Annotated in this window: 56 protein-coding genes (2 of these 56 cut by a window edge); 33 read left to right on the top strand and 23 right to left on the bottom strand. The window is 58.1% G+C overall.

Features of this window, described 5'->3' with window-relative positions; genetic code table 11:
* The 8 genes from mntR to KOL70_RS02280 all read left to right on the top strand — a co-directional run.
* Positions 1-112 carry the final stretch of a manganese-binding transcriptional regulator MntR gene (gene mntR, locus KOL70_RS02245; RefSeq protein ID WP_021508415.1) on the top strand. The gene continues 347 nt to the left of window position 1, outside the view, so the window shows 112 of its 459 coding nt (coding positions 348-459); its start codon lies off the left edge, out of view; it ends in the stop codon at positions 110-112.
* A gap of 21 nt (positions 113-133) precedes the next feature.
* The gene (locus KOL70_RS02250) at positions 134-1,243 is read left to right on the top strand and encodes an SLC13 family permease (RefSeq protein ID WP_215480152.1); all 1,110 of its coding nucleotides are present in this window, start codon (positions 134-136) and stop codon (positions 1,241-1,243) included.
* A 182-nt stretch (positions 1,244-1,425) separates the two neighbouring features.
* A complete protein-coding gene (locus KOL70_RS02255) occupies positions 1,426-2,553 on the top strand; it encodes an HlyD family secretion protein (protein WP_021508413.1) in 1,128 nt (375 codons plus the stop codon).
* Positions 2,550-4,118 carry a DHA2 family efflux MFS transporter permease subunit gene (locus KOL70_RS02260; RefSeq protein ID WP_058775341.1) on the top strand — a complete coding sequence of 523 codons (1,569 nt, stop codon included), beginning with the start codon at positions 2,550-2,552 and terminating at the stop codon, positions 4,116-4,118. Before KOL70_RS02255 ends, KOL70_RS02260 begins: the two co-directional genes overlap by 4 nt.
* Position 4,119: 1 nt before the next feature.
* Positions 4,120-5,649, top strand: coding sequence for an efflux transporter outer membrane subunit (locus tag KOL70_RS02265; RefSeq protein WP_021508411.1), 1,530 nt, complete (start codon positions 4,120-4,122; stop codon positions 5,647-5,649).
* Positions 5,650-5,892: 243 nt separating this feature from the next.
* A complete protein-coding gene (locus KOL70_RS02270) occupies positions 5,893-7,371 on the top strand; it encodes a sugar porter family MFS transporter (RefSeq protein WP_058757802.1) in 1,479 nt (492 codons plus the stop codon).
* 429 nt (positions 7,372-7,800) lie between these two features.
* Entirely contained in the window at positions 7,801-8,202 is a 402-nt protein-coding gene (locus tag KOL70_RS02275; protein ID WP_021508409.1) for an H-NS family nucleoid-associated regulatory protein, read from the top strand.
* A 258-nt stretch (positions 8,203-8,460) separates the two neighbouring features.
* Complete coding sequence (locus KOL70_RS02280) at positions 8,461-10,053, top strand: ABC-F family ATPase (RefSeq protein WP_031279866.1); 1,593 nt, start codon at positions 8,461-8,463, stop codon at positions 10,051-10,053.
* A gap of 100 nt (positions 10,054-10,153) precedes the next feature.
* Here KOL70_RS02280 and moeB read toward each other — a convergent pair whose 3' ends face one another.
* The 4 genes from moeB to KOL70_RS02300 form a co-directional block, all read right to left on the bottom strand.
* Positions 10,154-10,915 carry a molybdopterin-synthase adenylyltransferase MoeB gene (gene moeB, locus KOL70_RS02285; RefSeq protein ID WP_021508407.1) on the bottom strand — a complete coding sequence of 254 codons (762 nt, stop codon included), beginning with the start codon at positions 10,913-10,915 and terminating at the stop codon, positions 10,154-10,156.
* Entirely contained in the window at positions 10,915-12,150 is a 1,236-nt protein-coding gene (gene moeA, locus KOL70_RS02290; protein WP_031279865.1) for a molybdopterin molybdotransferase MoeA, read from the bottom strand. Before moeA ends, moeB begins: the two co-directional genes overlap by 1 nt.
* A 169-nt stretch (positions 12,151-12,319) precedes the next feature.
* The gene (locus KOL70_RS02295) at positions 12,320-12,625 is read right to left on the bottom strand and encodes a contact-dependent growth inhibition system immunity protein (protein ID WP_021508405.1); all 306 of its coding nucleotides are present in this window, start codon (positions 12,623-12,625) and stop codon (positions 12,320-12,322) included.
* Entirely contained in the window at positions 12,625-13,458 is an 834-nt protein-coding gene (locus KOL70_RS02300; RefSeq protein WP_021508404.1) for an RNase A-like domain-containing protein, read from the bottom strand. The genes KOL70_RS02295 and KOL70_RS02300 overlap by 1 nt, the downstream gene beginning before the upstream one ends.
* A 321-nt stretch (positions 13,459-13,779) precedes the next feature.
* On the opposite strand from KOL70_RS02300, the gene KOL70_RS02305 reads away from it, so the two are divergent.
* From KOL70_RS02305 to gsiD, 5 genes are all read left to right on the top strand, one after another.
* The gene (locus tag KOL70_RS02305; RefSeq protein ID WP_021508403.1) at positions 13,780-14,739 is read left to right on the top strand and encodes an isoaspartyl peptidase/L-asparaginase family protein; all 960 of its coding nucleotides are present in this window, start codon (positions 13,780-13,782) and stop codon (positions 14,737-14,739) included.
* Between the two features lie 9 nt (positions 14,740-14,748).
* Positions 14,749-16,605 carry a glutathione ABC transporter ATP-binding protein GsiA gene (gene gsiA / locus KOL70_RS02310; RefSeq protein ID WP_215480153.1) on the top strand — a complete coding sequence of 619 codons (1,857 nt, stop codon included), beginning with the start codon at positions 14,749-14,751 and terminating at the stop codon, positions 16,603-16,605.
* Positions 16,606-16,669: 64 nt separating this feature from the next.
* Positions 16,670-18,205 (top strand): glutathione ABC transporter substrate-binding protein GsiB, encoded by a 1,536-nt coding sequence (gsiB, locus tag KOL70_RS02315; protein ID WP_021508401.1) that lies wholly within the window; start codon positions 16,670-16,672, stop codon positions 18,203-18,205.
* Positions 18,206-18,254: 49 nt separating this feature from the next.
* Complete coding sequence (gene gsiC / locus KOL70_RS02320; protein ID WP_021508400.1) at positions 18,255-19,175, top strand: glutathione ABC transporter permease GsiC; 921 nt, start codon at positions 18,255-18,257, stop codon at positions 19,173-19,175.
* A gap of 10 nt (positions 19,176-19,185) precedes the next feature.
* Complete coding sequence (gene gsiD, locus KOL70_RS02325) at positions 19,186-20,091, top strand: glutathione ABC transporter permease GsiD (RefSeq protein ID WP_058757796.1); 906 nt, start codon at positions 19,186-19,188, stop codon at positions 20,089-20,091.
* 128 nt (positions 20,092-20,219) lie between these two features.
* On the opposite strand, the gene KOL70_RS02330 is transcribed toward gsiD, so the two are convergent.
* Positions 20,220-21,887 (bottom strand): methyl-accepting chemotaxis protein, encoded by a 1,668-nt coding sequence (locus KOL70_RS02330; RefSeq protein ID WP_215480154.1) that lies wholly within the window; start codon positions 21,885-21,887, stop codon positions 20,220-20,222.
* 116 nt (positions 21,888-22,003) lie between these two features.
* Between KOL70_RS02330 and KOL70_RS02335 the strand changes: the two genes are divergently transcribed.
* A complete protein-coding gene (locus KOL70_RS02335; RefSeq protein WP_021508397.1) occupies positions 22,004-22,453 on the top strand; it encodes a DUF4385 domain-containing protein in 450 nt (149 codons plus the stop codon).
* Here the strand turns inward: KOL70_RS02335 and rimO are convergent.
* The 3 genes from rimO to KOL70_RS02350 all read right to left on the bottom strand — a co-directional run bounded on the left by rimO (position 22,450) and on the right by KOL70_RS02350 (position 24,601).
* Positions 22,450-23,775: a 30S ribosomal protein S12 methylthiotransferase RimO gene (gene rimO, locus KOL70_RS02340; protein ID WP_104187018.1), complete on the bottom strand. Its 1,326-nt coding sequence runs from the start codon at positions 23,773-23,775 to the stop codon at positions 22,450-22,452. The genes KOL70_RS02335 and rimO overlap by 4 nt on opposite strands.
* A gap of 126 nt (positions 23,776-23,901) precedes the next feature.
* Entirely contained in the window at positions 23,902-24,267 is a 366-nt protein-coding gene (locus KOL70_RS02345) for a helix-turn-helix domain-containing protein (RefSeq protein WP_021508395.1), read from the bottom strand.
* Positions 24,268-24,340: 73 nt separating this feature from the next.
* A complete protein-coding gene (locus KOL70_RS02350) occupies positions 24,341-24,601 on the bottom strand; it encodes a type II toxin-antitoxin system RelE/ParE family toxin (protein WP_031279864.1) in 261 nt (86 codons plus the stop codon).
* A 296-nt stretch (positions 24,602-24,897) separates the two neighbouring features.
* Between KOL70_RS02350 and KOL70_RS02355 the strand changes: the two genes are divergently transcribed.
* Entirely contained in the window at positions 24,898-25,533 is a 636-nt protein-coding gene (locus tag KOL70_RS02355) for a carbonic anhydrase (protein ID WP_021508393.1), read from the top strand.
* A 113-nt stretch (positions 25,534-25,646) separates the two neighbouring features.
* Positions 25,647-26,780 (top strand): PQQ-dependent sugar dehydrogenase, encoded by a 1,134-nt coding sequence (locus tag KOL70_RS02360; RefSeq protein WP_127833855.1) that lies wholly within the window; start codon positions 25,647-25,649, stop codon positions 26,778-26,780.
* Here the strand turns inward: KOL70_RS02360 and KOL70_RS02365 are convergent, their stop codons facing one another.
* Entirely contained in the window at positions 26,781-27,437 is a 657-nt protein-coding gene (locus tag KOL70_RS02365) for an HAD family phosphatase (protein WP_058780827.1), read from the bottom strand.
* Positions 27,438-27,711: 274 nt separating this feature from the next.
* Between KOL70_RS02365 and KOL70_RS02370 the strand changes: the two genes are divergently transcribed.
* Positions 27,712-28,917, top strand: a complete 1,206-nt coding sequence (locus tag KOL70_RS02370) for a serine hydrolase (protein ID WP_058780826.1) — start codon at positions 27,712-27,714, stop codon at positions 28,915-28,917.
* 48 nt (positions 28,918-28,965) lie between these two features.
* Here KOL70_RS02370 and ybjG read toward each other — a convergent pair whose 3' ends face one another.
* From ybjG to KOL70_RS02385, 3 genes are all read right to left on the bottom strand, one after another.
* Entirely contained in the window at positions 28,966-29,571 is a 606-nt protein-coding gene (ybjG, locus tag KOL70_RS02375) for an undecaprenyl-diphosphate phosphatase (protein WP_021508389.1), read from the bottom strand.
* Positions 29,558-30,313: a phosphatase PAP2 family protein gene (locus KOL70_RS02380; RefSeq protein ID WP_072209736.1), complete on the bottom strand. Its 756-nt coding sequence runs from the start codon at positions 30,311-30,313 to the stop codon at positions 29,558-29,560. Before KOL70_RS02380 ends, ybjG begins: the two co-directional genes overlap by 14 nt.
* Before the next feature lie 202 nt (positions 30,314-30,515).
* Entirely contained in the window at positions 30,516-32,204 is a 1,689-nt protein-coding gene (locus KOL70_RS02385; RefSeq protein ID WP_021508387.1) for an aspartate:alanine antiporter, read from the bottom strand.
* Positions 32,205-32,464: 260 nt separating this feature from the next.
* On the opposite strand from KOL70_RS02385, the gene ybjM reads away from it, so the two are divergent.
* Entirely contained in the window at positions 32,465-32,836 is a 372-nt protein-coding gene (gene ybjM, locus KOL70_RS02390) for an inner membrane protein YbjM (protein ID WP_215480155.1), read from the top strand.
* Positions 32,837-32,869: 33 nt separating this feature from the next.
* On the opposite strand, the gene KOL70_RS02395 is transcribed toward ybjM, so the two are convergent.
* Entirely contained in the window at positions 32,870-33,133 is a 264-nt protein-coding gene (locus KOL70_RS02395) for a GrxA family glutaredoxin (protein WP_010618314.1), read from the bottom strand.
* Between the two features lie 208 nt (positions 33,134-33,341).
* Here KOL70_RS02395 and KOL70_RS02400 point away from each other — a divergent pair, with 208 nt between their 5' ends.
* The 10 genes from KOL70_RS02400 to rlmC all read left to right on the top strand — a co-directional run bounded on the left by KOL70_RS02400 (position 33,342) and on the right by rlmC (position 42,074).
* Positions 33,342-33,593 (top strand): DUF1418 family protein, encoded by a 252-nt coding sequence (locus tag KOL70_RS02400; RefSeq protein WP_021508385.1) that lies wholly within the window; start codon positions 33,342-33,344, stop codon positions 33,591-33,593.
* Positions 33,594-33,605: 12 nt separating this feature from the next.
* Positions 33,606-34,328 (top strand): oxygen-insensitive NADPH nitroreductase, encoded by a 723-nt coding sequence (gene nfsA, locus KOL70_RS02405; protein ID WP_058757789.1) that lies wholly within the window; start codon positions 33,606-33,608, stop codon positions 34,326-34,328.
* Positions 34,329-34,345: 17 nt separating this feature from the next.
* The gene (gene rimK, locus KOL70_RS02410) at positions 34,346-35,248 is read left to right on the top strand and encodes a 30S ribosomal protein S6--L-glutamate ligase (protein WP_021508383.1); all 903 of its coding nucleotides are present in this window, start codon (positions 34,346-34,348) and stop codon (positions 35,246-35,248) included.
* Between the two features lie 87 nt (positions 35,249-35,335).
* Complete coding sequence (locus KOL70_RS02415) at positions 35,336-35,815, top strand: YbjN domain-containing protein (protein WP_021508382.1); 480 nt, start codon at positions 35,336-35,338, stop codon at positions 35,813-35,815.
* A gap of 372 nt (positions 35,816-36,187) precedes the next feature.
* Positions 36,188-37,297, top strand: a complete 1,110-nt coding sequence (potF, locus tag KOL70_RS02420) for a spermidine/putrescine ABC transporter substrate-binding protein PotF (protein ID WP_021508381.1) — start codon at positions 36,188-36,190, stop codon at positions 37,295-37,297.
* Positions 37,298-37,416: 119 nt separating this feature from the next.
* Positions 37,417-38,550, top strand: a complete 1,134-nt coding sequence (gene potG / locus KOL70_RS02425) for a putrescine ABC transporter ATP-binding subunit PotG (protein ID WP_021508380.1) — start codon at positions 37,417-37,419, stop codon at positions 38,548-38,550.
* Positions 38,551-38,559: 9 nt separating this feature from the next.
* On the top strand, positions 38,560-39,516 hold the full coding sequence (gene potH, locus KOL70_RS02430; protein WP_021508379.1) for a putrescine ABC transporter permease PotH: 957 nt from the start codon (positions 38,560-38,562) through the stop codon (positions 39,514-39,516).
* Entirely contained in the window at positions 39,513-40,358 is an 846-nt protein-coding gene (gene potI, locus KOL70_RS02435; protein ID WP_058757786.1) for a putrescine ABC transporter permease PotI, read from the top strand. Before potH ends, potI begins: the two co-directional genes overlap by 4 nt.
* 66 nt (positions 40,359-40,424) lie before the next feature.
* Positions 40,425-40,889: a YbjO family protein gene (locus KOL70_RS02440; protein WP_021508377.1), complete on the top strand. Its 465-nt coding sequence runs from the start codon at positions 40,425-40,427 to the stop codon at positions 40,887-40,889.
* A gap of 48 nt (positions 40,890-40,937) precedes the next feature.
* On the top strand, positions 40,938-42,074 hold the full coding sequence (gene rlmC, locus KOL70_RS02445; RefSeq protein WP_215480156.1) for a 23S rRNA (uracil(747)-C(5))-methyltransferase RlmC: 1,137 nt from the start codon (positions 40,938-40,940) through the stop codon (positions 42,072-42,074).
* 63 nt (positions 42,075-42,137) lie between these two features.
* Here rlmC and KOL70_RS02450 read toward each other — a convergent pair whose 3' ends face one another.
* From KOL70_RS02450 to KOL70_RS02475, 6 genes are all read right to left on the bottom strand, one after another.
* Positions 42,138-42,869, bottom strand: coding sequence for an arginine ABC transporter substrate-binding protein (locus tag KOL70_RS02450; protein ID WP_215480157.1), 732 nt, complete (start codon positions 42,867-42,869; stop codon positions 42,138-42,140).
* A gap of 154 nt (positions 42,870-43,023) precedes the next feature.
* Positions 43,024-43,692 carry an arginine ABC transporter permease ArtM gene (gene artM / locus KOL70_RS02455; protein ID WP_104092760.1) on the bottom strand — a complete coding sequence of 223 codons (669 nt, stop codon included), beginning with the start codon at positions 43,690-43,692 and terminating at the stop codon, positions 43,024-43,026.
* 3 nt (positions 43,693-43,695) lie between these two features.
* Positions 43,696-44,409, bottom strand: coding sequence for an arginine ABC transporter permease ArtQ (gene artQ / locus KOL70_RS02460; protein WP_021508373.1), 714 nt, complete (start codon positions 44,407-44,409; stop codon positions 43,696-43,698).
* Positions 44,410-44,415: 6 nt separating this feature from the next.
* Positions 44,416-45,147: an arginine ABC transporter substrate-binding protein gene (gene artJ / locus KOL70_RS02465; protein ID WP_215480158.1), complete on the bottom strand. Its 732-nt coding sequence runs from the start codon at positions 45,145-45,147 to the stop codon at positions 44,416-44,418.
* Between the two features lie 15 nt (positions 45,148-45,162).
* Positions 45,163-45,891 (bottom strand): arginine ABC transporter ATP-binding protein ArtP, encoded by a 729-nt coding sequence (gene artP / locus KOL70_RS02470; protein WP_058775358.1) that lies wholly within the window; start codon positions 45,889-45,891, stop codon positions 45,163-45,165.
* Positions 45,892-46,130: 239 nt separating this feature from the next.
* A complete protein-coding gene (locus KOL70_RS02475; protein ID WP_021508370.1) occupies positions 46,131-46,670 on the bottom strand; it encodes a lipoprotein in 540 nt (179 codons plus the stop codon).
* 108 nt (positions 46,671-46,778) lie between these two features.
* Between KOL70_RS02475 and KOL70_RS02480 the strand changes: the two genes are divergently transcribed.
* Positions 46,779-47,099 carry a heavy metal-binding domain-containing protein gene (locus KOL70_RS02480; protein ID WP_215480159.1) on the top strand — a complete coding sequence of 107 codons (321 nt, stop codon included), beginning with the start codon at positions 46,779-46,781 and terminating at the stop codon, positions 47,097-47,099.
* On the top strand, positions 47,099-47,923 hold the full coding sequence (locus tag KOL70_RS02485) for an N-acetylmuramoyl-L-alanine amidase (RefSeq protein ID WP_215480160.1): 825 nt from the start codon (positions 47,099-47,101) through the stop codon (positions 47,921-47,923). The genes KOL70_RS02480 and KOL70_RS02485 overlap by 1 nt, the downstream gene beginning before the upstream one ends.
* 15 nt (positions 47,924-47,938) lie before the next feature.
* Here the strand turns inward: KOL70_RS02485 and ltaE are convergent, their stop codons facing one another.
* The 3 genes from ltaE to KOL70_RS02500 all read right to left on the bottom strand — a co-directional run bounded on the left by ltaE (position 47,939) and on the right by KOL70_RS02500 (position 51,740).
* Positions 47,939-48,940: a low-specificity L-threonine aldolase gene (gene ltaE, locus KOL70_RS02490; protein ID WP_021508367.1), complete on the bottom strand. Its 1,002-nt coding sequence runs from the start codon at positions 48,938-48,940 to the stop codon at positions 47,939-47,941.
* A gap of 69 nt (positions 48,941-49,009) precedes the next feature.
* On the bottom strand, positions 49,010-50,731 hold the full coding sequence (gene poxB / locus KOL70_RS02495; protein WP_021508366.1) for a ubiquinone-dependent pyruvate dehydrogenase: 1,722 nt from the start codon (positions 50,729-50,731) through the stop codon (positions 49,010-49,012).
* A gap of 109 nt (positions 50,732-50,840) precedes the next feature.
* On the bottom strand, positions 50,841-51,740 hold the full coding sequence (locus tag KOL70_RS02500; RefSeq protein ID WP_058775361.1) for a lysine exporter LysO family protein: 900 nt from the start codon (positions 51,738-51,740) through the stop codon (positions 50,841-50,843).
* A gap of 134 nt (positions 51,741-51,874) precedes the next feature.
* On the opposite strand from KOL70_RS02500, the gene KOL70_RS02505 reads away from it, so the two are divergent.
* Positions 51,875-53,515 (top strand): ATP-dependent endonuclease, encoded by a 1,641-nt coding sequence (locus tag KOL70_RS02505; RefSeq protein WP_058775362.1) that lies wholly within the window; start codon positions 51,875-51,877, stop codon positions 53,513-53,515.
* A gap of 90 nt (positions 53,516-53,605) precedes the next feature.
* Here the strand turns inward: KOL70_RS02505 and cspD are convergent, their stop codons facing one another.
* On the bottom strand, positions 53,606-53,827 hold the full coding sequence (gene cspD, locus KOL70_RS02510; RefSeq protein ID WP_058757774.1) for a cold shock-like protein CspD: 222 nt from the start codon (positions 53,825-53,827) through the stop codon (positions 53,606-53,608).
* Between the two features lie 323 nt (positions 53,828-54,150).
* On the opposite strand from cspD, the gene clpS reads away from it, so the two are divergent.
* Positions 54,151-54,471 (top strand): ATP-dependent Clp protease adapter ClpS, encoded by a 321-nt coding sequence (gene clpS / locus KOL70_RS02515; RefSeq protein WP_021508363.1) that lies wholly within the window; start codon positions 54,151-54,153, stop codon positions 54,469-54,471.
* Between the two features lie 55 nt (positions 54,472-54,526).
* On the top strand, positions 54,527-56,504 hold the 5' portion of the coding sequence (gene clpA, locus KOL70_RS02520; protein WP_021508362.1) for an ATP-dependent Clp protease ATP-binding subunit ClpA. The gene runs 302 nt beyond the window's last position; the window shows 1,978 of its 2,280 coding nt (coding positions 1-1,978); the start codon lies at positions 54,527-54,529; its stop codon lies off the right edge, out of view.

Here is a 56,504-nt window from a genome sequence, read left to right on the forward strand (position 1 = left end):
GCTGGCGCTGGGCGTCAGTCCGGAAACCGCCCGCCGGGATTCCGAAGGGCTCGAGCATCACGTCAGTGATGAAACCCTCGCCGTGTTCCAGAAATTTTACGAGAATCGCTAACCTACAAGGCCTTCTGCCATCATGCCCATCGTGCTTCGTTCCTTAATGCGTGACCGCGTTTTGCATTTACTGTTGCTGTTGGGCGTGATTCTGTTGCCGCTGGCGGATTACCGCTGGCCGCAGCTGCCCGCCGCCGTTGACTGGCACACCATCATGACGCTCACCGGTTTGCTGATGCTGACAAAAGGGCTGGAAAACAGCGGCTATTTTGATGTGCTCGGCGCGCGGCTGGCGCAGGGCTTCCAGCACGAACGCACGCTGGCGCTGTTTATGGTGTGTGCGGCGGCGCTGCTCTCGACCTTCCTGACCAATGATGTAGCGCTGTTTATCCTGGTGCCGCTCACGCTGACGCTGCGCAAGTTCTCGCGCCTGCCTATCTCCAGACTGATCATCTTTGAAGCGCTGGCGGTCAATGCCGGCTCGTTGCTGACGCCGGTCGGCAACCCGCAAAATATCCTGCTGTGGAGCCACGGCACGCTCAGCGTGGCCGGTTTTATCGGTCAGATGGCGCCGCTGGCGGCGATGCTGATGCTGACGCTGGTGGTGCTGACGTGGTTTAGCTTCCCGGCGCGCAGCATTGAGAAGCATGATGCACCGGGCAATCAGCAGTGGCAGAAACCGCTGTTTATCGTCAGCGTGCTGCTGTACGTGGTGTTTATCGTCGCGCTGGAGCTGAAACTCACCGGCTGGGCACTGCTGCTGGTAGCGGGCTGTTTTCTGCTGATGGCGCGACAGGTGCTGGCGACCATCGACTGGAGCCTGCTGCTGGTGTTCGTGGCGATGTTCATTGATGTCTTTTTACTGATGCACCTGCCAGTTCTGCAGCCGCATTTTACCGCCATCGGTCAGCTGGGCGAGGGCGGTATCTATCTGCTGGCGATTGGCCTGTCACAGGTGATCAGTAACGTGCCGGCCACTATTCTGCTGTTACAAAAAGTCCCGCCTTCCGAAGTGCTGGCCTGGGCGGTGAATATCGGCGGCTTTGGCCTGCTGCCGGGATCGCTGGCCAACCTGATTGCGCTGCGCATGGCACAGGACGCCAAAGTGTGGTGGCGTTTCCATCTGTTTTCCCTGCCGATGCTTGCCTGGTCGATGCTGTGCGGCTGGCTGTTGTTACAGCTGCTGCGTTAACCCTGACCAACCTGTCCGCCTTAGCAAGACGCGCTGATTTATCAGCGCGTTAAGTGATGTGGCAGAAAATGCGTCGGATGTTAGCTTATGTAAAGTTACACTGGCATTTGTCAATTTCCCATCTAAGGTTAAGTTGACCGTTTCGCCCGGGGATCGGGATTACCAGCCAGTGATGACAAATTATGAGTGAAAACCACAATCCGCCATCCGCCGATGAGCAAAAAGACAACAACACGTCAGATTCCAGTCAGGATAACGAGCAATCACCCCGTAAACGCCCCGGCAAAAAGCCGCTGATCATTCTGGCGATTGTGGTGGTGATTATGCTGCTGGTGGGATTCTGGTTCTGGTTTAGCACGCGCAACATTGAAACCACCGACGATGCGTTCACCGAAGGCGATGCCGTGACCATCGCGCCCAAAGCGTCGGGCTACGTGGTGCAGCTGCTGGTAAAAGATAACCAGCGGGTGAAGAAGGGCGATCTGCTGGTGCTGATCGACCCGCGTGATAACGCCGCACAGCGCGATCAGGCCAAAGCACAGCTCGGTCTGGCGCAGGCGCAGTTGCATCAGGCGCAGGCGCAGCTGGCGCTGGCGCGGGTGCAATATCCGGCGCAGCGCGATCAGGCGCTGGCCGACCAGGCACGGGCGCAGGCCAATTTACTCAATGCGCAGGCGGATTACCGTCGTCAGCGCGGGGTTGACCCGCGCGCAACCTCGCAGCGCAATATCGATACCGCCGCTGCGCAGTTACGCTCGGCTGAAGCGCAACTGCAGAGCGCCAAAGCGCAGGTCGAAGTGGCCTCGCAGGTGCAGTTGCAGATTCGCCAGCAGGAAACCAATGTCGAAGCGCGGCAGCAGCAGGTCGAGCAAGCCCGGGCTCAGCTCAACACTGCCGAGCTTAACCTCTCTTACACCGAAGTACGCGCGCCGTATGACGGTTTCGTCACCAAACGCAACGTGCAGCCCGGTACGCTGGTGCAGGCCGGCAGCGCGCTGTTTTCGCTGGTATCGCCGGATATCTGGATCACCGCCAACTTCAAAGAGTCGCAGCTGGCGCGCATGAATCCGGGCGATAAAGTGGAGATTGGCGTTGATGCCTGGCCGGACATGAAGCTGGAAGGGCACGTCGACAGCGTGCAGATGGGCTCCGGCTCGCGCTTCTCTACCTTCCCGGCCGAGAACGCCACCGGTAACTACGTGAAGATTGTGCAACGCGTGCCGGTGAAAATTGTGATTGATAAAGGTCTCGACCCGAATCATCCGTTGCCGCTTGGCCTGTCGGTTGAACCGAAGGTGACGGTGGAATGAGTGCGAGCGAAAGCTGGCGTCCGGCCAGCAATCCCTGGCTGGTTGCCATCACGGTAACGCTGGCGGTGTTCATGGAGATTCTGGACACCACCATCGTTAACGTCGCGCTGCCGCACATCGCCGGGTCGCTGTCATCCAGCTACGATGAATCCACCTGGGTACTAACCTCCTATCTGGTCGCCAACGGCATTGTGCTGCCGATCTCGGCCTTTTTCAGCCGCCTGTTTGGGCGCAAGCAGTTCTTCCTGATCTGCATCGTGATGTTTACCATCTGCTCCTTCCTGTGCGGTATTGCCACCGAGCTGTGGCAAATCATTCTGTTCCGCGTGCTGCAGGGCTTCTTCGGCGGCGGGCTGCAACCGGTGCAGCAGTCGGTGCTGCTGGATTACTTCAAGCCGGAAGATCGCGGCAAGGCTTTTGGCCTGTCATCGATTGCCATTATCGTCGCGCCGGTCATTGGCCCGACGCTCGGTGGCTGGATCACTGATAACTACAGCTGGCGCTGGGTGTTCTTTATCAATATTCCGGTGGGGATCCTCACGGTGCTGGCGATCTATCAGCTGCTGGAAGATCCGCCGTGGGAGCGCAAGTGGGAGAAGGGCCGGCTGAAAATCGACTATATCGGCATCAGCCTGATTACCCTGGGTCTCGGCTGTTTGCAGGTGTTTCTCGATCGCGGTGAAGACGAAGACTGGTTCGCTTCACACTTCATTCGCCTGTTTGCCATGCTGGCGGCCGTCGGCATCGTCGGTGCGGTTTACTGGCTGCTGTATGCACGCAAGCCGGTGGTGGATATCACGGTGATGAAGGATCGTAACTTCTGGGTGGCCGGTCTGCTGATGGCGGGCATGGCGATGATTCTTTATGGCAGCTCGGTGGTGTTACCGCAGCTGGCGCAGCAGGATCTCGGTTATACCGCCACCTGGTCCGGGCTGGTGCTGTCGCCCGGCGCGGTCCTGATCGTGCTTACCATCCCGCTGGTGCTGAAGCTGATGCCGATTGTGCAGACGCGCTACATCATCGCCTTTGGCTTTACCTGTCTGGCGCTGGCCTTCTTCTATTCCAGCACCCTGACGCCCAACGTGGATTTCACCACGCTGGTGCTGATGCGCAGCGCGCAGTCGATTGGCCTCGGCTTCCTGTTTGTGCCGCTCACCACCATTGCCTTTATCACCGTCCCGCAGCGCCTGAATGCGGATGCTTCCGCGCTGTTCACCATGTTCCGTAACGTGGCCGGTTCGATCGGCATTTCGCTGGCCACTGCTGGCATCACCGAACGTGAACAGGTGCGATCGGCCCACATGGTGCACAACATGTCGCCGCTCAATGAGCAGTTCAACCTCACGCTGCAGCACTGGGCGCAGGCGATTCGTGACTTTACCAGTGCGGTGGGCGATCCGCTGACGCTGGCCAGCGGTCAGCTCTATCAGGAGATGATTGCCCAGGCGCGTATTCTGGCTTACATCGACGTGTTCATGGGCCTGAGCATTGTCGCCGTGCTATTGATTCCTTTTTGTTGGTTGCTTTCGCCGATCAAGAGCGAAGGCAGTGCAGGAGCACATTAACATGATCACCTCTTCGCGCGTTACGCCGTCGCTGACGCTGCTGGCGCTGTCCATGCTGCTGGCGGGTTGTGCCGTCGGGCCCGATTATCAGCCGCCGCAGGCGCACACGCCCGGTAGCTACCGTGATTTGCCCTCTCAGGAAGCCTCAAAACCGCTGGCGTCCGCGACCAATCCCTCGTGGTGGAAAAGCTTTAACGACCCGCAGCTCGATAGCCTGATTGAGCGCGCCATCGCCGGCAACCTGACGCTGCAACAGTCGGTGCTGCGCATCGCCGGTGCGCGCGAACAGCTGGCGCAGGCACGTGGCGGGCTGTTCCCGTCGCTTAACGGTTCCGCCAAAGTGACGCGTCAGCAGCTCGGCCTGAAAGGCATGCTGAAATCCAACGGGGTGTACGATCAGGTGGATGATGACGTGGCGGATCAGCTCAACGGTCTGACCCATTCGGTCACGCTGTATCAGGGCAGCTTTGACGCCAGCTGGGAACTGGATTTATGGGGCAAAGTACGACGCCAGATGGAGATGGCGGACGCGCAGCAGCAGGCGGCGATTGAGCAGCGTAACGATGCGCTGGTGTCGCTGGAAGCCGAGGTCGCGCGCGCGTATCTGCAGCTGCGCGGCGCGCAGGCGGTGCTGGCGACGCTGCAACAGCAGATTAACGTGGCGCAGCAAACCTGGGAGCTGACGCAAAGCCAGCAGCGTAACGGTCTGGCGCCGCTCACCGACGTTGAGAATGCCCGTGCGCAGCTGGCCTCCCTTAACGCGCAGCTGCCGCAGTATCAGGCCCAGGAACGTCAGGCGATGAACGGGCTGGCAGTGCTGCTGGGCAAAACGCCGGGCGCGCTGGATAACGAACTGATGAGCAGCAAAGCGCTGCCGGCGTTGCCGAAGCTGGTGGCGGTGGGCATTCCATCGACGCTGGCGCGCCGTCGTCCGGACATCCGCCAGGCTGAAGCGAATCTGCATGCACAGACCGCCAATATCGGCGTATCGGTCGCGAACCTGTTCCCCAGCCTGTCGCTCACCGGGCAGCTGGGGGTGCGCAACACCGATGCCAGCTACCTTGACGACTGGAGCAGCCACTTCTTCAGCGTCGGCCCGGCGCTGTCGATCCCGATTTTTCAGGGCGGACGTCTGGTTTCCAGTGTGAAACTGGCGCGCGCGCAGCAGGCGAGCGCGGCGCTCGATTATCGCCAGACGGTATTGACGGCGCTGCAGGATGTGGAAAATGCGCTGGTCAGCTACCGCGCCGATCAGCAACAGGTTACCGCGCTGGATGAGACTACCGGCGCACTGCAGCGCGCCTTTGACCTCGCCAGTGACAGTTACAAACAGGGCATCTCCACCTTCCTTGAGGTGCTGGATGCCCAGCGTCAGCTGGCACAGTCGCAGGCGCAATCGACGCAGGCGCGCATGCAAAGCGCGCTGGACCTGGTAGCGCTGTATAAAGCGCTGGGCGGCGGCTGGGAGCCGTATCAGCAGGTAACGCTGCCGGACTATGACGTTTTTGGTCCGGCCACCGCAGTCAATTAATCTGACATCGCTGACCGCATTCACTGCGTGCGGTCAGCGCCTTCCGTGAAATAAATATTCTCCCTTCTGTTTGTTGTGCAAAATTTGCACTGCCTTCTCTGCGCCCTGAATCAGGTTGTGTGATCGTTATCTCAATTAAAGGCAAAGAGAATGACCCGTGGCGCAAAATTTAAATTTCATATTTATTCATTGTGGTGGAAATAATCTATTTTAAGGCTTCTTATCTCAGGAAAGGAGTTGGTTATGTCCCGCGAAACCTGGATGACGCCTAATCCGGCATCAGGGCCAAACAGCAGCACGCGCACCGAGCCTTTTGTGAAAGTCATTGCGCTGATTGCCACCCTCGGTGGTTTGCTGTTTGGCTACGACACCGGCGTGATCTCCGGCGCACTGTTATTCATGGGCGACGATCTGCATCTCACCCCATTTACCACCGGGCTGGTGACCAGCAGTCTGCTGTTTGGCGCGGCGTTTGGCGCACTGGCTTCCGGTCACTTTGCCGCCGCGGTCGGGCGGAGAAAAATTATTCTGGTACTGGCGATTATTTTTGCACTCGGCGCGCTGGGTACAGCACTGGCACCCGATGTCAGCTGGATGATTTTCTTCCGCCTGGTCCTTGGCGTGGCCGTGGGCGGTGCGTCCGCCACCGTACCGGTGTATATCGCCGAAATGGCACCGGCCAACAAACGGGGTCAGCTGGTGACCATGCAGGAGCTGATGATCGTTTCCGGCCAGATGCTGGCCTATATGTCGAACGCCGGCTTCAACGCGGCCTGGGGGGGCGACACGACCTGGCGCTGGATGCTGGCGGTCGCCACGCTACCGGCGGTGCTGCTGTGGTTCGGGATGATGTTTATGCCGGACACGCCGCGCTGGTATGCCATGAAAGGCCGTCTCGCTGAGGCGCGCAAGGTTCTGGAACGCACCCGCGCGCGCGAAGACGTTGAGTGGGAGATGATGGAGATCGAAGAGACGCTATCGGACGAGCAACAGCAGCGTCCGCGTCTGCGGGAACTGCGCCAGCCATGGCTGATCAAACTGTTCCTGATCGGTATCGGTATTGCCGCCATCCAGCAACTGACCGGCGTGAATACTATCATGTACTACGCGCCGACCATGCTGAAAGCGGTGGGGATGAGCAATGACGCTGCGCTGTTTGCCACCATTGCCAATGGCGCGGTATCGGTATTAATGACCTTTGTGGGGATCTGGCTGCTGGGGCGCATCGGTCGCCGCACCATGACGATGATAGGTCAGTTTGGTTGTACCGCCTGTCTGGTGTTTATTGGCACCGTCAGTTACCTGATGCCGGAAACAGTTAACGGTCAGCCGGATATCTTGCGCAGTTATATGGTGCTGCTGGGTATGCTGATGTTTCTGAGTTTCCAGCAGGGCGCGTTATCGCCGGTCACCTGGCTGCTGCTGTCAGAAATTTTCCCCACACGGTTACGCGGTATTTTTATGGGCGGCGCGGTATTTGCGTTGTGGATCGCCAATTTTCTTATTTCTCTGCTGTTCCCGGTTCTGCTGGCGTCGGTTGGCTTATCCGGCGCGTTCTTTATTTTCGCGCTGATTGGCATAGGCGGCGCGATTTTTGTTATTCGCTGGGTACCGGAAACACGCCATCGTTCGCTGGAGCAGATTGAACATTATTTGCACGACCGGCTGTCTGATGCGCCGGCGCCCCAGCTATTGCGACCGGCAGTGAAGAAAAGCGGATAACCACAGACATACGATTTTTGCATGATGGCCGGTTAACAACCGGCCTTTTTTTATTTATTTAATGGCAAAATGAGATATTGCTCGCATCTGTGACGCCAATGCCATCCGCGTTAAAAAGGGATTTTACTTACACTATTAATGTTTTTTTACCTTTATGCTGACTACTGCCTCAGCGCACAATAAGCGCTAAACGCTTGTTTCCTACGCGTGAATAAGCAATGAAATCGATTCCAGTTCCAGCCGGTGGTACTGAACCGCTGATGTTAATTCACCGTTAATTCACGCCGCACATTGGGTTTAAACGCGCCTGCCAGGAATATGCTAATCCATTCGGATTAATCCGGTCTGCAAAATTAATTTATTTTTTTATTTGAATTGGGTAATCTTGCCACTACAGTTTATTTAACCCCCTTAAGCAAGGACATTGTGATGAGTGACGCATTTAAAGTTCTGAACAACATTCGCACATTACGTGCACAGGCTCGTGAACTGCCACTGAGCGATCTGGAAGAAATTCTGGAAAAATTAACCGTCGTGGTGACTGAGCGCCGCGACGAAGTTGAAGCGGAAGAAGCGCAGAACCGCGAAAAAGAAGAGAAGCTGTCTAAATACCGTGAAATGCTGCTGGCAGACGGTATCGACCCGAACGAATTACTGGGTGCACTGGAAACCGGTAAAAAACGCGCCAAGCGTGCGCCGCGTCCGGCGAAATATTCTTACACCGACGAAAACGGTGAAGAGAAATCATGGACCGGTCAGGGCCGTACCCCAGCTGCGATTAAAAAAGCGCTGGATGCAGGTAAAAGCCTCGACAGCTTCCTGATCAAATAATCTGCACAATCCTTGTAAGCGGGAGCCGGAGGCGTCAGCGTCTCCGGCTTTTTTATTGGCCTCGCTCCGGGCACGGGCGGCGGTTCATTTCTCGCGCCGTGGATAACCTGTCCGGCACGGTCGCAATTATTTTACCTCTGGCAACAAGGTGTTCTCCGCCTTGCCTCTGCGTATCCGGGTGCAGAGGTGGCTCATCCAGGCCGCTTCTGGCATAATGCCCGCTGTTTTTTCCTCCACTGCGTAACAAAGGTCAATGCCGTGTTAGTTTCCAGCAATATCACTATGCAGTTCGGCAGTAAGCCACTGTTTGAGAATATCTCCGTTAAATTTGGCGGCGGTAATCGTTACGGTTTAATCGGTGCGAACGGCAGCGGTAAATCGACCTTCATGAAAATACTGGGCGGCGACCTGGTTCCGACTAACGGAAATGTTTCCCTCGACCCTAATGAGCGCATCGGTAAGCTTCGCCAGGATCAGTTTGCTTTCGAGCAATATAGCGTGCTGGATACCGTGATTATGGGTCACCAGGAATTGTGGGCGGTGAAGCAGGAGCGCGATCGCATATATGCATTGCCGGAAATGAGCGAAGAGGAAGGCTATAAAGTCGCCGACCTTGAGGTCGCCTACGGTGAAATGGATGGTTACAGTGCCGAATCACGCGCCGGAGAATTATTACTCGGCGTGGGCATTCCGGTGGAGCAGCATTACGGTCCGATGAGTGAAATTGCCCCAGGCTGGAAATTGCGTGTGCTGCTGGCGCAGGCATTATTTGCTAACCCGGATATTTTGTTACTCGACGAACCGACCAACAACCTGGATATTGACACCATTCGCTGGCTGGAGCAGGTGCTTAACGAACGTGACAGTACCATGATCATCATTTCGCATGACCGTCACTTCCTGAATATGGTGTGTACGCACATGGCGGATCTGGATTACGGTGAGCTGCGCGTTTATCCCGGCAATTATGACGAATATATGACGGCGGCGACCCAGGCGCGCGAGCGTTTATTAGCGGATAACGCCAAGAAAAAAGCGCAAATTGCCGATTTGCAATCCTTCGTTAGCCGCTTTAGCGCCAACGCCTCAAAATCGCGTCAGGCCACTTCGCGCGCGAAGCAGATTGATAAAATCAAACTGGATGAGGTAAAAGCCTCCAGCCGTCAGAACCCGTATATTCGTTTCGAGCAGGATAAAAAGCTGTTCCGTAATGCGCTGGAAGTGGAAGCGCTGACCAAAGGATTTGATAACGGTCCGCTGTTTAAAAATCTTAACCTGCTGCTGGAAGTGGGTGAGAAACTGGCCATCCTCGGCGCCAACGGTATTGGTAAATCCACGCTGCTGAAAACACTGGTTGGCGAACTGCAGCCGGATAGCGGCACGGTGAAATGGTCGGAGAATGCGCGCATTGGTTACTACGCGCAGGATCACGCCGAAGATTTTGCTGACGACCTGAGCGTGTTCGACTGGATGAGCCAGTGGAAGCAGGAAGGCGACGACGAGCAGGCGGTGCGCAGTATTCTTGGTCGTCTGCTGTTTAGCCACGACGACATCAAGAAGCCAGCGAAAGTGCTGTCCGGTGGTGAGAAGGGCCGCATGCTGTTTGGCAAGCTGATGATGCAGAAGCCAAACATCCTGGTGATGGACGAACCGACTAACCACCTGGATATGGAGTCGATCGAGTCACTGAACATGGCGCTGGAGATGTATGAAGGCACGCTGATTTTCGTCTCGCACGACCGTGAGTTCGTCAGCTCGCTGGCGACGCGCGTGATCGAGATGAAAGGCGATCGCATCGTTGACTTCACCGGCAACTACGAAGATTACCTGCGCAGCCAGGGCATCGTCTAATGGCGTAGCCGTTTAGCAGCCGCCATCATCAGCGGCGCAATTTATCGCCTGATAATTTGCGCCGCTCAGCAATACCTGACGCTTATGTCACGCCCTGACGTTATTCCTCACGCTGGCCACACACTTCACATTGCGCATCCTGCGCCACTTTCAGGCTGCGAAACTCGGCGCTCATCGCATCGTACATCAGCAGTCGCGCGCTGGCCGGCTGGCCAAAGGCGCTCAGCACCTTCAGCGTTTCCATCGCCTGCATCGCACCTACCACGCCGACCAGCGGAGCCATCACGCCGGCTTCGACACAGCTCAGCGTCTGCTCGCCGAACAGACGGCTGATGCAGCGGTAGCAGGGCTCGCCGGGCTGCCAGGTGAATACGCTGAGCTGGCCTTCCATGCGGATGGCGGCGCCGGAGATCAGCGGCACCCGATGCTGAAAACATCCGCGGTTCACCTGTTCGCGCGTGGTGACATTGTCGCTGCAGTCCAGCACCGCATCGTGACGCGCAATCAGTTCGCCGAGCGCGGCTTCATCCAGCTGCGCATCGATCGCCTCCAGCGTGCAGTGTGGATTGAGCGCCGCCAGTTGCTGACGGGCCGAGGCGACTTTTGCCATGCCGATGCGCTCATCGCTGTGCAGAATCTGGCGCTGCAGATTACTCAGGCTGACACGATCGAAATCCAGCAGCGTCAGATGACCGACGCCGGCGGCGGCAAGATAGGGCGCGGCAGCACAGCCCAGTCCGCCCAGGCCAACGATAAGCACCCGTGAGGCTTTCAGCCGTTCCTGGCCGTCGAAATCGAAGCCGCGCAGCACAATCTGCCGGTTGTAGCGCAGCATCTCTTCATCGCTCAGCTCTGTGTGCATTAGCCCTCCAGCAGGCTGTTGAAGGCCTCGACATCAACCCATTCGCCCGGCTCAACGTCACCGCGATCGCGCTCCAGCACAATAAAGCAGTCGGCCAGCGCAAAGGAACTGAACACGTGCGAGCCCTGCGCACCGGTGCTGCGCACTTCCAGTACAGCATCATCGCCGCGACTGAGGATGCCGCGCTGAAAATCGAGCCGGCCCGGCGCTTTCTTCAGACGCTGCGTTGCGCGCGCGCGCTGGCGCAGCGGCATGATGCGCGTGGTCTGGCCGGTCAGCGTGGCCAGCAGCGGCTGCACCAGCTGATAGAAGGTTACGGCCGCCGACACCGGATTGCCCGGCAACCCGCAGAACCAGCTGTTGGCCAGACGGCCAAAGGCAAACGGCTTGCCGGGCTTGATTGCCAGCTTCCAGAAGGTAATCGCGCCCAGCTCTTCGAGCATCGCTTTGGTGAAATCCGCCTCGCCCACTGACACGCCGCCGGTGCTGATCACCACATCGGCCTGGCGATCGGCTTCGCTGAAGGCCTGGCGCAGCTTCGCGGGATCATCAGCGATCACGCCAAGGTCGATCACCTCGCAGCCAAGTTTGCGCAGCATCAGCGCCACGGTGAAGCGGTTGGTGTCATAAATCTGGCCCTCAGCCAGCGGCTGGCCCACCGCCTGCAGTTCGTCACCGGTGGAGAAAATGGCCACGCGCAGCTTACGCAGCACGCTGACCTCCGCAATACCCAGCGACGCCAGCAGCGGCAGCTCTGCCGCACCGAGCCGCACGCCGGCATCCAGTACCTGCTTACCGGCCTGAATATCCTCCCCGATGCGGCGAATATTTTGCCCGGCACGCACTGGCGCGGTGATAACAATGCCGCCGTCACGCGGTTCGGTTTGCTCCTGCATCACCACGGCGTCGCAGCCGGCGGGGACGGGTGCGCCGGTCATGATGCGAATCACGCTGCCGGCTGGCCACTCGCCATTAAACGGGGCGCCGGCAAACGCTTTGCCCGCTACCGGCAGCACGCGGTCAGCGGACAGGTCGCTCAGGCGCAGCGCGTAGCCGTCCATCGCGGAGTTATCGAACGGCGGCACGTCCAGCGGCGAAATCACCGGCTTCGCGGTAATGCGCCCGGCGGCATCGGCCAGCGCGACACTCAGGCAATCGCTAATCGGTTGCAACTGCTGCAGCATTTTCTGCTGCGCGTCTTCAAGGGAAATCAGTCCGGCGGTAAAAGGTTCCATGTCCATCTCTGTCGGGTTAAAGGCGAATGCTGCCTATTATGGTGGCTGTTGTCGGCTGAGTCACATGCGAGATCAAAGGGAATGGAAATTAGTGCGCGGTGACGAATCCGCCGGCGAACATGCTTTGTTCAGACTGAAAGTGAGTATCATGTTAACAACCGTGCTGACGTTATGATGTGAGTGCGGCAGATACTTTCTTATGCACCAGTGACAGAAACGCGCCCGCAGTGGTATCCCAGTTGGCCGGAACAAACTCTCTTTTATAGCGGTCACGGAAATCAGATTCGACATCATCGCACTCTGCCAGAAACAGCTCGATGTCTGCCAGCATGGCGTGCAGGTTTCCTTTATGCGCTTCTCTGATATACGCCTCGATTTTGGGCTCGATCTCATCACCCGGTTCAAACAGGTCATAATCCTGCCCAAACCAGATGCCAATAAAATTATCCAGTTCACTGATACTGATACGGTCCATCATAACTCCGGGAAAGCGGTAATGATAAAGTAAGGTTTGCCGTTGTAGGGCTTAAAATCCAGTATGACGCGAACGGCGTAGCAGGTCTCAACCTCTTCACGCCCTTTACTCACGACTATACCAACCGGATGTGAAAAACGCCGACTCAGGCGCATACGGGCTTGCAAGCCTGGAGGGATATTTTTCACCCACATCTGAATTTGATGCTTATTATCTGCCAGCACCTTACTGATCAGTGCTTCCGCCTCGCTCAGAGACTTAAAGCTACTGGCTTCATCGAGACGAGGCCGGTTACGAAGCCTCTCCCGCAGCTCATCCGGCGTTTTGCCGATATGTCGCTCAATCGTGTGCCCACCGGGTGCTCGCCCTGAGAGCGACTCATGCTCGGCGATTTTGACCCGCCCGGCACGCACCGCGATGACGCGCTCTGCTCCGGCTGCAAAGGCAAATGCCATCGGAATGGCGATATCTACCGTCAGGCCGACATTCATGGCGGTCTGACGGTCAGCGCCGAGCGATTCTGCGAGTGCCACGGCCGAATTAAACGTGTCGGTAGCGACCTGTCTGCCAGTCCATACCTGGCGCAGGCTGGCCTGAAGCGTGTCGAGACTGTGAGTGCCGACAAAGACGCAGCCAGCTTTGGTCAGCATGGTGGGCTCAGGCACGACGCACAGTGCGCCAGCACCAAAAAGCTCAATCACTCCGCCAGCGAGCCCGAGCCCTCCGAAAATGCGGTTGCTGGTCGTTTCACCCTCGCTGACGCTGCGATCTGAAAGGACGGCTGCCAGCTGCACCGGGGAGAGTGCAATCCTTAGCCCTTTTTCATCTTCCACTGAATATTCCTTTTCATGAATGGGCCTTTAACTTACCCGATTTTTAACCGGCACTGAAGCCACACAAAAAGTAAGGGCGAAGAGGTTGTTCACTGCCTTGCCGGTGCCAGACGTAAGCGCGCCAGCCATAATATTAAAGCTGGTGCGTTCTCTCCCTTAATTCACAAAAAAGCATAATCCACATTAAAAGGTTATGACCGCTGATACACTTTCTGCTTTACAAGCAGGGAGGGGCTTTCTATAGTCGAAAATTGCCAAAAAAAGATGAAAACCATTCTAAATCAGTGTTTTTGGCTCTGATTCCTTGACAGGGTAACGGTTATGGCTAAAGCAGTTATCGCAATTCACGGCGGCGCCGGCGCGATTACGCGTGCGGCAATGAGCGCCGAAAAAGAGCAGCACTATCGTCAGCAACTGGCCGCGATTGTCAGCGCCGGCCAGCAGATTCTGGCCAGCGGCGGTAGCGCGCTGGATGCCGTGACCGAAGCGGTGCGGCTGCTGGAAGAGTGCCCGCTGTTCAATGCCGGCAGAGGGGCCGTGTTCACCCATCAGGGCACCCATGAACTGGATGCCAGCCTGATGGATGGCCGTACGCTGGATATCGGCGCCGTCGCTGGCGTCAGCCGTATCCGCAATCCGATTCTTGCCGCGCGTAAAGTGCTGGAAGCCAGTCCGCACGTGCTCTTTATTGGCAGCGGGGCGGAAGCCTTTGCCGCGCAACAGGGGCTGACGCCGGTCGAGCCTGATTTCTTCTCGACGCCAGAACGCTGGGAGCAGCTGCAGCGCGCGCTGGGCAGCGAACAAATGCTGCTGGATCATGATGGCGCGGCGCAGGAGAGCGATCCGCTGGACCCGGATCGCAAATTTGGCACCGTGGGCGCGGTGGCGCTCGATTTGCAGGGTAATCTGGCGGCCGCCACCTCGACCGGCGGCATGACCAACAAGCAGGCGGGCCGCGTCGGCGATTCACCGCTGGCGGGCGCCGGCTGCTATGCCAACAACGCCACCGTGGCAGTCTCCTGTACCGGTACCGGCGAAGTGTTTATTCGTACGCTGGCGGCTTACGATGTCTCAGCGCAGATGGAATATGGCGGTCGTTCGCTGCAACAGGCCACCGCCAGCGTGATTCATGACAAAGTGCAGGAGCTGGAGGGTAGCGGCGGGCTGATAGCCGTTGATGCCCACGGCAACGTGGCGCTGCCGTTTAACAGCGAAGGCATGTACCGCGGATTCGCTTATGTGGGCGGCGAGGTTGAGGTAGCGATTTACCGCGACAGCTAAGGAGCAGGCATGACGGATCTACAGCAGCAGTTTGCGCCGCAGCAGGTGCTGGCGGTACGCGATCTCTGTGTGCGCTTTGAGCATGAAGGGCGCGTGACGGACGCCGTGCGGCAGCTTTCGCTCGATCTGCACCGCGGAGAAACGCTGGCGCTGGTGGGCGAATCGGGCTCGGGCAAATCGGTGACGTCGCTGGCGCTGATGCGTCTGATTGCACAGGCCGGCGGCGCGGTCAGCGGTGAAATCCTGCTGCGACGGCGCAACGGCGAGGTGCTGGATGTGATGCGGGCGTCCGCCAGCCAGATGCGCCGGGTGCGCGGTGCGGACATGGCGATGATCTTTCAGGAGCCGATGACGTCGCTCAACCCGGTATTCACCGTCGGTGAACAGATCGCCGAATCTATTCGTTTGCATCAGGGGAAAAGTAACCAGCAGGCGCAGGCCGAAGCGCGACGCATGCTGGACCTGGTGCGCATTCCGGAAGCGCACAATGTGCTGTCGCGCTATCCGCATCAGCTCTCTGGCGGTATGCGCCAGCGCGTGATGATCGCCATGGCGCTGTCGTGCAAGCCGGCGCTGCTGATTGCCGATGAGCCGACCACCGCGCTGGACGTCACCATCCAGGCGCAGATTCTGCAGCTGATTCGCGTGCTGCAAAAAGAGATGCAGATGGGCGTCATCTTTATCACGCACGATATGGGCGTGGTGGCGGAGATGGCCGATCGCGTGCAGGTGATGTATCGCGGCGATGTGGTTGAGCGCGCGCCGGTGCAGCAGTTGTTCGATGCGCCGCAGCAGCCGTATACCCGCGCGCTGCTGGCGGCCGTGCCAAAGCTCGGGGCGATGAGTGGCCAGCCGCTGCCGGCGAAGTTTCCGCTGCTGCATACCAACGGCCGCGAAGAAGCCAGCACGCCGCAGGATACCGTGCGTCACGATCGTCCGCCGATTTTACAGGTGCGCGATCTGGTTACGCGCTTTGATATTCGCGGCGGGCTGCTCAATCGGGTTAAGCGTCGCGTCCACGCGGTGGAAAAAGTCAGTTTCGATCTTTATGCAGGCGAAACCCTCGCGCTGGTGGGCGAGTCCGGCTGCGGCAAATCCACCACCGGACGCTCGCTGCTGCGGCTGGTCGCCAGCCAGGGCGGCAGCATCACCTTTGACGGCCAGCGCATTGATGCACTGCAGGGCAGGGCGCTGGCCACGCTGCGCCGCGATATTCAGTTTATCTTTCAGGATCCGTATGCGTCGCTCGATCCGCGCCTTACCGTCGGCTTTTCAATTATGGAGCCGCTGCTGGTGCATCGCAGCATGGGGCGCGCGCAGGCAGAGAAACGCGTCGCCTGGCTGCTGGAACGCGTTGGTCTGCTACCCGAACACGCGCAGCGCTACCCGCACGAATTTTCTGGCGGTCAGCGCCAGCGTATCTGCATCGCACGCGCGCTGGCGCTCAATCCTAAAGTGGTGATCGCCGACGAATCCGTCTCCGCGCTGGATGTGTCGATTCAGGCGCAGATCATCAATCTGATGCTGGATTTACAGCGTGAATTTGGCATCGCCTTCCTGTTTATTTCGCACGACATGGCGGTGGTGGAGCGCATCAGCCATCGCGTGGCGGTGATGTATCTCGGACAGATTGTGGAGATGGGACCGCGTCAGGCGGTGTTCGAACAGCCGCGCCATCCTTATACCAGAAAACTGATGGCCGCGGTGCCGGTGGCCGATCCGGCGCATCGGCATCGCGAGCGGGCGCTGATGGTGGATGAGATCCCCAGCCCGATTCGCCCGCTGGGTGATGAGCCGGAAGTGGCACCGTTACTGGAAGTGGCACCGGGCCATTTTGTCGCCCGCCATGCCATTAGCGGCGCCTGAGCAGCAACCAACCGCGCCCTCCGCGCAGGGCGCGCAAGACAGGGACTACAGGAGAACGATAACGATGCACCATATCATGCGAAAAGGGGTTATCACTGCCGGGTTGTTGAGTTCGGCGCTGGCGCTGCCCGCCTGGGCGGCCAAAGATGCGGTGATTGCCGTGGCGTCGACCTTCACCACGCTGGATCCGTACGACGCCAACGACACGCTGTCGCAGGCGGTGGCCAAGTCTTTCTATCAGGGCTTGTTCGGCTTCGATAAAGACATGAAGCTGGTCAACGTGCTGGCGGACAGCTACCAGGCCAGCAGCGATGGTTTGACTTACACCATCAAGCTGCGTCCGGGTGTGAAATTCCAGGATGGCACGGATTTCAATGCCGAAGCGGTGAAGGTCAACCTCGACCGCGCCAGCAATCCGGAAAATCATCTCAAGCGCTATAACCTGTTTAAATATGTCGCCACCACCGAAGTAGTCGATCCGTCCACGGTGAAAATTACCCTGAAGCAGCCGTTCTCAGCGTTTATCAACAATCTGGCACACCCGGCTGCGGTGATGATCTCGCCAACCGCGCTGAAAAAATATGGCAAGGACATCGGTTTCCATCCGGTAGGCACCGGACCTTATACCTTTGACACCTGGAACCAGACCGATTTTGTCAAAGTGAAAAAGTGGTCGGGCTACTGGAAACCGGGCTATCCAAAACTCGACAGCATTACCTGGCGTCCGGTGGTGGATAACAACACCCGCGCGGCGATGCTGCAAACCGGCGAGGCCAGCTTTGCCTTCCCGGTGCCGTTAGAGCAGGCCAAACTGTTGCAGGGCAATAGCAAGCTGGATGTGGTGACCACACCATCGATCATGCAGCGTTACATCAGCCTCAACGTGACGCAAAAGCCGTTCGATAACCCGAAAGTGCGTGAAGCGCTGGAGTACGCCATCAATCGCCAGGCGCTGGCGAAAGTGGCCTTTGCCGGTTACGCCACGCCAGCCACCGGCATCGTGCCGCCGCGCATTGATTTTGCCCAGAGCTATCCGGCCATCAAATACGATCCGGCCAAAGCGCGCGAGTTGCTGAAGGAAGCGGGCTACCCGAATGGTTTTGAAACCACGCTGTGGTCATCGCATAACCACAGCACCGCGCAGAAAGTGCTGCAGTTCACCCAGCAGCAGCTGGCGCAGGTAGGCGTGAAGGTAAAAGTCACGGCGATGGATGCCGGCCAGCGCGCGGCGGAAGTAGAGAGTAAAGGGCAGAAAGAGAGCGGGGTGCGCATGTTCTACACCGGCTGGTCAGCCTCCACCGGCGAAGCCGACTGGGCGCTGACGCCGCTGTTCGCCACCAGCTCGTGGCCACCGGCGATCTTCAACACCGCGTTCTACAGCAACCCGCAGGTGGATAAAGACCTGGCGGATGCGCTGAAGACCACCGATCGCGACCAGAAAGCCAGACTGTATAAAGACGCGCAGGACCGCATCTGGAACGATCACCCGTGGATTCCGCTGGTGGTGGAGCAGCTGCTGTCTGCGAACAATAAAAACCTGACCGGTTTTTACGTCATGCCCGATACCTCATTCAATTTTGATGAGGCGGATCTGAAGTAACAGACGCGGCCAGCCTTACGGGGCTGGCCGATGCTGCGCGGGATTTCGCATGCTCAACTATTTTCTTAAACGCCTGCTCGGACTGATTCCCACGCTGCTGATTGTCGCAGTGCTGGTGTTCCTGTTCGTGCATCTGCTGCCGGGAGACCCGGCGCGCCTGATTGCCGGACCGGAAGCGGATGCCTCAGTGGTGGCGCTGGTGCGTCAGGAGCTGGGACTCGATCAGCCGCTGATTCAGCAGTTCTGGCACTTTATCCTCAATGCTTTGCAGGGTGATTTTGGTCAGTCGATGGTGTCAAAGCGGCCGGTCTCTGCCGAAATTGCCGCGCGCTTTTTTCCTACTCTGTGGCTGACGCTGAGCAGCATGGTGTGGGCGGTGGTGTTTGGCATGGCGATCGGCATCGTTTCGGCGGTATGGCGCAATCGCTGGCCGGACCGCATCGGCATGACGCTGGCGGTTTCCGGCATCTCCTTTCCGGCGTTTGCGCTGGGTATGCTGCTGATGCAGGTCTTTTCGGTCGAGCTCGGCTGGTTGCCAACGGTGGGCGCCGACAGCTGGCAGCACTACATTCTGCCGTCGATTACGCTCGGTGCCGCCGTGGCCGCGGTGATGGCGCGCTTTACCCGCGCTTCGTTCGTTGAGGTGATGCAGGAAGATTATATGCGCACCGCGCGGGCCAAAGGGGTGCGCGAATCGCTGGTGGTGGTCAAACACGGGCTGCGCAATGCCATGATTCCGGTGGTCACCATGATGGGGCTGCAGTTCGGCTTTCTGCTCGGTGGCTCGATTGTGGTGGAAGTGGTGTTTAACTGGCCCGGACTGGGCCGTCTGCTGGTGGATTCGGTGGAGATGCGCGATTACCCGGTGATTCAGGCCGAGGTGCTGCTGTTCTCGCTGGAGTTCATTCTGATTAACCTGATCGTCGATATGCTTTACGCGGCGATCAACCCGGCTATTCGCTACAGGTAAGGAGTCGCAATTGAAGAACTGGCGACGCGAGGCGGCACTGAAATCCCTGCCGCTGATGACGGAAAACCGGGTTCGCACGCCGTGGCGTGAATTCTGGCGGCGCTTTCGCCGTCAGCATGTGGCGCTGCTGGCGGGCGCATTTGTGCTGCTGCTGATTGTGGTGGCGTTTATCGCCCCGTGGATCGCCCCGTTTGATGCCGAAAACTATTTTGACTACGACCGGCTCAACGAAGGTCCGTCGTGGATGCATCTGTTTGGCGTCGATTCCCTTGGGCGCGATATCTTTAGCCGGGTGCTGGTCGGGACGCGCATTTCGCTGATCGCCGGCTTCTTCTCGGTGGCGATTGGCACGGTGATCGGCACCGTGCTGGGGCTGCTGGCGGGCTATTACGAAGGCTGGTGGGATCGCATCACCATGCGCATCTGCGATGTGTTGTTTGCGTTTCCCGGCATTCTGCTGGCGATCGCGGTGGTGGCGATCATGGGCAGTGGCATGAGCAACGTGATTGTGGCAGTGGCGATTTTCAGTATTCCGGCATTTGCCCGTCTGGTGCGTGGCAATACGCTGGTGCTGAAACATCAGACTTATATCGAGTCGGCGCGCAGTATTGGTGCTTCCGACTGGACCATTATCATGCGTCACATTTTGCCCGGTACGGTGTCGTCGATTGTGGTCTATTTCACCATGCGTATCGGTACCTCGATCATCACCGCTGCCAGCCTGTCCTTTCTCGGCCTGGGCGCGCAGCCACCGACGCCGGAGTGGGGCGCGATGCTCAACGAAGCACGCGCCGATATGGTGATTGCGCCGCACGTGGCGATCTTCCCCAGCCTGGCGATTTTTCTCACCGTGCTGGCGTTCAATCTGCTGGGCGACGGCCTGCGCGATGCGCTGGACCCGAAACTGAAGAGCTGAGGGTGAACACCGCATTGCAGTTGTAGCGGCGCGATTTATCGCGCAATAAATTGCGCCGCTACGATAAGTGCAATGCCTGGCGTATGACTTTTGTTCAATTCATTGATTTTATTAAAAACTTCAGCGCATCAAAACGTTTCCCAGTTGTCGTTACCGTGGCTCACCGCCGCGGGCAGGGGGCGGGTCGGGGCGGGCAGCACCGGTTTCACCACCCGCTCGGTTACCGCAGCGGGCGGGCGTGCGCCGGTGTTGAAACGCGCCACCGCCGATGACAATCGGCTGGCCTGCTGCTCCAGCGACGCCGAGGCGCTGGCCGATTCCTGCACCAGCGTGGCGTTCTGCTGCGTCACGCGATCCATCTCATTCACCGCCTGGCCAATCTGGTCAATACCGCGGCTCTGCTCATCGGAAGCCGAGGCAATCTCACCCATAATGTCGGTGACGCGCGTCACCGCGCTGACAATCTCCTGCATGGTATCGCCAGCGCTGCTGACCTGCTGCGAACCGAGGTCCACGCGCTGCACGGAGTTTTCAATCAGCAGTTTGATCTCTTTTGCCGCCTGCGCGCTGCGCTGGGCCAGGTTGCGCACTTCGCCCGCCACCACCGCAAAACCGCGCCCCTGCTCACCGGCACGCGCCGCTTCTACCGCGGCGTTAAGCGCCAGAATGTTGGTCTGGAAAGCGATACCGTCGATGACGCTGGTAATGTCGGCGATTTTCTTCGAGCTGTCCGCAATGTCGCGCATGGTTTTCACCACGCCTTCCACCACGTTACCGCCTTTATCGGCGGTGTCCGACGCGGTTTTCGCCAGCTGCGTGGCCTGACGCGCGTTGTCAGCGTTCTGCTTCACGGTCGCGGTCAGCTGTTCCATGCTGGCGGCGGTCTCTTCCAGTGAGGCAGCCTGCTGTTCGGTCCGCGCCGAGAGATCATTATTACCGTTGGCGATGGCACTGGCGCTGCCAAAAATGGCATCCGCGCTGTCGCGCACGTTATTAATGGTACCAAGCAGCGCCTGCTGCATATGATTCAGGCTGGCGGCAATGGCCGCCATTTCACTGCGGCCTGCCACCTGCAGGCTGGCTGACAAATCGCCTTCGGCAAAGCGCTCGATCTGCTGCTGCACCTGCTGCATCGGTGCCAGCAGCACGCGGCGTACCAGCGTCCATACCGCCGCCACCATCAGCACCACCACCAGCGCGATGACGGCAATCATGATCAGCACCTGCTGATAGTTGCTGTCATTTTGCAGGCTGCGCTGATTAATCAGCTGCATGTTTTCATCGCGCCACTGCTGATAAGCCTGTTCCAGTTCATCCTGCGCCTGCTGCGCATCGAGGTTGCCGTAGGCCGCGTAGTTATTGGCTTTCAGAAACACGGCGGACTGCTGCAGCAGCGCGGCAAACGCTTTGAATTTATTGTCGATCAGATCGGCGGTCGACGCACTCTGGCCGTCGATGCGCGGATAGCTTCTATACTGATTGAAGTGCTGCTGCGCCGCTTCCAGCGAGGCACCGGCTGCCAGCAGCAGCTTGTTGATCGCCGCCAGCGACTGCTCGTCGGTCTGATTTTTCAGAATACGGATCGCCACGCGGTTGATGGTGACGCGGGTTTTCACCAGCGTTTGCCAGCCGTCGCCCAGCTCGCGCTGCTGATGAGACAACTGATTGCTGGCGGTGAAATTATGTTGTCCCGCGCGCAGCGAGGAGAAAAAGAGCGAGCCGGATATGGCCTGCATGGCTGTGAATACCACCAGAATAACCACAATGGCGGTCACAATTTTCATCTTGTTGAACATGTGAGCATCTCTTAGCAAATGAGCCGGTAGTTATGTTATCGGTGGAAAAAAGCATCACTAAAGTGCGGCAGCGAAATAATTCACCGCAGTAATGGTTACGGACAGGAGGCCAGGGGATGAAACCCTTCAATTACCAGCAGGATTTTAAACAGCTCGACTTCCGTCAGCATCCGGAGCTGTATCAGGTCGGGCGCGGCGAGCAGGGGGTGCTGATGGTGGAACCTTATAAGAGCGAAATTCTGCCGCACTGGCGCTTTCGCACCGTCGAGCTGGCGCAGCAGTCATCAGAAAAAATCATGCAGCTGTTCGAGGCGTATCGCGCGCAGGATGATTTTGTCGGTATGGATATGGCGCGCAAATTTATTCAGATGGGTTACACCCGCGCGCGCCGCTACAGCAATCATCAGGGCGGACGGAAATACGGTGCCGACGGCAAAGAGCTGCCGCGGACGGTAGAAAAAGAAAAGGCCGCTGCGGCGGCCGTGTTCAAAGCGTGCTGGGACCGGCTGCGCGCCGATAACGATTATCTGGCGCGCAAAAAAGCGCACCAGCAAAAGTACGGTTAAACGCGCGAGCCCCACAGGTCGTATTCGTCGGCGTGTTCGACTTTGACCCGCACCACCTCGCCGACCTTCACCTGGCGATCGCCATTCAGGTACACCGCACCGTCGATTTCCGGGGCGTCGGCCATGCTGCGGCCGACCGCGCCTTCTTCATCCACTTCATCGATGATCACCAGAATCTCGCGACCGATTTTCTCCTGCAGACGCTCTGCGGAGATCTGCTGCTGCAGCTGCATGAAGCGGTCAAAACGCGCCTGCTTGACGTCGTCCGGGACCTGATCCGGCAGCTGGTTAGCCGTGGCGCCTTCAACCGGGCTGTACTGGAAGCAGCCAACGCGATCGAGGCGCGCTTCACGCAGGAAGTCGAGCAGCATCTGGAAATCTTCTTCGGTTTCGCCCGGGAAACCCACGATGAAGGTGGAACGCAGCGTCAGCTCCGGACAGATTTCACGCCAGCGTTTGATGCGCTCCAGCGTGCGCTCAACCGCGCCCGGACGCTTCATCAGCTTCAGGATGCGCGGGCTGGCGTGCTGCAGTGGAATATCGAGGTAAGGCAGGATTTTGCCTTCGGCCATCAGCGGGATCACGTCATCGACGTGCGGATACGGATAAACGTAGTGCAGACGCACCCAGACGCCGAGTTTCGCCAGCTGCTCACACAGGCTGACCATGCTGGTTTTCACCGGCGAACCGTTCCAGAAACCGGTGCGGTGTTTAACATCGACGCCATACGCGGAGGTGTCCTGCGAGATCACCAGTAGCTCTTTTACGCCGGCTTCCACCAGACGTTTAGCTTCATCAAGTACTGCGCCAATCGGACGGCTGTCCAGATCGCCACGCATTGACGGGATGATGCAGAAAGTGCAGCGATGGTTACAGCCTTCGGAAATTTTCAGGTAAGCGTAGTGGCGCGGCGTCAGTTTCACGCCCTGTTCCGGCACCAGGCTGAGGAACGGGTTGTGCTCGGGTTTTGGCACGTAAGTGTGCACGTGCGACAGCACCTGCTCGTAGCTGTGCGGGCCGGTGATCTCCAGCACTTTCGGATGCACTTCGCGAATCTGATCCACTTTGGCGCCGAGGCAGCCGGTGACGATCACTTTGCCGTTTTCGTTCAGCGCTTCACCAATCGCTTCCAGTGATTCCTGTACGGCACTGTCAATAAATCCACAGGTGTTAACGATGACGATCTCCGCATCATCGTAGCGTGGCACCACGTCGTAGCCTTCTGTCCGCAGTTCCGTCAGGATGCGTTCAGAGTCGACGAGGTTTTTTGGGCAGCCGAGAGAGACGAAGCCTACACGCGGCGGATTTTTGACATGGCTCATAAGGATAAAAATTCATCATAATTAAGGTGGACAGGAGCGCGATTGTACAGAGGTTGACGGGGAAAATGTATAGGGAAGCGCTGTCGAAATCAGAGAAAAAGGCCACGCAAACGGTGGCCGGGGGAATTACAGCAATAATTGTTCCGGACGGCAGCTGTAGAGTCGGGCTAAGCGCTCGCGCGTTTTTTTCTGTGGTTTACTCTCTTTGCGTTCCAGTTGGGAAATTGCACTTTGCGTGGTCCCTAATTGTTCAGCTACATACTGCTGCGAGAGGTTACGGTAAACACGCCAGGCCGCCTGCAGACTGATATCCTGGCTGAGCATAATGCCAACCACGTCATGCGGCACGGTTTCATCATCATGTTCATCCGCTTCAATTGCGAGGGTTGTCCAGTTGCTTTCCGCATCTGAAAGCAGCTTTTCATACTCCGCGACAGGCAGAACCACGAATTGCGGTTCGCCTGCTTCATCATAAATATACTGTTTTGACATACGTTATCCGGGTAGCGTCAGGTCGCGGCCAATGTCATCAGGTGCATAGCTGCGGGGTTTCCCCCGCAGAGTATCAGTAAGTATGAGAGGTTCTGCGTGCAACTTCTACAATCTCAAGAACGACAGGCTCTCCCTCTATCAACGCAAAGATAACCCGATAATCGCCCACCCGCAGACGGTAACGATTATCACTCTGCTGCAGCTTCCTGATGTCCAGGGCGACGGCCGGAAAGGCGATCAGCTGGGATGTCTTTTCAAAGATGCTTTTTTGATAGCGTTTGTCGATCTTCATCAGGTGTTTCAGGGCACGTTTAGACCAGGATACTTCAACCACAATGCACCTCTTTTCACCTGCCATCCCTGCAAGGGATAATTAGAAAATAAAGAGTAAATCTAATATTGTCAATCTAATAATCTTATATGTCAGGGCAGGGCGGTTACCTGGCGCAACATTTTGTTTGGTGTACGCTTAGTGAGCATGGCGGACATCCGGGTTGTGCAAGCGGGTCGATTTTGCTTAAATATCGGGTTGGTAATTGTAAGTTATTATCGACATTACAGAATTTTAAAGCGCGCCAGCGGTGAGTTTCTCTCTGCCGGGGCTGAAGTGGATAATGTGAGAGCAGACAAATGCAAGAGATCGTCAAAGGTTTTCTGAATTTTCAACAGAATGTGTTTCCTGAAAGGAAGGATCTTTTCAAGAGTCTGGCGTCCAACCAGAATCCTAAAGCTTTATTCATCTCCTGTTCGGATAGCCGTCTGGTGCCAGAGCTGGTGACTCAGTCGGAGCCGGGCCAGCTGTTTGTGATCCGTAACGCCGGTAATATCGTCCCGCCGTTTGGTCCGGAGCCGGGTGGCGTGTCGGCAACCATTGAGTATGCGGTGGTCGCGCTGGGCGTAACCGAGATTATTATTTGTGGTCACTCCAACTGTGGTGCGATGAACGCGATTGCGTCCAACGCCGATCTCGAGAGCATGCCGGCGGTTGATCACTGGCTGCACTACGCCAATGCGGCAAAAGCGGTGGTGGAAGAGCGCAACTACGAATCGGTTGAGAAACGCCTCAACGAAATGGTGAAAGAGAACGTGATTGCCCAGCTCAACAATATCAAAACGCATCCTTCCGTTTCGGTCGCGCTGCGTAAAGGCAAGCTGCGCCTGCACGGCTGGGTTTATGATATTGAAAGCGGCGGCATTATTGCCCTGACCAAAGGCGGTGAATCCTTCATTTCACTGTCGGAAAACCCGGAAACCTGCTTCGAATAATCCTGCCTGCTATCCGCCCGGCCACTGCGCCGGGCTTAATGTTTTGTAAATCCTGCACATCCTTTCTTACTGGCTGACTACCCTTAACGGCAGACTGTGAAAAGGAGAATCCCATGCGTTTATGGCGTGTTGCGCTGCTGGCTGGCGCGCTCAGCGGTTCCTTTACCGCGCTGGCGGCCGATGTCCAGGTGCAGGTGTTACAGGACAAGCTCGATCATCCGTGGTCGGTGGCGTTTCTGCCCGACCAGCAAACCCTGCTTATTACCGAACGTTCCGGACAGCTGCGCAGCTGGCAGCCGGGCCGGGGGCTATCGCAGCCGATTAGTGGCGTACCCGACGTGTGGGCCAACCGCCAGGGCGGTCTGCTGGATGTGGTGCTGGCGCCGGACTTCGCGCAAAGCCGTCGGGTGTGGCTTAGCTATACCACCGCCGATGACACCGGCCGCGCGGGCGGCGTGGTGGGTTACGGCACGCTCAGCGCAGATCTCCGTCATCTGCAGGATTTTAAGGTGGTGCTGGAGCAAACGCCGAAACTGTCCGGCGGTGCCAACATCGGCACGCGACTGGCGTTTGATCGCCAGGGCTATCTGTACATCGCGTTCGGCGATAACTTTGCCAGCCGCAGCGCGCAGCAGCTGGACAAACTGTCGGGCAAAATTGTTCGCCTGACGCAGGACGGCAAGGTGCCGGCGGATAATCCGTTTAACCATCGTCAGGGCGCACGCGCGGAGATCTGGTCTTACGGCGTGCGCAACCCGCAGGGGCTGGCGCTCAATCCATGGACGCAGCAGATGTGGGAGAGTGAACACGGCCCGCGCGGCGGCGATGAGGTGAATCTGGCGGCGAAGGGCAAAAATTATGGCTGGCCGCTGGCGACATACGGCATTGATTACAGCGGGCAGAAAGTGCCGGAAGCGCAGGGCAGCGCCGTTGCCGGCACTGAGCAACCGCTGTTTTACTGGCAGCAATCGCCGGCCATCAGCGGCATGGCGTTTTACAATAGCGCGCGCTTTCCCCAGTGGAAAAACTCGCTGTTTATCGGTGCGCTGAAAGATAAAAGTCTGATCCGTCTGCGCGTTAACGGCGAGAAGGTCGAAGAGGCGCAGCGGCTGCTGGGCGACCGTGGCGAACGCATCCGCGATGTTCGTCAGGGGCCGGATGGTTATCTGTATGTGCTGACTGATGAGGCCAATGGCAAGCTGCTGAAAGTCGGGCTGGCGGATGCCGCCAGCGCCGCGCGCGGTTAATCAGCGCACCCAGTTACACACCTGCCAGCCGCGCTGCTGCGCTTCCTGCTGCAGCAGCGCGTCCGGGTTAATCACCCATGCATGATCGGCATGCGACAACAGCGGCAGATCGTTCATCGAATCGCTATACGCCCAGGTGCGCTCAAAACGTTGATCCTGCTGCAGCGCTCGCCAGTCGCTGAGGCGTGAAACTTTGCCTTCACGGTAAGTGGCGGTGCCGTAAATCTCACCGCTGTAGCGTTCATCGACCACTTCCACGCCAATCGCCAGCGCGCCGTGTACGCCCAGCCGTTCCGCAATCGGCACGGCGAGGTGATCGCCGCTGGCGGTAATAATCATTACCGTGTCGCCACGCTGCTGATGCCACTGAATGCGTTCGCGCGCGGCGGGAAAGACGCGCGGCAGGATATCGCGATGAATAAAGCGCCGCACCCAGCCTGCGACGGTGAGGGTCGCCATACCGGTGAGCGGTGAGAGCGTGGTGCGCATGTACTCTTCAATCGACAGGCTGCCGGCGTGGTATTGCGCCATCAGCGCCTGCTCCTGACGAATGATCTCTTCCGGTGCAAACCCCTGCGAAACCAGCCAGCGCAGCCAGAGGCTGGTGCTGTCTTCACAAATCAGGGTTTCATCCAGATCGAAAACGGCTAAGTCCATCATGATTCTCCTCGGGCTGACTGGCATCAGGTTAGCGGAATTTTGTGACTGGCTTAACTGTTCTGCGAAAATTCGGAATTTCTCGCAATTTTTCCTCTGCCCTGACGCCCGCGCACTGGCAGCGCAGCGGCCTTAATGCCAGGGTTACTCTAACAAACTCTAAAAAACTTTACGGTTTGGCGGTTTTTTTCACCGGCGTGAACCGTTAGCGTTTGGTAAGACATGTCTTACCTGCACAAATCCGTGATTTTACAAGGACAATTGGGTCACGCTCATGAGAAAAACTTCCCTGACTTCGGTCTGGCGGCCAGTGGCGGCCACTTCATTATTATTGCTTTTCGTTCCCGTCACCACTCAGGCCGAGCAGGCACCTCCGCCACCGCAGATTGAGGCCAAAGCGTGGATTCTGATGGACTACAGCAGCGGCAAAGTGCTGGCGGAGTCCAATGCCGATCAGCGTCTCGATCCCGCCAGTCTGACTAAAATGATGACCAGCTATGTAGTGGGTCAGGCGCTGAAATCCGGCAAAATTACTAACAACGATATGGTCACTATCGGCCAGGACGCGTGGGCCACCGGCAATCCGAAACTGCGCGGATCGTCGCTGATGTTCCTCAAGCCGGGCGATCGCATCCCGGTCTCGGAACTGAATAAGGGCGTGGTGATTCAGTCAGGGAATGATGCCTGTATCGCGCTGGCGGATTATGTCGCCGGCAGTCAGGATGCCTTCATCGGCCTGATGAACAATTACGTTAAAGCCTTTGGCCTGCAAAACACCCACTTCATGACGGTGCACGGTCTGGACGCCGAAGGCCAGTACAGCACCGCACGCGACATGGCGATCATCGGCCAGCGCCTGATTGGTGATGTGCCGGAAGAGTATGCGCTGAACAGCGAAAAAGAATTTACCTTTAATAATATCAAACAGATGAACCGCAACCGCCTGCTGTGGAGTAGCAACCTTAAGGTTGACGGCATCAAAACCGGGCATACCTCAGGGGCGGGCAACAATCTGGTTGCTTCAGCGGTCGATGGCGATATGCGCCTGATTTCGGTGGTACTGGGCGCGCAGACCGATGCCATTCGCTTTCGCGAGAGTGAAAAGCTGCTGACGTGGGGCTTCCGTTTCTATGAAACCGTTACGCCGATTAAAGCGGATAAACCGTTTGCCCAGCAGCGCGTGTGGTTTGGCGAAAACAGCCAGGTCAACCTCGGCGTGGCGAAGGATGCGGCGATCACTATCCCGAAAGGGCAGATGAAAAATCTCAAGGCCAGCTTTACCCTCAACACACCGCAGCTGGAAGCGCCGCTGAAAAAGAATCAGGTAGTGGGCACTATCGATTTCCAGCTGGATGGCAAAACCATTGAGCAGCGTCCGCTGGTGGCGATGGAGGATGTACCAGAAGCCGGCTTTATTGGCCGCATCTGGGATTTCATTATGATGAAATTCAACGGCTGGTTTGGTAAGTGGTTCAGTTAATCTCAGGACGGCGGGTCAGCCCGTGGCTAACCCGCCTGCCGGCTGAGTTTATCCGCGCACCCAGCCTTTTTTAATCGGCATCGCGAACAGGGCGCGGTAGAGTTGATGCGTCAGCGCCAGCATGCGCTGACCGTACAGCTGCCACGCCAGATGCGAAGCCAGACAGCCAAGCAACCCCACCAGAAAACCGCCCAGCATATCCAGCGGCCAGTGCACGCCGAGATACACGCGTGACCAGGCAATAGCGCTGCCAATCGCCAGCAAAACCACCCCGGACCACAGACGGTGCCAGAAAATAAACGCCAGCGCGAAGGTAAAAATCGTGGTGCCGTGATCGCTGGGATAGGAGTCATCAGCAGCGTGTGACAGGAACTGGTGACCAAAGCCAATGGCGAACGGGCGCGGGTGTGGCAGCAGCTGGCCCACGCACCAGGAGATGCTCAGCGCATAAATCAGCGCCATGCCGGTTTTCAGCACCAGCGCGCGCTGCGACTGCAGCTGATCGCGCGGTCCCCATAGCCACAGGGCGACAATCAGCAACGGTACAATCGCAATCACATCTTTGGCGATAAAGGTCGCCAGGCTGAGCAGCCACGCGGGTGAATCCGGCGTGGCGTTAATCCATAAAAAGAGGGTGTGGTTAAGAGCTTCCATCACGTTTCCTAGTCCTCGTCTTGTTTACCCAAAAAGAAATTGCGGCAAAAATCAGCAGCTGGCTGAGCCACACCCACCAGCCCGCCCACAAATTGTGGGAGAAAAAGTGCGCACCACGCATCACCTGGCCATAGCCCATCAGCAGGCCACAGGCGATTCCCACTGCCAGCGCCAGCAGCGCGCGGCGTGGACGCTCCGGCCACCACAAAAAAAACAGCGCCATCAACGCAAAGCCGCTGGAAGCATGGCCGCCCGGAAAGCACTGGCCGGGGCCACTGTTGGCCGGCACCGCCGCCAGCAGCGGAAAGCTCGCGGCATTGCCGCCGAACAGCGCCAGATCCCACGGACAGGAGTGCGCGCTGTGCGCCTTCAGCATGCCCACCACCAGCGGCCCCATACCAAACAGCAGGACCACCAGCACACGCCGGGCGTCACGCTGTTGCAGGCCGCGCAGTAATAGCAGCACCGCGCCAGCGATAATCACATCCTTCATCAGCCGATGGTTGATCAGATCCAGCCAGCGGTTGTGCTGCCACGGAAAACGCCGGGTGAGCGGATCAAACCAGCGCTGGCTGATGGCGATGTCGAGGCTTTCGTTACGCGACCACCACAGAAACGCCAGCGCCAGAATTGCCAGCAAAATAAGGTTGATAGCGTAGAAGCGCGCGGACAGAGAATAAATAGCCGCGCTCCGAATCTCACTGCGGGTTGTTGGAGTGTTTAACTTTGATGAAAGTTGCATGAATATTTGCAAATAGCGAAACCAGAGTCACAGGGTGGCAAATCACGCTTAGGGAAACCTTAAGGGGGGCGCGTAGCAGGCATAAAAAAACCCGCTAGCAGAAGGCTAACGGGCTCCTCAATTTGGGGATTTCAAAGAAAAGCAGTGGCACTTATTCAGACTGCATCGCGTCCGATTAGTTCTGACGCGTGTAAAAATATTTTTAAACAGGCAAAAGCGGCCAGATGATGACGATCAGCGTCCCCGCCAGCGTCAGCAAGACGTTGGCAATGGCGTAGGTGCCGGCATAGCCGAGCGCCGGAATGCTGCTGCGCGCGGTATCGCTGATAATCTCCATGGCCGGTGCGCAGGTGCGCGCGCCCATGATGGCACCAAACAGCAGCGCGCGGTTCATGCGCAGCACATAAGCGCCGAACAGATAGCAAATCACCACCGGCAACAGACTCACCAGCAGGCCGCTCAGCAGCATCAGCGCGCCCGCACTGCCGAGACCGTGCTGCAGGCCGCTGCCGGCGCTCAGGCCAACCCCGGCCATAAACACCATCAGGCCAAACTCTTTCACCATGGTCAGTGCACCCTGCGGGATGTAGCCAAACGTCGGGTGGTTGGCGCGCAGGAAGCCGAGCATGATGCCGGCAAACAGCAGCCCGGCGGCGTTGCCCAGGCCAAAGCTGAAGTTACTGAACTGGAAAGTGATCATGCCGATCATCAGGCCGATGATAAAGAAGGCGCAGAACGCCAGCAGATCGGTCATCTGGCTGTGAATAGCAATGAAGCCGATGCGATCGGCCAGGCTTTTCACCCGGCGCGCTTCGCCGCTCACCTGCAGCACATCGCCTTTGTTGAGCATAATGCTGTCGTCGATCGGCATCTCAATCTGGCTGCGAATTACCCGGTTAAGGAAGCAGCCGTGATCGGTCAGTTTTAAATGGCTCAGGCGTTTATTCACCGCGTTGTGGTTTTTCACCACGATCTCTTCGGTGACGATGCGCATGTCGAGCAGATCGCGATCGAACACCTCTTTACCATTACGGAAACTGGCGTCGAGACGCGCATGGGCATCCGGATAGCCCACCAGAGAAATTTCGTCGCCGAGCTGCAAAACTGCATCACCGTCCGGGCTGGCGAGAATGCCGTTACGCCGCAGGCGCTCAATGTAGCAGCCGGTCTGACGGTGAATCCCCAGCTCGCGCAGGTTTTTGCCGCCGCTCCACTCAACCAGCTCCGGACCAACGCGGTAGGCGCGAATTACCGGCAGGAACACTTTACGCTGGCTGTCCGCATCCAGACCGCGCTCGCGCGCGATTTGCTGGGCGCAGGTCGGCAAATCCTGATGCTGCAGGCGCGGCAGGTAGCGTGCGCCGAAAATCAGGCTGACCAGCCCAATCAGATAGGTGAGGGCGTAACCCAGGCTGAGGTTATCCTGCATGCGCCCCAGCAGCTGCGTGTCGCTGATGCTTTGCCGCAGCGTATCGCCTGCGCCCACCAGCACCGGCGTTGAGGTCATCGAGCCGGCCAGCATGCCGGCGGTGAGGCCGATATCCCAGCCAAACAGTTTGCCGAGCGTCAGCGCAATCAGCAGGGCGCTGACCACCATGACGATCGCCAGAAAGAAATAGTTCTTACCGTCGCGGAAAAAGATGGAGAAAAAGTTGGGACCGGCTTCCACCCCGACACAAAAAATAAACAGCATAAAGCCCAGACTTAAGGCGTCAGTATTAATCGCGAAGTGTTGCTGACCCAGAATCAGCGAAACCACCAGCACACCAATAGAATTACCGAGTTGTACGGAGCCAAGGCGTAATTTACCCAGGCACAGGCCGAGGGCTAATACGACAAATAATAACAGAACGTCATTTCCGCTTAACAATTCTGCGACGTTAATGTTCACGGTTTAACTTCTTATTTACCTGTAACGGGTTGATGGGAGGGGATTTTTTCGCTATCTTGTGACGGCAGCGCACGGCCCGGTCACCGAATGTTCTTAATCTGTGACCCACATAAAGCGGCGCCATTCTAATCATAATTAACACCCTCAGCTATCAGCAGTTTTCATTCCTTCTGCCTTTAGCTGTTTCTTTTTATTTCCACGTAAGCGCATCAGGGCAGTTAAAAGTTTCAATATTGTTAACGTCAAAGTTGAGGAGAGGTATGTTGCAGCGCAATAATCGCTGGCCAGCATCGGTTCTGGGCGTGATGCTTTATACGCTGGTGTTTATTTTTGCACATCATTTTTGGTCCGCCGCCGCGACGCAGGCGGTGCGTGGACAGCCGGAACTGCTGCTGTTTCTGCTGCCGGGCATCGTGATGGCGCTGCTGCAGCCGGACAGTCCGCTGATCGGCACCCTGTGGATAGCGCTGGGCGGGACGCTGCTGGGCATGACGTGGGTGTGGCTGGTGATGCCGATGTCACACAGCTTGCTGCTGGTGACAGCGTGGAGCCTGAGTGCACTATTCTGGGCGGGGTGCGGTGCGCTGCTGGTGCGCCTGTTGCGCATTATGCTGGCGATGCGCACCAGCTGAGTGAAGCGAAGGCGGGCCCGCAGGCCCGTCTGGTCAGGCCTCGATGCCGAGGTTTTCTTTGGTCCACGCAGCAAATTCGGTGTAACCACCGATGTGCTGGTCGTCGAGGAAGATCTGCGGCACGGTAGAAACCGGTTTGCCGGCACGCGCTTCCAGGTCGGCTTTGGTGATGCCGGTCGCCTGGATATCGACGTACTGATAATTAAAATCGTCGCGCTCGCTGGTTAACTTCGTGGCTAACTCTTTTGCTCGTACGCAGTATGGGCAGCTGGAACGGCCAAAAATCACTGCAATCATTGCTTCTCTCCTTCCGCTGCTGTTTTGTGACTTGTCTCACATCACAGCGTGAATAATGCGTCACATCATGCCCGCCCATCCTGCTTAAGAAAAGCAGAAATTGCCTGTTACTCTAATGCGCGCTGTCTATACCCGGTCACAATGCCGTACTACAGTAATCGGGTATCACCTGCAGCAGAAACAGATGAACACTGAGGAGCCCTGAACCATGCGTAATCTGGCGACGTTGCCCAAACCCGTGCTACTGCTGGAAGCGCTGGGCGTGCTGGCAGTGATTGGCGCGCTGCTGCTGGTCAACGACTGGCTGGCGGCACCGGCATTCATGGCGAAAAAACCGCTGGCAACGCTGCTGTTTTTCCTCGGCATTGCGCTGATGTTGCCGGCAGCGTGGCTGATGATGTGGCGCACCGCAAAGGCGATGGCACCGCAGTTGTTCAATCACAACCACAAAAAGAAGTAACCGGAGAGGATTATGACGCCGACTATTGATTTGCTTTGCAGCCACCGTTCCATTCGCGCCTTTACTGAGCAGGGGATTGATGACGCCCAGCGCAGCGCGATTATCGCTGCGGCGCAGGCGGCCTCGACCTCCAGTTTTTTACAATGTTCTTCCATTGTCCGTATCACCGACCGCGCCCTGCGCGAGCAGCTGGTGCAGCTCACCGGCGGCCAGCCGTGGGTCAGCGCCGCAGCGGAGTTTTGGGTATTCTGCGCCGACTTCAACCGCCACCAGCAAATCTGCCCTGAGGCCCAGCTGGGCCGTGCCGAACAGCTGCTGCTGGGTTGTGTCGATACCGCGCTGATGGCGCAGAACGCCATGGTGGCTGCGGAATCGCTCGGTTTAGGCGGCGTGTTTATTGGCGGCATTCGCAACAGCATCGCGCAGGTGACGGAGCTGCTGGGGCTGCCGAAGTTTGTGCTGCCGCTGTTTGGTTTCTGCATCGGCCATCCCGACGCGTCACCGGACGTCAAGCCGCGCATGCCGCAGGCGATGCTGGTGCATGAAAACCGCTACCAGCCGCTGGATAAAGCGGTGCTGGCGCAATATGACCAGCAAATCACCGCTTACTATCAGCAGCGCGACAGCAATCAGCGCTCGGAAACCTGGAGCGAACTGATTCAGCGTTTGATCATTAAAGAAACGCGACCGTTCATGCTGGACTACCTGCATCAGCAGGGCTGGGCAACGCGCTAAGCACAGGGACCGCTGCAATGAAGATGGCCATTCTCACCCGTGACGGCGCGCTCTACTCCTGTAAACGCCTGCGTGAAGCCGCGGAAGCGCGTGGCCATCAGGTGCAGATGATCGATCCGCTCTCCTGCTACATGAATATCAACTCCGACTCGCCGGCGGTGCACTATCGCGGTGAGGCGCTCGGCCATTTCGACGCGGTGATCCCGCGCATCGGCACCGCCACCACCTTTTACGGTACGGCGGTGCTGCGTCAGTTCGAGATGCTCGGCAGCTATCCGCTCAACGAGTCAGTGGCCATTACCCGTGCACGCGACAAGCTGCGCTCGCTGCAGTTGCTGGCGCGCGAGGGCATCGACATGCCGGTTACCGGCTTTGCCTCGTCGCCGGATGACACGCAGGATGTGATCGCCATGGTCGGCGGCGCGCCGCTGGTGGTGAAACTGGTGGAGGGGACGCAGGGGATCGGCGTGGTGCTGGCGGAAACCCGCCAGGCGGCAGAGAGCGTGATCGATGCGTTTCGCGGTCTCAATGCGCATATTCTGGTGCAGGAGTTCATCAAAGAGGCGCGCGGGCGCGACATCCGCTGCCTGGTGATTGGCGACGAAGTGGTGGCGGCGATTGAGCGGGAAGCGAAAGAGGGCGATTTCCGCTCTAATCTGCACCGCGGCGGCAGCGCCCGCGCCGTCACCATTACCGATCAGGAGCGCGAGATCGCGGTCAAAGCGGCCACGACGCTGGGATTAGCCGTGGCGGGCGTGGATATTCTGCGCGCCAACCGGGGTCCGCTGGTGATGGAGGTCAATGCCTCACCGGGGCTGGAGGGCATCGAAGGCAGCACCGGTTTAGACATTGCCGCCATGATGATCCGCTGGATTGAGCAGCACGCCTGTCCCGGTTATCGTCCGAAAACCGGGGGCTAAACCGCGCTTTTGCGCGGTTTTCGTGGCATCTGCAGCTATTTTTCCGTAAGCTAAGGCGCTTATTTATTCACCCCACAGGATACAACGATGGATTCACTGGTCGTTCCTGACATCGACATGCTGCGTCGCTGGCTGGATCAACAAAATATCACCTGGTTCGAATGCGATGCTTGCCAGGCTTTGCATCTGCCGCATATGCAGAATTTTGACGGGGTGTTTGACGCGAAAATCGACCTGGTGGACAACGTTATCCTCTTCTCGGCGCTGGCAGAAGTAAAGCCCACCGCGCTGATCCCGCTGGTTGGTGAACTGTCGCAAATCAATGCCAGTTCGCTGACGGTGAAAGCCTTTATCGATATACAGGATGACAACCTGCCGAAGCTGATCGTCTGCCAGTCAATCAGCGTAAGCGCCGGCATCACCTTTGGTCAGTTCACCCACTTCATGAAGCAGAGCGAAGAGGGGATTTCGATGGTGATCATGGAAGCGTTCGCCAATCATCTGCTGATGATGGGCGAAGACGAGGAGCGTCCGCCGAGTGTCAGCAGCCACAGCATGCTGCACTGATTTTTTCCCTCCTGCTAACTGCCGCTTTTTGCGGCAGTTTTCATTTCAGGCCCACCACTTTTTATTCTGCATTTTGCCCTTTATTGCCAGATATTAGTCGTGCTTTATGCCGCTAGTGCCAGAGTGCATAGCAGAAACATGCATAACTTATCGCAAAAAGGCGTTTTTTAAGCTGGGATCTGGCACGCAGGAATCAGGGGGGCTATTCTTGCGGGGCTGTCTGATACGTGCAACTACGGCGCAGCTATAGGTTTTTGCTATTAAACTCCCGCTGAATATTGATTCATTGTGTGGCTGTAATTTTACAGACAACGCAACGACCGGATCGCGTGTATGCAGCGTTGTGATGACCCGCTCAGGAGGAAGAAAAACATGATCAACCAGTCAAAAAAATGGTTGCCAGGTGTGGTTGCAGGTGTGCTGATGGCTGCGGCCGTGGGCGCTCAGGCAGAGGATAAAACGCTGCACGTTTATAACTGGTCCGATTATATTTCGGCCGACACCGTGCCCAATTTTGAAAAGCAGACCGGCATCAAAGTGGTCTACGACGTGTTTGACTCCAACGAAGTGCTGGAAGGCAAACTGATGGCTGGCAGCACCGGCTATGACGTGGTGGTACCGTCGTCGAGCTTCCTCGCACGTCAGCTGCAGTCTGGTGTGTTCCAGGAGCTGGATAAGAGCAAGCTGCCTAACTATAAAAATCTCGATCCCGATCTGATGGCGAAAGTAGCCCAGCACGATCCGGGTAACAAATACGCCATTCCTTACCTGTGGGGCACCACCGGTATTGGCTATAACATCGATAAAGTCAAAGCGGCACTGGGCGCCGATGCGCCGGTGAACAGCTGGGATCTGGTGCTGAAGCCGGAAAACCTGGAAAAACTGAAGAGCTGCGGCGTTTCGTTCCTCGATGCGCCAGAAGAGATTTTTGCCACCGTGCTGAACTACCTCGGCAAAGATCCGAACAGCTCTGACGCGAAAGATTACACCGGCGCGGCGACCGATCTGCTGCTGAAGCTGCGGCCGAATATCCGCTACTTCCACTCTTCGCAGTACATCAATGACCTCGCCAACGGCAACATCTGCGTCGCCATCGGCTGGTCTGGCGATATTCTGCAGGCGAAAGATCGCGCGGTGAAAGCCAACAACGGTGTCCATCTCGGTTACAGCGTACCGAAAGAGGGCGCGCTGGCATTCTTCGACATGATGGCCATTCCAAAAGACGCGAAAAATCTGGATGCGGCTTATCAGTGGCTGAACTACATCATGGATCCGAAAGTGATTGCCGACGTCTCCAACAAGATGAACTACGCCAACGGCAACAAAGCGTCGCTGCCGCTGATCAATGCGGATGTGCGCAACAATCCGGGTATCTTCCCGACACCGGAAGCGATGGCCAAACTGTTTGTGCTCAAGGTCCAGGATCCGAAACTGGATCGTGCGCGTACCCGTGCATGGACTAAAGTAAAAAGTGGTAAGTAATTCGTTCTGAACGGATTCCCTTATCGGTAAACGACAACAGAGGCGCGGTGCTGGCCTCTGTTGTGTCATTTAGCGGCTGGCTGTGCCGCGCTATCCCGCTTAGCGCCGGAGACATGTGAGTGAACGACGCGATTCCCCGCCCCCAAAATAAAACGGCTAAGGCGTTAACGCCGCTGCTGGAAATCCGCAACCTGACGAAATCGTTTGACGGCCAGCACGCCGTGGATGATGTCAGCCTGACCATTTACAAAGGCGAAATTTTCGCACTGCTGGGCGCTTCCGGCTGTGGCAAGTCCACGCTGCTGCGGATGCTGGCCGGCTTTGAAATTCCCAGCAGCGGTCAGATTGTGCTGGATGGTCAGGATCTGTCCCATGTGCCGCCGTATCAGCGGCCCATTAACATGATGTTCCAGTCGTACGCGCTGTTTCCGCACATGACGGTGGAACAGAACATCGCTTTTGGCCTGAAGCAGGACAAACTGCCGAAAGGCGAAATCAGCAGCCGGGTGGCAGAGATGCTGGCGCTGGTGCATATGGAAGAGTACGCCAAACGTAAGCCGCACCAGCTTTCTGGCGGCCAGCGTCAGCGCGTGGCGCTGGCGCGTAGCCTGGCGAAACGTCCCAAGCTGCTGCTGCTCGACGAACCGATGGGCGCGCTGGATAAAAAACTGCGCGACCGCATGCAGCACGAAGTGGTGGATATTCTGGAGCGCGTAGGCGCTACCTGCGTGATGGTGACCCACGATCAGGAAGAAGCCATGACCATGGCGGGCCGCATCGCCATCATGAACCGCGGTAAATTTGTGCAGATCGGCGAGCCGGAAGAGATTTACGAGCACCCGACCAGCCGCTACAGCGCCGAGTTTATCGGCTCGGTGAATGTGTTTGATGGCCTGCTGCGCGAACGCCGCGACGAAGGCGTGGTGATCGACAGTCCGGGGCTGATGCATCCGCTCAAGGTGCAGACCGATGTGTCGATTGTGGACAACGTGCCGGTGCACGTGGCGCTGCGGCCGGAAAAAGTCATGCTGTGCGACGAGGTGCCGGCCGACGGCTGCAACTTTGCTGTGGGCGAAGTGGTGCACATCGCCTATCTCGGCGATCTGTCGATTTACCACGTACGGCTGCGCAGCGGCCAGATGATCAGCGCCCAGCTGCAGAATGCGCATCGCTACCGGAAAGGCGCGCCCACCTGGGGCGATGAAGTGCGCCTGTGCTGGGATGCCGACAGCTGTGTGGTCCTGACGGTTTAAGGAGGCGCTATGAGCCAGATTTCTCAACGCAGCGAGCCGGAGGTGGCGGGCACACCGCTGCAGCGCTGGGGCACGCGCATGAAAATGCAGCACGGTCGCAAGCTGGTGATCGCGCTGCCTTATCTGTGGCTAATCCTGCTATTTATGCTGCCGTTCCTCATCGTGCTGAAGATCAGTTTCGCCGATATTGCGCGCGCCATTCCGCCGTACACCGATTTGGTGACCTGGGCGGACGACCAGCTCAACCTGGTGCTCAATCTGGGCAACTACCTGACGCTAACCGACGATCCGCTGTACGCCGAAGCTTATCTCACCTCGCTGAAGGTGGCGGCGATCTCAACGGTGATCTGTCTGCTGATCGGTTATCCGCTGGCGTGGGCGGTGGCGCACAGCAAGCCCTCCATGCGCACCATCCTGCTGCTGCTGGTGATCCTGCCGTCGTGGACCTCGTTCCTGGTGCGCGTCTATGCGTGGATGGGACTGCTGAACAACAACGGGATCCTCAACCGCTTCCTGATGTGGCTTGGCGTGATCGATCATCCGCTGATCATCCTGTACACCAACACGGCGGTGTATATCGGTATCGTTTACTGCTACCTGCCATTTATGGTGCTGCCAATCTACACCGCGCTGACGCGCATTGATTATTCGCTGGTGGAAGCGTCGCTTGACCTCGGCGCGCGCCCGCTGAAAACCTTCTTCAGCGTCATCGTGCCGCTGACCAAAGGCGGCATTATTGCTGGTTCAATGCTGGTATTTATCCCGGCGGTGGGCGAGTACGTGATCCCGGAACTGCTCGGCGGACCGGACAGCATCATGATTGGGCGCATTTTGTGGCAGGAGTTCTTCAACAACCGCGACTGGCCGGTAGCTTCGGCGCTGGCGGTGATCATCCTGCTGATCCTGATTCTGCCTATCGTCTGGTTCCACAAACATCAAAACCGTGAAATGGGGGAGAAGGGATGAATCAGCTACCGGTAATCCGCTCTCCGTGGCGCACCGCGATTCTGGCGCTGTGCTTCCTGTTCCTGTACGCGCCGATGCTGCTGCTGGTGGTTTACTCCTTCAACAGCTCGCAGCTGGTGACAGTATGGGAGAGCTTCTCGTTTCACTGGTATCGCGTGCTGTTCCAGGATGATGCGATGCTGGATGCGGTTGGCCTGAGCCTGACCATCGCGGCGCTGTCGGCCACCATGGCGGTGGTGCTCGGCACCATGGCGGCGGTGATTATCGTGCGCTTCGGGCGTTTTCGCGGCCACAGCGGCTTTGCTTTCATGCTCACCGCGCCGCTGGTGATGCCCGACGTGATCACCGGTCTGTCGCTGCTGCTGCTGTTCGTGGCGATGGGTAACACCTTTGGCTGGCCGGGCGATCGCGGCATGCTGACCATCTGGCTGGCGCACGTCACGTTCTGTACCGCCTACGTGGCGGTGGTGATCAACTCGCGGCTGCGCGAGCTGGATCGCTCAATTGAAGAAGCGGCGATGGACCTCGGCGCTACGCCGCTGAAGGTGTTCTTCGTGATTACCGTGCCGATGATTGCCCCGGCGATCATTACCGGCTGGCTGCTGGCGTTTACTCTGTCGCTGGACGACCTGGTGATCGCCAGCTTCGTCACCGGGCCGGGCGCTACCACGCTGCCGATGGCGATCTTTGCCACGGTGCGGCGCGGCGTCAATCCGGAGATCAACGCGCTGGCCTCGCTGATTCTGTTTGTGGTCGGGCTGGTCGGCTTTATCGCCTGGCGCTTTATGGCGCACGAAGAAAAACAGCGATTGCGCGATATTCAGAAAGCAAAACGTGGCTGAGTGACGCAACATTTGCCAATATAAGCAAGGCTGACTCTGTCAGCCTTTTCTTATGGAGCGCGCGCAATGTCGGAAACGTTGAAAAACCTGGTGTTAACCTCCACGCCCGTGCCGGTGACCATTGCCGGCAGCGCCATTATCGCCACGCGCTGTATCAGCGTGCTGATGCTGGCCAATGAGCTGGGCTATGACGAAATCGCTAATTTCGTGCACCGTAGCGCGCAGGCGTGGGACTCCACGCTGATTTTTATCGCCAGCCAGCTGATTTTCCTGTTTGAACTGCGCTGTGCCTTTACCCTGATGCGCGGCAGCAATGCCGGGCGCTGGGGCTACGTGGCCACACAGATCGTGGTGCTGCTGTACATGCTGATGGCGTCGGTAGGCTGGATCTATCCGGAGATTTTCAGCATTCCCGGCGAGAATAACGCGCAGATTATTCACCACACGCTGCTGCAGAAACTGCCGGATGTGCTGGTGCTGCTGCTGCTGTTTGTGCCGGCCAGCAGTCGCGCATTTTTCCGCAGCCGGTGATACAATCGGCCCCCGTTTTTGCTCCCGATTCTCAATACAGGCCTTTCCATGCATTGCGCGCTTTATCAGGCCGGTCGCTGTCGCTCATGTCAGTGGCTGGAAAAACCCTATCCGCAACAGCTGAGCGACAAGCAGGCGCAGCTGACGCAGCTGCTGGACGGCATGCCGGTCGCCGACTGGCGGCCGCCGGTTACCTCGGAGCAGCAGGGGTTTCGCAATAAAGCCAAGATGGTGGTGAGCGGCAGCGTGGAAAAACCGCTGTTCGGCGTGGTGGCGCGTGACGGCGAGCCGGTGGATCTCTGCGCCTGTCCGCTCTATCCCGCCAGCTTCGCGGCGGTATTCGACGTGCTGAAACCCTTTATCGCCCGTGCCGGTCTGACGCCGTACAACGTGGCGCGCAAACGCGGCGAGCTGAAGTTTTTGCTGCTGACGGAGAGTACTCAGGGCGGCATGATGCTGCGTTTTGTCCTGCGCTCGCACAGCAAACTGGCGCAGCTGCGCGCCGCGCTGCCGTGGCTGCAACAGCAGCTGCCGCAGCTGCAAGTGATCTCCGCCAATATTCAGCCGGTGCACATGGCGATACTGGAGGGTGAGGAGGAGATTGCGCTGACGCCTGAGCAGGCGCTGCCGGAACGCTTTAACGACGTGCCGCTGTATATCCGTCCGCAAAGTTTCTTTCAGACTAACCCGCAGGTGGCGGCTGCGCTGTACGCAACGGCACGCGACTGGGTGGCGGAGCTGCCGGTGCACAGCATGTGGGATCTGTTCTGTGGCGTTGGCGGCTTTGGCCTGCACTGCGCCACGCCGCAGATGCAGCTGACCGGCATTGAAATCAGTGCGGAAGCCATCGCCTGCGCGCAGCAGTCGGCGCAGCAGCTGGGGTTAGAGCAGGTGAGTTTTGCCGCGCTGGATTCCACGCAGTTTGCCACCGGGCATACGAGCGTGCCGCAGCTGGTGCTGGTCAATCCGCCACGTCGCGGTATTGGCGCAGAACTGTGCGCCTGGCTGAGCCGCATGGCGCCGGACTACATCCTGTATTCCAGCTGCAATCCCGCCAGCATGGCGCAGGACATTGCCCGTCTGGCCGACTATGACATCAGCCGCGTGCAGCTGTTCGATATGTTCCCGCACACCGCACATTTCGAGGTGCTGACGTTACTGCGTCGTAAGGGTGGAATCGCGTAGCGCCCGGCTGCGCTGAGGACGTGCAGAACCTGGCAGGCCCGGCGCCACGCAACTCCATAATGCTTATTCCGGGAACCACTTCTGATTGATCTGCTGCCAGCGACCGTTGGCTTTCAGCGCCGCCAGCGCGCCATTCAGCTGTTGCAGCAGCGCGCTGTTGCCCTTGCGCACCGCAATGCCGAGCCCGGTGCCGAAGTAGTCGCTGTCGGTAATGTGCTCGCCGACCGTGCTCAAATCCGCATTGGCCTTCAGCCACTGATTGACGACTGCGCTGTCACCAAATACGCCGTTGAGCCGGCCATTTTTCAGGTCGAGGATTGCGTTCTGGTAGCTGTCGTAGGCCACCGCAATTACTTCCGGATGCTTCTCCAGCAGGTATTTCTGATGGGTGGTGCCGTTTTCCACGCCGATGCGTTTGCCTTTCAGCTGGCTAAAGTCGCTATATTCACCTTTATGGGCGATGACAATCGCCGAATTGGCGTAGTAGGGCTGGGTAAAATCGACCTGCTTACTGCGCTCGGTGGTGATATCCATGCCGGAAATGACCGCGTCATAGCGACGGAATTTCAGCGAAGGAATCAGGCTATCAAAGGCATTGTTGGTGAAAGTGCACTCGGCCTGCATCTGCTGACACAGCGCTTTAGCGAGGTCGATATCAAAACCGACAATCTGGTTATTCTGATCGAGTGCTTCGAACGGGGGATAGGTGGCTGAGGCAGCAAAACGAATTTTCTCTGCCGCATAAGCATTCATTGCCAGCGTTGCCATCACTGCCGCAACAATCCATTTTTTCATTATAAGGCTCCTGTAAACCATGCCAGAGGCGAAACGATTTACACGATGCCAGTTAATGCATTTGTATGCAATAAATATGATTAAAAATTTATTTCGCTGCAATCAAATATAGCGAGAAAGGGCGCGGCGCTTTCCTTCGCACCGCGTCAGACGATCAGTTGCGGCGCTCAAACGCCAGCGCGCGCTTCTCGACCAGGCGCATCAGCAGCGTCAGCAGGCCGTTAACCACCAGATAAATCAGACCGGCAGCAGCATATACGGTGACGTCATAGGTGCGGCCATACAGCAGCTGGCCGTGGCCCATCACTTCCATCAGCGTAATGGTATAGGCCAGCGAAGTACTCTTGAACACCAGCACCACTTCGTTGGAGTAAGAGGAGAGGGCGCGCTTAAACGCGTACGGCAGCAGAATACGCAGCGTATCGCGGCGGCGCATGCCCAGCGCGGCGCAGGAGTGCCACTGCCCGGCCGGTATGGCGCGCACCGCGCCGTAGAACAGCTGTGTGGTGTAGGCTGCGCTATTAAGCGACAGCGCCAGCATGGCACACAGCCACGGCTGCGACAGTAAATGCCAGAGCCACGGCACGTTCTGAATGCTGGGGAACTGGCCGGGACCGTAATAGATCAGGAAAATCTGCACCAGCAGCGGCGTGCCGGTAAACAGGGTGATATAGCCTTTGACCAGCCAGTTGAGCAGCGGCAGCTTCAGCGCCAGCACAATGGTGCACAGCAGCGCCAGCAGCAGCGCGGCGACCAGCGAGGCGGCCGTCAGCGTCAGGCTGGTATGCAGGCCTTTCAGTAGCTCAGGTAAATACGCCAGCATGCGTCAGGCCCCCCGCTCGAAACGCGTGGTACGTGATTCAATACGGCGCAGCACCGCCTGACTGAATAGCGTAATCACTAAATAGATCGCGGCAGCCACCAGATACCAGGTAAACGGCTCCTGGGTGCGCGTCGCAATGCTTTTGGTCTGCAGCATGAGATCGTTGACGCTAATCAGCGACACCAGCGCCGTATCCTTGAGCAGCACCAGCCACTGATTGCCGAGTCCGGGCAGCGCATGGCGCCACATCTGCGGCATAATCAGGCGGAAGAAAATCGCTGACTTTTTCATGCCCAGCGCCTGGCCTGATTCCCACTGGCCGGACGGCACCGCTTTCAGCGCACCGCGCAGCGTTTGAGAGGCGTAAGCCGAATAGAGCATCGCCAGCGCAATCACGCCGCACAGGAACGGGCTGACATCAAAGTTCTCAATCTGCATCTGCACCGGCAAGGTGAACAGGCCCAGATTGAGCTGGAAGCCGTCCGACAGCGTCAGCAGCAGCTGCGAGGCACCGAAATAGATAAACAGCACCACCAGAATTTCCGGCAGGCCGCGAATCAGCGTCACCAGCCCGGTACCGATCCACGCCAGCGGTTTCCAGCGCAGCGATTCCCAGCCAGCAAAAATCATCGCCAGCGCGAGGCCGGCGATCAGGGCACAAACGGCAAGGCCGACGGTCATGCCGGCGGCGCTTGCGAGTGGAATCATTTCATTCATCAGAAATTACTGCTGAAACCATTTGTTGTAGATGGTTTTGTAGGTGCCGTCGGCTTTGATCTTATCCAGCGCGCCGTTGAACTTCTGCTGCAGTTCGCTGTTGCCCTGACGCACGGCGATGCCGAGGCCGGTGCCGAAGTAAGCTTTGTCGGTCACTTTCTCACCCAGCGCGGCGAGGTTGGCGTTCTGCTTCAGCCACTCGTTAACCACGGCGGTATCCCCGAACACTGCATCAATACGGCCATTCTTCAGGTCGAGCACCGCATTCTGGTAGCTGTCGTAAGGCACGATGGTGATGTCGCTGTGCTTGTCAGAGAGATATTTCTGGTGCGTGGTGCCGTTCTGCACGCCCACACGCTTGCCTTTCAGCGCCGCAACGTCCGCCAGCTTGCCTTTCTGCGCGATGAAGGTCGCAGAGTTGTCGTAGTAAGGTTTGGTGAACAGCACCTGCTTTTCACGCTCTGGCGTGATATCCATGCCGGCCATCACCGCGTCAAAACGGCGGAATTTCAGGCTGGGGATCAGGCTGTCGAAGGCCTGGTTGGTAAAGGAGCAGGTCGCATCGATCTCTTTGCACAGCGCATTGGCCAGATCGACATCAAAGCCCTGGATTTTGTTGTCGGAGTCGACAAATTCAAACGGCGGATAAGACGCCTCGGTCGCGAAACGCAGGGTCTGCGCGGCAGAAGCGCTCAGGCTCAGGCTGGCAAGCAGTGCAGCAAGTACAACTTTTTTCATTAGAAGCATCCTGACTTAGTGCGAAAGATAATGAGCAAACGCGTCGGTTTGCGGCTGTGTAAAGTGGCTGGCATCGCCCTGTTCAATGATGCGACCGTTCTCCATGTAGACCACGCGGCTGGCGGTTTTGCGCGCCACCTCGACTTCGTGGGTGACAATCACCTGCGTGATCTGCGTCTGCGCCAGCTCACGAATGATGCTGACGATCTGTGCGGTGATTTCCGGGTCGAGCGCGGCGGTCGGTTCATCAAACAGCAACACCTGCGGCTCCATCATCAGCGCGCGCGCAATTGCCACGCGCTGCTGCTGGCCACCGGAAAGGTGCAGGGGAAAACGATCGGCGTACGGCGTCAGACGCAGGCGTTCCAGCAGTTTATCGGCGCGCGCGCGTGCCGCATCTTTGCTGAGCCCGAGCACACGACAGGGTGCTTCAATCAGGTTCTGCATCACGCTGAGGTGCGGCCACAGATTGTACTGCTGGAACACCATGCCGACATTCTGGCGCAGTTCGCGAATCGCGTTGTCGGACGGCGTCTGGCTAAAATCGAAGTGGTTGCCGGCAATCTGCAGGCTACCGGAACGCGGCAGCTCCAGCAGGTTGAGTACGCGCAGGAGTGAACTTTTACCCGCGCCACTCGGGCCGAGCAACACCAGCGTTTCGCCCTGCGGGCAGGCCAGGTTGATATCGAACAGCGCCTGATGGGCACCGTAAAAACAGTTAATGGCGTTTAGTTGAATACTCATGCGCAAAAAATGAATAGCAATTAGTGTCGCAAATCTTAACGTCACCAGAATAGTTATGCAAATGAGGTGGGTTAAAATTTATTAAAGAGCAATTAAACAGCAAAAGCGTAGCACAAAATCGGGCAGGGCAGCGGGGAAAGGGGCTGACGGGTAAGCGTTGGCTATTGCGCGGAAACTTAGCGGCGCCGCAATGGTGCGGCGCGCTAATGGTTGCGGCTGAGTGCGGAAAAAATGCGCGACTATTTTTTCTCTTCCAGCAGCTGGCTGAGCGAGCCGCCACCGGCGTGTGGCCAGTCGCCGACGTAGCGCACATCATCCACCACCCAGCAGGTGCCTTCGTGGATCATCAGCACTTCATCGCGCCAGCTTTTATCGCCACGGCTCAGCGTGACGCGCAGCGGAATGTTGCGCGCATCGCGGTTAGGAATGCTGGAGGCGCTGGCCACGTCAGCGGCGGTGGGTCCCTGTGCCAGGCTGGAGAACAGATCGCCCTGGCGCCACGCTGCCGGTGGGTTGCTCTGGCTGCTGGCATGCAGCAGTTTCTGATACAGGTTGTCGCTCAGGTACGGGCGATATTTTGCCAGCGTGGTGCTGTCCGGCAATCCCTGAGTTGGCTGGCTGACACGTAAATCGTAGAACTGCTGCGCCACGCTGTCCGGACCGCCGTCAACGCAGGGTGCGGTACGCGGCCCGTTGTCCTTGATCACCGGCTCAACGGTGGTACAGGCACTCAGCAGCAATGCAGCGGGAACAAGCAGCGCAAAGGCTTTGTTTCTCATCTCGATTTCCTTATTGTTCACTGGCAAAGCGCCATTTTTAGCATAGAGTATAGCCGTGCTTTTACGCCGTACGAGCTATCGCCTCATGAATCACCACAGGAGAGAACGATGAAATTTTCGACTACGCCAACCCTGGAAGGGCAGAGCATCACTGAATATTGCGGCGTTGTGACCGGCGAAGCGATTCTCGGTGCCAACATTTTCCGCGACTTCTTTGCTGGCATCCGCGATATCGTCGGCGGCCGCTCCGGTGCCTATGAGAAAGAGCTGCGCAAAGCGCGGCAGATCGCCTTTGAAGAGCTGGAAGAACAGGCGAAAGCGCTGGGCGCCAATGCGGTGGTTGGCATTGATATTGACTACGAAACCGTGGGCAAAGACAGCAGCATGCTAATGGTGAGTATTACCGGTACTGCGGTGATCGTGCGCTAATGCGCGCGGTGTTACTGCTGGCGATGGCGCTACTGCTCAGCGCCTGCCAGTCGACGCTGGAAGCGCGCAACGGCTATTGGGTCGATAGCGCGCACCCGGCGCAGGGGGCCAGACCGCGCATCAAAGTGGTGGTAATCCATTACACGGCGGAGGACTTTCCCTCGTCGCTGGCGACCCTGACGGACCGCAACGTCAGCGCGCACTATCTAATTCCGCAGCAGCCGCCGCAGAAAAACGGCGCCGGGGTGATCTGGCAGCTGGTGGCTGAAAACCAGCTGGCGTGGCATGCCGGACCGAGCTTCTGGCGCGGTGCAACGCGCATTAATGACACCTCAATTGGCATCGAAATCGTCAATGACGGCTATCGCCGCACGCTGACCGGCCGGCAATGGCAGCCGTTCACCGCCGCACAAATCACTGCCCTGACCGCGCTGGTGCGCGATATCAGCCAGCGTTACGGCATCAGTCCGGAAAATATTGTCGGGCACAGTGATATCGCGCCGCAGCGCAAGCAGGATCCCGGTCCGCTGTTTCCGTGGCAACAGCTGGCCCGGCAGGGGCTGGGAGCGTGGCCGGATGCCGCCACGGTACAGCGCTATCTGGCTAACCAGCCGCCGGATGCCCCGGTCGAGGCTGCAGCGCTACTGACTGCGCTGCAGCGCTATGGTTATGACGTTGCCGCTGCGCAAACGCCGCAGATGCAGCGCAAACTGATTGCGGCGTTTCAGATGCATTTCCGCCCGCGTGATTACCGTGGCGAAGCCGATGCCGAGACGCTGGCCATCGCCCGTGCGCTGCTGGCGAAATACGGCACGGCACCGTAGCCGCGCTTAGCGGCGTTACGGCTGCAGAAAGGCCTGCCAGCGCGCCACCAGCTGCTGTAATTGCTGGCGGCTGACATCCAGATGGGTGACGATGCGGGTCTGCGGACCTACGCTGAGCAGCACGTCGCCCGCCTGCATCCAGCGCTGTAGCGGTGCGACCTGCTCCGCCGGCACTTTCACGAACAGCATGTTAGTGTGCTGGCTCACCACTTCCACACCAATAGCGCTGAGCTGCGCGCCGAGCCATGCGGCGTTGTCATGATCCTCCTGCAGACGCGCCACGTTGTGCTGCAGCGCGTAGAGACCGGCAGCCGCCAGAATGCCGGCCTGGCGCATGCCGCCGCCGGTCATTTTGCGCCAGCGCCGCGCCTGCTCGATATAAGCTTCATCACCACACAGCAGGGAGCCGACCGGTGTACCCAGTCCTTTCGACAGGCAGATGGTCAGGCTATCGCAGTAGCGGGCGATATCGATCAGCTGCACACCCTGCGCCACCACGGCATTAAAGATGCGCGCGCCGTCAATGTGCAGCGCCAGCTGGCGCTCGCGGGTAAATTGCCACGCCTGTTCAAGGTAGCTCAGCGGCAGCACTTTGCCGTGATGGGTATTTTCCAGGCTCAGCAGGCGGGTGCGGGCAAAATGCATGTCGTCCGGCTTGATGGCGGCCGCCACGTCGTGCAGCGGCAGCGTGCCGTCGGCAGCCGCGAGGATCGGCTGCGGCTGGATGCTGCCGAGCACCGCGGCACCGCCAGCCTCATATTTGTAGTTATGCGCCTGCTGGCCGACGATGTACTCATCGCCGCGCTGGCAGTGGCACAGCAGCGCCACCAGGTTGGCCTGGGTGCCGGTAGGGAAGAACAGCGCAGCCGCTTTACCGCTCAGGCGCGCCGCTTCAGCCTCCAGCGCATTGACGGTGGGATCATCGCGATAGACATCATCGCCGGTTTCGGCCGCCATCATCGCATCCAGCATCGCGGCACTCGGGCGGGTCACGGTATCACTGCGTAAATCGATCACGTTGCTCTCCTGACATAAAAAAGCGGGCTAAGCGCCCGCATGATGATTAATCCGGCAAGTCTCTTCGTTTTACCGCAGCCAGTTGGTTTTCGCCAGCTCGACGATTTCATCACCGCGACCATTCAGGATCGCGCGCAGCATGTACAGGCTGAAACCTTTAGCCTGCTCGGCTTTGATTTGCGGTGGCATCGACAACTCTTCCTTGGCGGTGATCACGTCTACCAGCACCGGACCGTCATGGGCGAACGCCTGTTGCAGCGCGCCATCCAGCTCCGAGGCTTTTTCCACGCGGATCCCTTTGATGCCGCAGGCGGTGGCGATGGCGGCGAAGTCCGGGTTCTCCAGATCGGTGCCGTCGGTGAGATAGCCACCGGCTTTCATCTCCATTGCCACAAAGCCCAGCACGCTGTTATTGAAGATCACCAGCTTCACCGGCAGCTTAAGCTGCGCCAGCGAGATGAAATCGCCCATCAGCATGCTGAAGCCGCCATCGCCGCACAGCGCAACCACCTGACGCTGTTTATCAATGGCCTGTGCGCCAAGCGCCTGCGGCATGGCGTTGGCCATCGAACCGTGGTTAAACGAGCCGAGCAGACGGCGCTTGCCGTTCATTTTCAGATAGCGCGCTGCCCACACCGTTGGCGTGCCGACATCACAGGTAAAGATAGCGTCATCGGCCGCATAGTGGCTGATCTGCTGGGCCAGATACTGCGGGTGAATCGCCTGCTTATCGTTGGCGGTCGCCAGATCGTCCAGCCCTTTGCGCGCATCCGCGTAGTGCTCCAGTGCGCGATCGAGGTGATGACGGTCGCTGTGGCTGGTGAGCTGCGGCTGCAGCGCCTGCAGCGTGGCTTTGATGTCACCCACCAGCGCCATGTCGACGTGACTGTGCGCGCCGAGGCTGGCCGGATTGATATCAATCTGAATAATGCGCGCGTCCGCCGGGTAGAACGGGCGATAAGGGAACTGGGTGCCGAGCAGCACCAGCGTGTCGGCGTTCATCATGGCGTGATAGCCGGATGAGAAGCCGATCAGCCCGGTCATGCCGACATCATACGGGTTGTCGTACTCGAGGTGCTCTTTGCCGCGCATGGCGTGTACCACGGGTGCTTTCAGCGTTTCGGCCAGCTTTACCACTTCCGCATGGGCACCGGCGCAGCCGCTGCCGCACATCAGGGTGATATTTTTCGCTTCATTGAGCGTTTCTGCGAGGCGCGTCAGTTCACTGACCGACGGCACCACCTGCGGCAGCTGCGGCGGATACCATTCGCTGCGCGCATTCTCCGGCGCCGCCTGCAGCGCCACGTCACCCGGCAGCACAATCACCGACACGCCGCGATTGAGGATGGCTTTACGCATCGCAATGCCGAGCACCTGCGGCAGCTGTTCCGGATTGGAGACCAGCTCGCAGTAATGGCTGCACTCGCGGAATAACTCCTGCGGATGGGTTTCCTGAAAATAGCCGCTGCCGATTTCGCTGGAAGGAATGTGCGCGGCAATCGCCAGCACCGGAACATGGTTGCGATGGCAGTCAAACAGGCCGTTGATCAGATGCAGGTTGCCAGGGCCGCAGGAGCCGGCGCACACCGCCAGCTCACCGCTGATTTGTGCTTCCGCCCCGGCGGCAAAAGCGGCCACTTCTTCATGGCGCGTTGGCATCCATTCAATGGTGCCCATGCGGTTGAGGCTGTCGTTCAGCCCGTTGAGGGAGTCACCGGTTACGCCCCAGATGCGTTTTACGCCGGCGCTCTCCAGCGTTTTGGCCAGCAGGGCCGCCACTGTTTGCTTCATCGTTCGCTCCTTTCTGGTGTCGGCCATCCAGTCGGATGGCAAAAAACGTGTCAGAGAGAAAGCGTAGACGAAGCCGCAGCGCAGCGGGCGTGAAAAAATGCGCTGCGCGTCAGGCGGAAAACAGGGCGATGAGGATAGGTGCCAGCAGGTTCATGATAAAACCGTGCACGATGGCCGCAGGCACAATCTCCATTCCGCCGGCACGCTGCAGAATCGGCAGGGTGAAATCCATCGACGTGGCACCGCTCAGCCCAAGTGCCATACTGCGGTAGCGGTTGACCAGCACCGGAATCAGCAGCACCGCAGCCAGCTCGCGCAGCAGATCGTTAAAGAAGGCGGCGCTGCCGATCACCGGGCCGTACGCTTCGGTCATCAGAATGCCGGACAGCGAATACCAGCCGAAGCCGCTGGCCAGCGCCAGTCCGGTTGACAGCGAAACGCCGAGCAGCCACGCCGCCAGCACGCCGCCGCCCAGCGAGCCGCACAGGGATACCAGCGCTACCGTCATGCCACGCCGGTTCAGGGTGATCTGGCGTAGCGTCATGCCGCTGCCGCGCAGCTGCACGCCAACCAGGAACAGCAGCACGATGAGCGCGATTTCGCTGAGGGTCGATGCATGGCGCAGCGGCGCCCACTGGGTTAATCCCAGCAGGAAACCGGCCAGCACCGCCACGCACAGCTTGAGCGATTCCAGCACCATGTGCCAGCGCGATGGCAGATCCTGCTGGCGATGCTGCTGACGCCACGGCCAGCGGCGATCCAGCAGCCACAGCGCCAGCAGTGAGCAGCTGAGAATGGCACCTGCAGCAATCAGCGCGGTTTTAAACACGATCAGCAAGTTGGTGCCGAGATTGTCGAGAAAGGCGAGGCTGGTACCCATAAAAAACAGAATGGCGTAAATCAGCAAACTCAGCAGGCGGTTAACGCGCTGCAACAGCGCAGGCTGATGCCACGGCAGCAAATAGCCCACCATCAGCGGCACCAGAATGATAAGCAGTCCGGTATACATGAAAAATGACGTCCTTTTTTGCGAGACGCCACGCTAATGGAAAACGCCTGAAGTGTAAACCTTTTCTCCCGCTGCCGACTTGACCAACGCAGCGCGGCGGACCATGCTCTGGCAAAGCACGGAGGGACTGCGCGATGATTCTGGAACATATCGATATACACGGCTTTCGCGGCATTAACCGGTTGTCGCTGCCGCTGACCGACACCAACCTGCTGATTGGGGAAAACGCGTGGGGTAAATCCAGTTTGCTGGATGCGCTAACGCTGCTGCTGGCACCGGCCGCTGAGCCCTATATGTTCACGGAACAGGACTTCCATTTCCCGCCCGGTGAGGTGGAAGCACGCCTATATAAGTTGCAGCTGGTGTTTCGCTTTCGCGCGCAGGGCGATGAGCATGAAGCGCTGTTTGCGCCGTTCTGGCAGCAGGATGACGCGGGGCGCTATCTGCGCTTCAGTACGCTGGCGACGCGCCAGGGTAACGAGGTCAAAACCCGCTGGCGCTTTATTGACGCGCGTGGCGAGGTGCTGCCGCTGGCGGGCACCGACGCCGCGCTGGCGCAATTGCGCGCGTACTATCCGGTGCTGCGCCTGCGTGATGCGCGCTTTGGCCGGCGGTCGCGCCATAACGACAACGACACCCAGCGGCGCGCTGATACGCTGAGCGCGCTGGCGCAGGAGATGCATAGCCTGACGCGCGATCTGGTGGCGCGGCCGCAAACCCTGAGCGACGAGCTGTTGCGCCAGGGATTGCACACCATGCAGCAGCTGATGGCGCACTATTTTCTGGTACAGCAACCGGACACGGGCGCCGCGCGGGTTGCGCCGGAGCTGCGTGACGGCAGTCAGGGCTGGCGTTCGCTCGATCAGCTCAATCAGCTGATCGCCGGTACCGAATCGCGCAGTCGCCAGGTGATTCTGCTGCGCATGTTCTCGCTCCTGCTGCAGGCGCACGGCAGCGATGCGCTGCCCACAGGCGCGCGCCCCTTGCTGCTGGTAGAGGATCCGGAAACCCGGCTGCATCCCATCATGCTGTCGGTGGCGTGGAATCTGCTGGCGCTGATGCCGCTGCAAAAAATCGCCACTACTAACTCCGGCGAGCTGCTGTCACAGGTGGCGCTGGAGCAAATCTGCCGACTGGTGCGCGAACCCGATCGCGTGGCGGCGTGGCGTATCGGGCCGGAAGGATTAAGTGCCGAAGAGGCGCGCCGTATCGGCTTTCATATCCGCGTCAACCGTCCGTCGGCGCTGTTTGCCCGCTGCTGGTTGCTGGTAGAGGGTGAAACCGAAGTGTGGATCATCAATGAGCTGGCGCGGCAGCGCGGCTACCATTTTGCCGCGGAAGGCGTGAAGGTGATTGAGTTTGCGCAGTCCGGACTCAAGCCGCTGCTGAAATATGCGCGCCGCATGGGCATTGCCTGGCACGTGCTGACTGACGGCGACGAGGCCGGGAAAAAATATGCCGCCACCGCGCGCAGCCAGCTACAGCCGCATGAGCAGGAGAGCGACCATCTCACGCAGTTCCCGGCGCCCGACATCGAACACTTCCTTTATAAGCAGGGCTTTAGTGATGTCTATCACCAGATGGCGCACCTGCCGTTAAACGTGCCGATGAACGCGCGGCGTATTATTACCAAAGCCATTCATCACAGCTCGAAGCCGGAACTGGCGATTGCGGTGGCGATGGCAGCGGCCGAACGCGGGCCGCAGGCGATTCCGCCGTTGCTCGATCAGCTGTTTGGCCGCGTGATGTGGCTGGCGCGCGGTCGGGCAGAGTAAAACTGACGCGGGACGCCAAAGAAAAATGCCAGCGTCTGCGGCTGGCATTTTTTTTCGGGAGTGGTCAGAATGAGAGCAGACGCGCGCCCGTCAGGAGAGTGACGATGCTTCACAGGGCACAATCAGACTGGCATGGTTGCCTTTCGGCCCTTCATGGACATCGAACTGAACGTGCTGGCCCGCTTTCAGCGTTCTGTATCCCTCCATCTGAATCGTGGAGTAGTGTGCGAAGATATCGTCGCCGCCGCCAATCGGACAGATAAAGCCGAAGCCTTTGGCGTTGTTGAACCATTTAACAGTACCCGTCTCCATGCTTTTACTTCCCTCGCAAGACATTTTGATAAGTAGGTGAGGTCATTGAAGCTGTGAGTCGAGTTTGTTTAAAACTCAATCAGCTTGTGTAAGTAGAATGTAGAGAAACGGACCTTATCGTCAAGCAAACGGCCCTGGCGCACGGGGAGAAATTCATCAAAATTTGAGGCAGTTAACGCTATTGCAAATTTTGTGATACAGGTCGCGCATGCGCTTTCAGGACCGATTTTTGCCACAGGAAAAGCGGCTTGACAGGCGTGTTAAACTTGAGGTGAGAGCACAGAAATGTGCGCTACCGTAACGCAGAATTTCAACGGAACATTATGGCAAACACAAACGACTGGCTTAACTTTGAACATCTGGCCGAAGACAAAGTACGCGAAGGGTTAAAGCCGCCTTCAATGTATAAAGTCATTCTGAATAATGACGATTATACACCTATGGAATTTGTTATTGACGTTCTGCAAAAGTTCTTTTCTTATGATGTTGAACGTGCAACGCAACTGATGCTGAAAGTTCACTACCATGGAAAGGCAATCTGTGGTGTATTCACTGCAGAAGTGGCGGAGACCAAAGTCGCCCAGGTGAACAATTACGCGCGGGAAAATCAACATCCGTTGCTGTGTACGCTGGAAAAAGCCTGAAGCTGTCTCCATATAGGATTCAGTCCGTCAGAGCGATAATTGGGGGAGGTGCCAAATGCTCAATCAAGAACTGGAACTCAGTTTAAACATGGCTTTCGCCAGAGCGCGCGAGCACCGTCACGAGTTTATGACCGTCGAACATCTGTTGCTGGCGCTGCTCAGCAACCCGTCGGCCAGAGAGGCACTGGAAGCCTGTACGGTGGATATTGCGGCTCTGCGTCAGGAACTCGAAGCCTTCATCGAACAAACCACGCCGGTGCTGCCTGCCAGCGAAGAGGAGCGCGACACTCAGCCGACGCTCAGCTTCCAGCGTGTGCTGCAGCGTGCGGTCTTCCATGTCCAGTCATCCGGTCGCAGTGAAGTTTCCGGTGCGAACGTGCTGGTCGCCATTTTCAGCGAGCAGGAGTCGCAAGCGGCTTACCTGCTGCGCAAACACGAAGTGAGCCGCCTTGATGTGGTGAACTTCATCTCCCATGGTACGCGTAAAGACGAACCGGGCCAGCCGCAGAACAGCGCGGAAAATCCGGTTAACGAAGAGCAAGCAGGCGGGGAGGAACGTATGGAAAACTTCACCACCAATCTTAATCAGCTTGCTCGCGTCGGCGGAATTGACCCGCTGATCGGCCGCGATAAAGAGCTGGAACGGGCCATTCAGGTGCTGTGCCGTCGTCGCAAGAATAACCCGTTGCTGGTGGGCGAATCGGGCGTCGGTAAAACCGCGATTGCGGAAGGGCTCGCCTGGCGCATTGTGCAGGGCGACGTGCCGGAAGTGATGAAAGAGTGCACCATCTACTCGCTGGATATCGGTTCGCTGCTGGCCGGTACCAAATACCGCGGTGATTTTGAAAAACGTTTTAAAGCGCTGCTGAAACAGCTGGAACAGGATAACAACAGCATTCTGTTCATCGACGAGATCCACACCATTATCGGTGCCGGTGCGGCATCTGGCGGCCAGGTGGATGCGGCGAACCTGATCAAGCCGCTGCTTTCCAGCGGTAAAATCCGCGTGATGGGTTCCACCACCTATCAGGAGTTCAGCAATATCTTTGAGAAGGATCGTGCGCTGGCGCGCCGTTTCCAGAAAATTGATATCACTGAGCCATCGGTTGAAGAGACGGTACAAATTCTTAACGGGCTGAAGCCGAAGTACGAAGCGCATCACGATGTGCGCTACACCGCCAAAGCGGTACGTGCGGCGGTTGAGCTGGCGGTGAAATACATCAATGACCGTCATCTGCCGGACAAGGCGATTGACGTGATCGATGAAGCCGGCGCGCGTGCGCGTCTGGTGCCGGTCAGCAAGCGCAAGAAAACCGTCAACGTGTCGGACATCGAATCCGTGGTGGCACGCATCGCGCGTATTCCGGAGCAGAGCGTTTCGGCCACCGATCGCGATACGCTGAAAAATCTCGGCGACCGTCTGAAAATGCTGGTGTTTGGTCAGGACAACGCGATTGAAGCGCTGACTGAAGCTATTAAGATGAGCCGTGCGGGTCTGGGGCAGGAGCGTAAGCCAGTCGGGTCGTTCCTGTTTGCGGGTCCGACCGGGGTCGGTAAAACCGAGGTCACCGTGCAGCTGGCGAAGGCGCTTGGCATTGAACTGCTGCGCTTTGATATGTCCGAGTATATGGAGCGTCACACCGTCAGTCGTTTGATTGGTGCGCCTCCGGGCTACGTCGGCTTTGATCAGGGCGGTCTGCTGACCGATGCCGTCATCAAGCATCCGCACGCGGTGGTGCTGCTGGATGAGATCGAGAAAGCCCATCCGGATGTCTTCAACCTGCTGCTGCAGGTGATGGACAACGGAATGCTGACCGATAACAACGGCCGCAAAGCGGACTTCCGCAACGTGGTGCTGGTGATGACCACCAACGCCGGGGTGCGCGAGACCGAGCGTAAATCCATCGGCCTGATTCAGCAGGACAACAGCACCGACGCGATGGAAGAGATCAAAAAGATCTTTACGCCGGAGTTCCGTAACCGTCTCGACAATATTATCTGGTTCCGTCACCTTGATACTCAGGTGATCCATC

Origin of the sequence: Pantoea sp. B270 (assembly GCF_018726825.1) — a bacterium.
GTDB lineage: Bacteria > Pseudomonadota > Gammaproteobacteria > Enterobacterales > Enterobacteriaceae > Pantoea > Pantoea dispersa.

Bases quoted from the DNA above. Each gene is read 5' to 3' on its own strand.
- KOL70_RS02250 (WP_215480152.1), top strand. From the start codon at position 134: ATGCCCATCGTGCTTCGTTCCTTAATGCGTGACCGCGTTTTGCATTTA.
- KOL70_RS02275 (WP_021508409.1), top strand. From the start codon at position 7,801: ATGAGTGACGCATTTAAAGTTCTGAACAACATTCGCACATTACGTGCA.
- rimO (WP_104187018.1), bottom strand. From the start codon at position 23,775: ATGAGCCATGTCAAAAATCCGCCGCGTGTAGGCTTCGTCTCTCTCGGC.
- gsiB (WP_021508401.1), top strand. From the start codon at position 16,670: ATGCACCATATCATGCGAAAAGGGGTTATCACTGCCGGGTTGTTGAGT.
- KOL70_RS02330 (WP_215480154.1), bottom strand. From the start codon at position 21,887: ATGTTCAACAAGATGAAAATTGTGACCGCCATTGTGGTTATTCTGGTG.
- KOL70_RS02485 (WP_215480160.1), top strand. From the start codon at position 47,099: ATGCGCGCGGTGTTACTGCTGGCGATGGCGCTACTGCTCAGCGCCTGC.
- artM (WP_104092760.1), bottom strand. From the start codon at position 43,692: ATGCTGGCGTATTTACCTGAGCTACTGAAAGGCCTGCATACCAGCCTG.
- moeB (WP_021508407.1), bottom strand. From the start codon at position 10,915: ATGCACACAGAGCTGAGCGATGAAGAGATGCTGCGCTACAACCGGCAG.
- clpS (WP_021508363.1), top strand. From the start codon at position 54,151: ATGGCAAACACAAACGACTGGCTTAACTTTGAACATCTGGCCGAAGAC.
- KOL70_RS02305 (WP_021508403.1), top strand. From the start codon at position 13,780: ATGGCTAAAGCAGTTATCGCAATTCACGGCGGCGCCGGCGCGATTACG.
- artJ (WP_215480158.1), bottom strand. From the start codon at position 45,147: ATGAAAAAAGTTGTACTTGCTGCACTGCTTGCCAGCCTGAGCCTGAGC.
- KOL70_RS02365 (WP_058780827.1), bottom strand. From the start codon at position 27,437: ATGGACTTAGCCGTTTTCGATCTGGATGAAACCCTGATTTGTGAAGAC.
- KOL70_RS02450 (WP_215480157.1), bottom strand. From the start codon at position 42,869: ATGAAAAAATGGATTGTTGCGGCAGTGATGGCAACGCTGGCAATGAAT.
- moeA (WP_031279865.1), bottom strand. From the start codon at position 12,150: ATGGAACCTTTTACCGCCGGACTGATTTCCCTTGAAGACGCGCAGCAG.
- poxB (WP_021508366.1), bottom strand. From the start codon at position 50,731: ATGAAGCAAACAGTGGCGGCCCTGCTGGCCAAAACGCTGGAGAGCGCC.
- KOL70_RS02295 (WP_021508405.1), bottom strand. From the start codon at position 12,625: ATGGACCGTATCAGTATCAGTGAACTGGATAATTTTATTGGCATCTGG.
- artP (WP_058775358.1), bottom strand. From the start codon at position 45,891: ATGAGTATTCAACTAAACGCCATTAACTGTTTTTACGGTGCCCATCAG.
- potH (WP_021508379.1), top strand. From the start codon at position 38,560: ATGAGCCAGATTTCTCAACGCAGCGAGCCGGAGGTGGCGGGCACACCG.
- gsiA (WP_215480153.1), top strand. From the start codon at position 14,749: ATGACGGATCTACAGCAGCAGTTTGCGCCGCAGCAGGTGCTGGCGGTA.
- KOL70_RS02440 (WP_021508377.1), top strand. From the start codon at position 40,425: ATGTCGGAAACGTTGAAAAACCTGGTGTTAACCTCCACGCCCGTGCCG.
- KOL70_RS02370 (WP_058780826.1), top strand. From the start codon at position 27,712: ATGAGAAAAACTTCCCTGACTTCGGTCTGGCGGCCAGTGGCGGCCACT.
- artQ (WP_021508373.1), bottom strand. From the start codon at position 44,409: ATGAATGAAATGATTCCACTCGCAAGCGCCGCCGGCATGACCGTCGGC.
- ybjM (WP_215480155.1), top strand. From the start codon at position 32,465: ATGTTGCAGCGCAATAATCGCTGGCCAGCATCGGTTCTGGGCGTGATG.
- ybjG (WP_021508389.1), bottom strand. From the start codon at position 29,571: ATGGAAGCTCTTAACCACACCCTCTTTTTATGGATTAACGCCACGCCG.
- KOL70_RS02260 (WP_058775341.1), top strand. From the start codon at position 2,550: ATGAGTGCGAGCGAAAGCTGGCGTCCGGCCAGCAATCCCTGGCTGGTT.
- KOL70_RS02270 (WP_058757802.1), top strand. From the start codon at position 5,893: ATGTCCCGCGAAACCTGGATGACGCCTAATCCGGCATCAGGGCCAAAC.
- KOL70_RS02480 (WP_215480159.1), top strand. From the start codon at position 46,779: ATGAAATTTTCGACTACGCCAACCCTGGAAGGGCAGAGCATCACTGAA.
- potI (WP_058757786.1), top strand. From the start codon at position 39,513: ATGAATCAGCTACCGGTAATCCGCTCTCCGTGGCGCACCGCGATTCTG.
- nfsA (WP_058757789.1), top strand. From the start codon at position 33,606: ATGACGCCGACTATTGATTTGCTTTGCAGCCACCGTTCCATTCGCGCC.
- KOL70_RS02255 (WP_021508413.1), top strand. From the start codon at position 1,426: ATGAGTGAAAACCACAATCCGCCATCCGCCGATGAGCAAAAAGACAAC.
- rlmC (WP_215480156.1), top strand. From the start codon at position 40,938: ATGCATTGCGCGCTTTATCAGGCCGGTCGCTGTCGCTCATGTCAGTGG.
- KOL70_RS02380 (WP_072209736.1), bottom strand. From the start codon at position 30,313: ATGCAACTTTCATCAAAGTTAAACACTCCAACAACCCGCAGTGAGATT.
- gsiC (WP_021508400.1), top strand. From the start codon at position 18,255: ATGCTCAACTATTTTCTTAAACGCCTGCTCGGACTGATTCCCACGCTG.
- KOL70_RS02355 (WP_021508393.1), top strand. From the start codon at position 24,898: ATGCAAGAGATCGTCAAAGGTTTTCTGAATTTTCAACAGAATGTGTTT.
- KOL70_RS02265 (WP_021508411.1), top strand. From the start codon at position 4,120: ATGATCACCTCTTCGCGCGTTACGCCGTCGCTGACGCTGCTGGCGCTG.
- KOL70_RS02500 (WP_058775361.1), bottom strand. From the start codon at position 51,740: ATGTATACCGGACTGCTTATCATTCTGGTGCCGCTGATGGTGGGCTAT.
- KOL70_RS02505 (WP_058775362.1), top strand. From the start codon at position 51,875: ATGATTCTGGAACATATCGATATACACGGCTTTCGCGGCATTAACCGG.
- rimK (WP_021508383.1), top strand. From the start codon at position 34,346: ATGAAGATGGCCATTCTCACCCGTGACGGCGCGCTCTACTCCTGTAAA.
- KOL70_RS02335 (WP_021508397.1), top strand. From the start codon at position 22,004: ATGAAACCCTTCAATTACCAGCAGGATTTTAAACAGCTCGACTTCCGT.
- potF (WP_021508381.1), top strand. From the start codon at position 36,188: ATGATCAACCAGTCAAAAAAATGGTTGCCAGGTGTGGTTGCAGGTGTG.
- cspD (WP_058757774.1), bottom strand. From the start codon at position 53,827: ATGGAGACGGGTACTGTTAAATGGTTCAACAACGCCAAAGGCTTCGGC.
- KOL70_RS02345 (WP_021508395.1), bottom strand. From the start codon at position 24,267: ATGTCAAAACAGTATATTTATGATGAAGCAGGCGAACCGCAATTCGTG.
- KOL70_RS02395 (WP_010618314.1), bottom strand. From the start codon at position 33,133: ATGATTGCAGTGATTTTTGGCCGTTCCAGCTGCCCATACTGCGTACGA.
- KOL70_RS02475 (WP_021508370.1), bottom strand. From the start codon at position 46,670: ATGAGAAACAAAGCCTTTGCGCTGCTTGTTCCCGCTGCATTGCTGCTG.
- KOL70_RS02360 (WP_127833855.1), top strand. From the start codon at position 25,647: ATGCGTTTATGGCGTGTTGCGCTGCTGGCTGGCGCGCTCAGCGGTTCC.
- KOL70_RS02415 (WP_021508382.1), top strand. From the start codon at position 35,336: ATGGATTCACTGGTCGTTCCTGACATCGACATGCTGCGTCGCTGGCTG.
- KOL70_RS02400 (WP_021508385.1), top strand. From the start codon at position 33,342: ATGCGTAATCTGGCGACGTTGCCCAAACCCGTGCTACTGCTGGAAGCG.